This window comes from Enterobacter adelaidei (assembly GCF_041937165.1).
GTDB lineage: Bacteria > Pseudomonadota > Gammaproteobacteria > Enterobacterales > Enterobacteriaceae > Enterobacter > Enterobacter adelaidei.
In genome coordinates this window covers 2,347,321-2,403,401 of the sequence record NZ_CP154353.1, presented here as the reverse complement: position 1 = coordinate 2,403,401, position 56,081 = coordinate 2,347,321, and the positions used below count along the sequence as shown (strand labels likewise).

Below are 56,081 nucleotides of genomic sequence, written 5' to 3'. Positions count from 1 at the left end.
AGCTTTGCCGAACAACTGGCTCATCTTGACCACTGGATCCGCCCAGAAAACCAGGCTGCGGAAGAGGTTGTTCGCGCAACGCCGCTACCGCCCGTACCTGCACAGGGTTTTCTGCTGGGCGCAAGTGCTGAAAGCGCGCTGCTGGCCGCAAAACTCGACTGGCACTTTGTTTTTGCTGCGCACCTGAATGGCGATCCTGACCTGCTGCGCGAGGTGATCGCCACCTGGCGTGAAAACAGCGTCCGCGACGTGATGGTGGCGGTGCAGGCAATTGTTGCGCCGACGCAGGCTGAAGCGGACGCGCTTGCGCAGAAGGTCGAGGTGTGGGGCGTTGAGCTGGCAAACGGCCAGCGCGTGACCGTCGCCAGCGAAGAACAGGCTTATGCCTTTGCACGTCAGGCGGGCAGCGAACCGGTACGTATTGCCCGTCGGGCCCAGTCTCTGCTGGCCGGTACGGCTGAATCAGTCCTGGAACAACTGAACGCCCTGCATGAACAGTGGGGCATTGACGAATTCATTATTGATACCCCGGTTGCGGATGGCGTTGCGCGCGTGCAGTCCCTGCGTCTGCTGGCCCAGGAGCGGCTTAACAAGGAGGTCACGGTATGAGCTTTGGCGAACAACTGATTGCCTGGCGGCGCGAGCTGCATCAGAACCCGGAATTGTCAGGTCAGGAAGTAGAAACCACCGCACGCCTGCACCAGTGGCTGACAAAGGCAGGCATAACGCCGTTGCCTTACGCACTGCCAACCGGTCTGGTGGCGGAAATCGGGACCGGTGACAAGCTGATTGCGCTACGGGCAGATATAGACGCTTTGCCGATTGAAGAGCGCAGCGGGGTGCCGTTTAGCTCACAGCGTGCGGGTGTGATGCATGCCTGCGGGCATGATATCCACACCAGCGTGATCCTTGGGGCCGCGTTAAAACTGAAAGAGCGGGAAGCCTCGCTCAACGGCCGGGTGCGAATCCTGTTCCAGCCTGCCGAAGAGAACTTTGGTGGTGCGAAAAGCCTGGTGCGGGCCGGTGCGTTGCGTGATGTCAGCGCGATTTTCGGCATGCATAACGAACCTTCGCTGTCGGTCGGCGAGTTCGCCACCCGTGGCGGGCCATTCTATGCCAACGTCGACAGATTTGTGATTCGCATAACCGGTAAAGGCGCGCATGCTGCCCGGCCACATGAAGGCAACGATGCGATTGTTCTGGCGAGTCAACTGGTGACCGCTCTGCAAAGCGTCGCCAGCCGTAACGTCAATACGCTGGATTCGGTGGTACTGAGCGTTACGCGTATTGCGGGTGGGAATACCTGGAACGTGTTGCCAGAAAGCGTCGAGCTGGAAGGCACACTGCGCACTCATCGTACGGAGGTGCAGCAGAATGTTAAAACCCGCGTGGAAGAAATCGCCGCCGGGTTTGCCAGCGCCTTCAGCGCACAGATTGATATTACCTGGTACGCCGGGCCCACCGCGCTGGTGAATGATGAACGTTGGGCAGATTTTGCCACCTCGGTCGCCCGGGAAGCGGGGTATGAGACCCGGCACGCCGAACTGCATATGGGAGGGGAAGATTTTGCCGTCTATTTGCAGCAGATCCCGGGGGCATTTGTCAGCATTGGCAGCAATAGTTCGTTTGGTTTACACCACCCGGCATTTAATCCGGATGAAGCCCTAATTGAGCCGGCTGCCCGCTATTTTGCACAGCTTGCGGAAAAAGCCCTGCAACACGTTTAATTCAGAAGAGGTAAATATGTCTGCAACCCGACAATTGCGGCTGGGGACCATTTTGCATGGTGCATCCGGGAATATGTCAGCCTGGCGCCACCCGGCGGCCACCGCTGATGCCAGTATTAATTTTGAATTTGTAAAAGCGACGGCATTAAAAGCGGAAGAGGGGAAACTCGATTTCTTATTCGTTGCCGATGGCCTTTATATCAACGAAAAATCGATCCCGCATTTTTTAAATCGTTTTGAACCGCTGACGGTATTGTCCGCGCTGGCAAGTATCACCTCGCGTCTGGGGCTGGTGGGAACTTTATCCACCTCTTACAGCGAGCCCTTTACCACGGCGCGCCAGTTTGCCAGCCTTGACCACCTGAGCAACGGGCGTGCGGGCTGGAACGTGGTGACCTCGCCGCTGGAAGGTTCTGCGAAGAACTTTTCCCGCGAAAAGCACCCGGAACATGCCCTGCGTTACCGGATTGCAGACGAGTATCTCGACGTGGTGAAAGGGCTCTGGGACTCCTGGGAAGGTGACGCCTTTGTACGCAATAAAGAGAGCGGTCAGTTTTTTGACCCGGCCAAACTGCATGCGCTGGATCACTACGGTGACTTCTTCCAGGTCGCCGGACCGCTGAATATTGGCCGTACACCACAAGGGCGTCCGATTGTCTTTCAGGCGGGCGCGTCGGATGACGGTAAAAGACTGGCGGCGAAACATGCCGACGCCATTTTTACCCATCACGATACGCTCGACGAGGCAAAAGCTTTTTACCGCGACGTGAAGCAGCAACTGGAAACTAACGGACGCCGCACGTCAGATCTGCATATTTTCCAGGGCGTCAGCGTGATTGTCGGAAAAGACGCCGAAGATGTGGAAAACCAATATCAAACGACGGCGGCGCTGGTGTCGATTAATGATGCTTTGAACTACCTCGGGCGTTATTTCGAGCACCACGATTTCAGCCAGTATCCACTCGACGAACCGTTCCCGGATATCGGTGATTTAGGTAAAAACAGCTTCCGTAGTACTACCGATGAAATCAAACGTAATGCCCGGGAGCGCAACTTAACCCTGCGTCAGGTGGCGCTTGAGGCGGCTTCACCGCGCCCGCGTTTTTCCGGTACGCCGGAGCAGGTGGCGGACGGTCTGCAAGCCTGGTTTGAGGATTATGCGGCTGACGGATTCATCATTCAGGGTGGGACGCCGGACACCTTCCCGCGCTTTGTTGACCAGGTGGTGCCCGTTTTACAAGCCCGTGGCCTGTTCCGTACCGAATACCCGGGCACCACGCTGCGCGAAAGTCTGGGCTTAGACGAACCCCAAAACCAGTTCATAAAACAATAAAAGAGAATACCGCTATGCAGAAAAAAACGCTTATTCTGGCGCTTGCGCTGGCCTTTACTCCTGCCGTCTGGGCAGAGAATGTGAACATTAACGGTACTGGCGTCAGCATTGAGGCCAATAAAACGCCGATCAACACGACCAAAAACAGTGATGCAGTAGCAGAACTGCCTAAGGATTATCGGTTTGCCGTACCGGGCAAATTTACCGTCGCGGTGGCAGGGCTGAATCAACCGCCGCTGACGGTGTTTTCAGATGACAACAAAACGCTGCTGGGCAGCGAGGTTGATGTCGCCCGTCTGGTGGCCGACAGCCTGGGCCTGGAGCTGAACGTGGTGCCCACCTCCTGGGAGGACTGGCCGCTGGGCGTGGCCTCCGGTAAATATGACGCGGCCATCAGCAATATCACGGTCACTAAAGCGCGCAAAGAGAAGTTTGATTTTGCCACCTACCGTAAGGATTCCCTCGGCTTCTATGTGAAATCGACCAGCCCGCTGAAGTCGATAGAGAAAGCAGAGGATATTGCCGGGCTGAAAATTATCGTCGGCTCAGGCACCAATCAGGAAGCCATCCTGCTGGCCTGGAATGACGAAAACCTCAAGAAAGGGCTCAAACCCTTTACACCTGTCTACACCAAAGACGATGCGGCGCAAACGCTGGCACTCCAGTCAGGACGTGCGGATGCCTATTTTGGCCCGAACGTAATAGGCGCGTGGAAAGCGGCGTTAACCGGTAAAACCAAACTGGTGGGCAGCGTCGACGGTGGTTGGCCGAAGGCGGCGCACATTGCAGTGACGCTGAAAAAAGGCAGTGGCCTGGTCGAGCCGGTGCAAACCGCACTTAACGGCGTCATCAAAAACGGTGATTACGACAAAGTGCTGAACCGCTGGGGAGAAGGAGTGGAGCGTATCCCGCAGTCTGAAGTAAACCCGGCGGGTCTGGGTGACTAAGGAGGGGCTATGAGCGAACAATTCCGGGATGTGTCACCAGAAGATGCGGATCTTCAACCTGTTATCGAGGGGCTATTTGGAGAATATGCGGCCCGCTACGGTGACTACTTCTCTAAAGACGCTGAAGTGGAACTTACCGAGTGGTACTTAGCGCCGCAGGGGCTGTTCATCGTGCTGGAGCGCGATGGCGAGATTATTGCCACCGGCGCATACAAACCCTTTGACGAGCGTACCGCTGAAATTAAACGTATCTGGACAAATAAATCCCTGCGTCAGCAGGGACTTGCTGGCCGGGTAGTGGCGGAACTGGAGCGCAGGGCGGTGCTGGCCGGTTACAGCCAGATTTACCTCACCACCGGTTTTCGTCAGCCGGAGGCGGTCAGGCTCTATCTCAGCCAGGGGTACCAACCGCAGTTCGATCTCAACCGCAATCCGGAAGAGTACAGTCAGCCACCGTTTGACGGTCGGCTGCGTTTCACCAAAACGCTGGTACGCGAAGCGTTCAGTAAAACCGCATGAGGAACGACGATGAGCAACGTTGAAACCATTAAGGTGGTCCCGGCGCGTTATCCGCTGCGGGCCGTTGGTGCCGCGGTAGCGCTGTTTGTGCTGGCGGTCGTGATTCAGTCCGTAGCCTTTAACCCGCGCTGGGAGTGGGCAGTGTTCGCCCGCTGGTTCTTTGACCCGGTGATCCTTGAAGGTGTAGGGCAAACGCTTCTGCTGACGCTGATCGGCACCGCGCTGAGCGTGGTGATTGGCGGCATGCTGGCCCTGGCGAGGCTTTCTTCATCCTGGCTGTTGAGCAGCCTGGCGTGGGGTTACATCTGGCTGTTTCGATCGTTACCGCTGATCGTGGTGCTGATCATCCTGTACAACTTTTCCTATCTCTACGACACACTCTCGCTCGGCGTGCCGTTCACCGGCATCACCTGGGGCAACTTTGAAACCATCAACGTGCTGGGGCAGTTTTCCACTGCGGTAGTGGGGTTAACCCTCGTTCAGAGCGCCTATACCGCAGAGATTATTCGCGGCGGATTTCTCGGCGTTGACCACGGGCAATATGAAGCTGCCGCTGCGCTTGGTCTGCCTGCATGGCGACCCACGGTGCGCATCATTTTGCCCCAGGCACTGCGCACCATTCTGCCGTCGGGATTCAATGAAATCATCAGTCTCGCCAAAGGTACGGCGATGGTTTATGTCCTGGCGATGCCGGAACTGTTTTATACCATTCAGATGATCTACAACCGTACGCAGGAGGTGATCCCTCTGCTGATGGTGGGGGCTGCCTGGTATCTGGTGATTACCACCGTTTTGTCCGCTATACAGCATGTCGTTGAGCGCGGTCTTGCCCGCAGCGAACGCCGTTCTGCCGTTAATCAGAACCGTGCGGCCAGCCGTACCCGGTCTGTTACCACCTCGCCAGCACAGGAGCCCATCCATGCAAGCCTCTCCTGAAGGACACATTTCCATTACCGGCGTCAGTAAGTTTTTTGGCCGCCACAAAGCGCTCGACAACGTCACGCTTGAAATCCCTCCGGGATCGGTCACGGTGATCCTCGGGCCGTCCGGCTCGGGTAAATCGACCCTTTTACGCACCATTAACCATCTGGAGCGAGTCGACGAGGGTTTTATCCAGATCGACGGGGATTATATTGGCTATCGCCGTCAGGGAGACAAACTCTACGAGCTGAAGGAGAAAGAGATCCTCAAACAGCGTGTCAACGTGGGCTACGTGTTCCAGAACTTCAATCTCTTTCCGCATCTCACGGTGCTGGAAAATTTAATTGAGGCACCTGTCGCGCATAAGAAACTCAGCAAAAAAGAGGCGGTAGAGCATGCCTGGAGCCTGCTTGACGTCGTGGGTTTACGCGATAAAGCGGATGCCTGGTCGCGTCATCTCTCCGGCGGTCAGCAGCAGCGCATTGCCATTGCTCGTGCGCTGGCGTTACGTCCTCGCGTGATGCTGTTTGATGAACCCACCTCGGCTCTCGACCCGGAGCTGGTGGGCGAAGTACTGGACGTGATCAAAAAACTGGCCCGATCCGGCACTACGCTGGTGGTGGTGACCCACGAGATTGGTTTTGCCCGGGACGTGGCGGATCAGGTGGTGTTTATGGTCGACGGTAAAATTGTGGAGCAGGGCAGCAGTGACGAGGTTCTAAACCGCCCATCGCACCCGCGAACGCGCCAGTTTCTGTCAAAAGTGCTGTAAGGAGCGCAGATGAAATATGGACTTCTGGCGGGGCTGATCTTCTCGGCTGCCAGCCACGCCAGCTTAGATTTAACAGCAAACGAGCGACCTCTGCCGGTAACGGTCGATCCCCAGGCGGTGGCGAAGATACCTGCGGACTATACGTTCGTTGAACCGGGAACACTGACGGTGGCCATTTCGGCGCTGAACTCTCCGCCGCTGGCGCTGCTTGCCAGCGATAACCGAACGCGGATTGGCAGCGACCCGGATATTGCTCGTCTGCTGGCGGGCAGTCTGGGGCTAAAACTGAAGCTGGTCCCCACGGCCTGGGAAGACTGGCCGCTGGGGATCACCTCCGGGCGCTATGATGTGGCGCTGGTGAATATAGCGGTAACCGAGCAGCGGAAAGAGAAATTTGATTTTGCGACCTATCGCGTCGATTCACTGGCCTTTTCGGTGAAATCCACGAGCGAGATTCAGTCAATCAAAAGTGCGGAAGATCTGGCAGGGAAAAAGGTGATCGTTGGCTCTGGCACGAATCAGGAACGTATTCTGCTGGGCTGGAACGAAGAGAACAAAAAGGCAGGGCGTGAACCTGCGCTACCGGTCTATCTGACCGACGATGCCTCGGGCAATCTCTATATTCAGTCCGGCAGGGCAGATGTCTTTTTTGGGCCGCAGTCGGTGTCGGCGTATAAAGCTGCACTGACCGGCAAAACCCGCGTGGTCGGTTTAGGGCCGAAAAAAGCCTGGGTTGCCACCACGACCAAAAAAGGGAATCAGCTGGTTTATGCTCTGCAAGCCGCACTGGACGGGGCACTTAAGCGAGGAGATTACCAGAAGGTGCTGGCGCGCTGGGGAGAGCAGGGCGAAGCAGTGGAGCGCTCCGAGGTCAACCCCCCTGGGATAACCTACTAACCTACTAAAGGTGCTCTACACTTAGGGTTTTTATCCCTGAGGGGGCAACATGATTAAACTCTATGGCGTACCCGGCTGGGGCTCGGCAATCAGCGAAGTGATGCTAACCCTGGCTGATATCCCTTATCAATTTATCAACGTGGACGGGTTTGACCAGCCCGGTCCGCAGCGTGAGCTGTTGTACAAGCTGAACCCGCTGTGCCAGGTGCCCACGCTGGAGCTGGAAAATGGGACCATCATGACAGAAACCGCGGCGATTGCTCTGATGGTACTCGATAAATGTCCCGAGCTTGCTCCACCTCCAGAACAGGCCGAACGCCAGCAGTTTCAGCGTTTACTGATCTGGTTTGTCGCCAATGTTTATCCCACCTTCACGTATGCCGATTATCCCGAGCGCTGGGCGCCCGATGCGCCAGAGCAGCTGCAAAAAAATTGCATTGAGTACCGTAAATCGCTCTATCAGTGGTTCGACGGTCAGCTCAAGGCGAGCCCTTATGCGCTGGGTGAACGCCTGACGCTGCTTGATGTGTATATTGTGGTCACGCGCACCTGGGGGCCTCGTCATGAATGGTTTGCCGCGAATACCCCGAAGATAACAGCGATTGCGGATACAGTTACTCAGCTTCCGAAACTGCACAAGGTGTTAAAGGCAAACAATATTATCTGATAACGTGGAACCCTGGCTCATAACTGGAAACCTGCACATGCCACATGTAGATATCAAATGTTTTCCCCGCGATTTGAACGACGAACAAAAAACTGCGCTGGCGGCGGATATTGCCGACGTCATCATTCGCCATTTCAACAGCAAAGACAGTTCCGTGTCGGTTGCGCTGAACCAGGTAGCGCCGGAAGACTGGAAAGCCGAGGTCTGGGATACCGAGATAGGTCCGAAGCTGGATGAGCTGATTAAGAAGCCAGGGTATTCGATGTAAATCTTTTGCCGGGGAGCGGATAAGTTCTCCCCGGCTCAACTTTCCGTTTTTCGCAAAAAACGATAAAAATGCGTTTTGTCTTATCCGCTACACTTAACGTTTCTGACTGACTTATTATTAATCCTTAGGAAAGATCTCCACCAGAATCAATTAAGGACAGATACGTTAAAGGATAATTTTCTGATGACAAAATTACCCCGTTTTTCATTCGCCTTTCTTCATCCCCGTTACTGGCTAAGCTGGGCAGGCATTGCCGCGCTGTGGCTTATCATGCTGCTCCCTTATCCGCTTCTGTTCAGAATTGGTCATGGTCTTGGTCGACTGGCGATGCGCTTGCTTCCCCGCCGCGTCGATATTGCCCGCCGCAACCTTGAGCTTTGTTTCCCGGAGATGAAAAAGGCGGAGCGAGAGTCATTGCTGCAGCGTAATTTTGAGTCGGTAGGAATGGGGGTGATTGAAACCGGAATGGCATGGTTCTGGCCTGCGTGGCGGGTTAAGAAATGCTTTACCGTTAGGGGCTATGAGCACATGGAAACGGCGCGGGCGAAAGGTAATGGCGTGGTGCTGGTGGGAATGCATTTTCTCACACTTGAGCTGGGCGCGCGGATATTTGGCATGCTCAACCCCGGTATTGGCGTATATCGTCCTAATAATAATGCCCTGCTGGACTGGCTACAGACGCGAGGGCGTCTGCGTTCCAATAAATCCATGCTCGATCGTCATGATTTAAAAGGCATGATCCGCTCGCTGAAGCAGAATGAAATTTTGTGGTATGCCCCGGATCATGACTATGGCAAAACCAATAGCGTCTTTGTGCCGTTCTTTGCGGTTCCGGATGCCGCGACGACCGCTGGAAGCTATATGCTGGTCAAAAGCGCTAAGCCCGCCGTCATTCCCTTTGTGCCGCGACGCAGGGCGGATGGCAGCGGTTATGAACTGATTATTCTGGAGGATATCAGCGAGGCGTTGCAGGGGGGAGATAAAGAATCTGTTGCGACGCAGATGAACAGAGCGATCGAACAAGCGGTACGCATGGCACCAGAACAGTATATGTGGCTGCACCGGCGCTTCAAAACCCGCCCGGAGGGGGTGCCGGACCGATATGCGCGCGCAAAAGACGTGACGTCCTCCGTTAATATCTTATCCGCTGAAGAGATTTCTGAGCGGTCTGGCATACAACACTGAGGCAAAAAACCATGCCCTCACTCTTGTGGTGAGGGCATAAATATCCCCTACAGGGCAGACCTGCGATAAGGTGCGTAATCCGCTTGCCACCAGGTCTGCTCGATGCGCGCCAGCAAGATTTCGTTGTCTATCGACGGGGCGACGCCCTGATCAATCGCCGCACGGGCAACGGCGAGGGCAATCTGGCGTGACACCGTTTCAATGCGATCGACCGGCGGCAACAATCCCCCTTTCTCGGTGGTCACCAGTGGAGACTGCGCGGCCAGGCTGCGGCTTGCCGCCATCAACATCTCTTCCGTCACTCGGCGGGCGTTGCTGGCCAGGATCCCTAGCCCCAGACCCGGGAAAATATAGGCGTTGTTACACTGGGCGATGTCGTACTGCTCGTTTTGCCAGAACACCGGGGCAAACGGGCTACCGGTGGCCACCAGTGCGGCACCCTGGGTCCACGCGATAAGATCCTGTGGCTGCGCCTCTGCCCGTGATGTCGGGTTCGAGAGCGGCATGATAATAGGGCGCGGGCAGTGCCGATGCATCTCTTTCACAATTTCTTCACTGAAGAGTCCAGGCTGGCCTGAAACGCCGATCATCACCGTCGGATGTGCATTTTTTACCACTTCCAGCAGGGAGATATTATTGGCTTCTACCTGCCAGTGGCTAATCGCATCACGCGCGGTGAGAAGGTTTTTCTGGAAGTCGAGCAGGTTGGTCATATCGTCGGTCAGCAAGCCAAAGCGGTCGACCATAAAGATCCGGCTGCGGGCTTCGGACTCTGTCAGGCCGTCATCAACCATCAGGGCCACAATTTTTTCTGCTATTCCGCATCCGGCGGAACCGCTGCCCAGGAAGACCACACGCTGATCGCGAATGCGTGTACCCGCTGCATGGGCTGCCGCAATCAGCGTACCTGCGGTGACGGCTGCCGTTCCCTGAATGTCATCATTGAAGCAGCACAGCTGGTCGCGGTATCGCTGGAGCAGTTTAGTGGCGTTTTTCTGCGCGAAGTCTTCAAACTGCAGAAGAACATTTGGCCAGCGTGCTTTGACGGTGCTGACAAACATATCCATAAATTCAGCATATTGATCGTCGCTGATGCGCGGATGGCGCCAGCCCATATACATCGGGTCGTCCAGGTGCTGCTGATTGTTCGTCCCGACATCCAGCATAATGGGCAGGGTGGAAGCCGGATGGATCCCCCCGCAGGCGGTATACAGCGACAGCTTACCAATCGGGATGCCCATTCCACCGATACCCTGATCGCCAAGCCCCAGAATACGTTCCCCGTCAGTCACTACAATCACTCGAATATCGTTGCGCGAGAAACTTTGCAGCATCTCATCAATACGATGGCGGTTTGGCCATGAAATAAACAACCCGCGTGCCCGACGGTAAATGGTGGAGAAATGCTCGCAGGCTTCACCTACCGTCGGAGTATAGATAATTGGCAATGTCTCTTTCAGGTGCGAGCGTAAGAGATTGTAAAACAGGGTCTCATTGGTATCCTGAATATTACGCAGATACACATGACGGGAAATATCGCTTTTAAAATGACAGAATTGTACCCACGCGCGTTCCGTCTGCTCTTCAATGGTTTCAACGTTGTGAGGCAATAAACCATGCAGATTAAAATTATCACGTTCTTCTTTTATGAACGCGAGACCTTTATTTAACAATGGGTTTTCCAGCAATACGGCCCCGTTATAGGGAGTGTACAGAACTTCTTTGCGAGACATGGTTAACTCCTGAATTTTTTAAATAAAACAGATTAAGAGATTAAATAGATCATAATGCCTTCAGTCAGTACGCCGACGGCAGTGCCAATTAATATGGAGGATGAGGCAGTATCAATATAGGTGTCGCTGCGTATGGCAAACATACCTGCGGCGATAGCGGAAGGCGTCGCACCAATAATAACAACCTGCTGGAGTAAGGTATGGCTAAGACCAAATGCGATACCGGCTACGGCCATGATGGCGGGTTGAATGAGGTTTTTAATACTGATATTGGTAAATGTCTGCACATTCAATTTTGGACGTTCACCGTAAAATAACAGGCCGAGAGCAAACAGCGACAGTCCACCGGAGACTTTGCCAACCATCTCAATGGGCATACTGAGAATTGACGGGATCTGTACGCCAGCCAGGCTGAGCAATACACCGGAAACGGGTATCCAGACGATAGGATTACGTGCCGCTTTGATGAGGTTTTGTATCACCATCGCGCCAGGATGCAGCGATTCCAGACCATCATGACTGTTCTTATCTCCCATACGAATCAGGACGATAGTCAACGGGATCATGATAACGCTGGTGATGATATTGCCGATCAGTACGCCAATGAATCCTTCTGGCCCAATCAACACTGCAAGCACGGGTGCCCCAAAGTAGGCCATATCCGGAAAGGCACAAACCAGAGACTGAATGGCACTGGTTTTTATATCGTGACGAAAAACAAAACGTGAAATAAATAATGTCAATAAATACGAACCCATTAAACCGACAACCAGGACCGCCATAAACGTCAGGTTCTTAATTTTGCTCGGGTCGGTATGCAATGCGCCAATAAAAAGATGAAAGGGAAGTGCAAAACGAATCACCACGGTCGCCATAACGTTTGCATCTTCACGTCGGGAATACCCGAGTTTCCCGCTTAACCACCCAAGCAGCATTATAAAGACGAGCGGAAACAGCGACTGTAATAGTAATGAAGGCATAGTATTTCCTGTAGGGTATTTTATGTGTTTTGTTGCAGCGCTAATCTAACGGTTAGATAGCACGGTAAGAGTGACAATGGTCACACTCTCTCTGGTTTTATTAATTTCAAAATGATTGCGTTAGTTGGATAAGTAATAGGGGTGGCAAAAATTGATTAGGCACAAGAAAACAGCAATGCCTGCCTAAAATAACTTTAGTTACTAAATGATGAATAAAGTTATTTAACGGGAAAGGGTTGTATTGTTCACACTTCTTTCAGGCCCCGCATGTTATTTTTTACACTGAGCCTGTTTTTAGAAAAGGCCACGTAAGTCTTTAATTGATATTAAATAACATTTATCCGTATTGGAATAATTCCGTGTTTATTCCTTTTCTTTGCATATCCGAACACAATTATCAGGTGATTATATGAAAGATAATCCTGTACCGACTTCTGAGTTGTCGTCCACGCGTTTCGCCTTTGGGCTTTACAATACCGAGGTTGGCGCAGTCCCGTTGATGCTATTCGTCGGGATCGCTGCCATTGTGGCGACCTCTGCCTGGGCAGGCTTGCTGCCGAAAAATATGATCGGCGGACTCGCAGTCATCATGACCCTTGGTTTTGCGTTTGCGAAAGTGGGGCGGCAAATCCCGTTGCTGAAAGACATCGGCGGCCCGGCAATCCTGTGCCTGATGGTCCCCTCCGTACTGGTCTATTTTGGTGTCTTCGAAAAACACACGCTGGATACGGTGCATCTGTTGATGAAAGAGGCAAATCTGCTCTATTTCGTCATCGCCTGTCTGGTGGTAGGGAGCATTCTGGGAATGAACCGGATACTGCTTATCCAGGGGATGATGCGCATGTTTATCCCGCTGGTGGCCGGGACTTTCATGGCAGTACTGAGCGGGCTCATCGTGGGTTCACTGTTTGGCTATACCCCGTACCACACGTTCTTTTTTATCATCGTGCCGATCATTGGTGGCGGGATTGGTGAGGGGATTTTGCCGTTGTCCCTGGCCTATTCGGCAATCCTTGGTCATACGCCGGACGTCTATGTTGCTCAACTGGCGCCTGCCGCGGTGGTGGGGAATATCTTCGCCATTATTTGTGCAGGCTCGCTGGCGCGTCTGGGAATGAAACGTCCTGCATTGTCGGGTAATGGCATGTTAACCCGTAGCAAAGAAGACAGCAGCCTCTTTGCGGGCGCGGACAGTGCTCAGCAGACAGATTTCCATCTGATGGGGGGCGGGTTACTGATGGTGTGCGCATTTTTCATCGTCGGCGGGTTGTTTGAAAAACTGGTACACATTCCCGGTCCGGTGCTGATGATCCTGATAGCCGTATTGTGTAAGTACTTCAAGGTGATCCCGGCTTCAATGGAACAGGGCGCGCACAGTTGCTATAAATTCGTCTCGGCTGCGCTCGTCTGGCCACTGATGATTGGTCTGGGAATGTTATACGTGCCGCTTGAGAGCGTGGTGTCAGTCTTCTCGGTGGGCTACGTGGTGGTATGTGGTTCGGTGGTGATTGCGATGGCGCTAAGCGGCTATTTTATTGCCTCGCGTCTGAATATGTATCCTGTGGAAGCGGCCATTGTCACCTGCTGCCACAGTGGTCTGGGCGGGACAGGGGATGTGGCTATTTTGTCTGCCTCTAACCGAATGTCGCTCATGCCGTTTGCACAGATTGCCACCCGTATCGGCGGTGCATCGACGGTGATCATCGCCACGCTGCTGATGGGCTGGATTATGTAACGTAGCAGGGGTAAGCCGGGTAACATACCCGGGCTTACCCCTTTGTTGTCGGCACAATCTGAACATGGTTTTGTTTCACCTCATGACCCTGCGCATTCACATAACCAATATGCACCGGATCGCCGCTTTCTTTATCCACCAGGGTTAAATGCGGTGCGGTGTGTAAAACATGTTTGTGTCCCCATTCCATCAAAGATAAAAGCACCGGGGCAAGGGTGCGGCTTTTGTCGGTAAGCTGGTACTCATACCGTTCCCGTGCTCCCTCTTCCCGGTAAGGTATACGGGAAAGCAACCCCAGTTCTGTCATCAACTTTAAACGTGTCGCTAACGTCTGTTTCGTTATTCCGGTATGTATTCGCATGGTTTCGAAACGCGTCACACCGTAAAACGCCTCTCTCAGAATCAACAAAATCCATTGATCGCCCACGATTTTTGCCCCTTCAGCCAGACCGCACAGTTCTGGCGAGAGGTAAGGCAACAATTTATCTTTTGACACAGGATGTTTTCCTTTTTAATCTAAGTATGATTTTTAGACCTTGCTTATAGGGAGAATACAATGCCTTTTGTAAATGTACAAACGATTAAAGGGATCATGAATGCCGAGCAGAAGAGCGAGCTGTTGCGCCGTATGACGGACTTAATGGTGGAAATCGAAGGGAAAGGGGATCCGGAGTTCCGGCGCTCGGTCTGGATCCGTATTGATGAGCATGACCCGGAGCAATGGAGCCTGGGGGGATTACAGCCTACCGCTGAAATGATTGCGAAGAAATTCGCGTCGACGCAGGCGTCCTGATAAGAGGCCGGGAGGGACACAGTATCTCCCGGTGAAACCTTGTTTGCAGCCGGGTTCGACCGCAACGAGTATCGACCAATGAACAGTCCACAGCTTCAAACAAGACGGAAAATTGCGGCCAGTTTTTTGACTGCGTCTTCTATTTCCCTCTCCGTATAAGCGGCAAAACCCATCAAAAAACCGCTGGTCAGGGGTTTGTCTGCATATAAACTGGTAAGCCCTAATATATCAACATTTGCGCGACGGGCGGCGGCGGCAATCTCCTTCTCGGAGATCCCGTGCCTGAGGTGACAAGGCATCTGCATTCCACCTGTTGGTATTACGCACTCAACATAATCAGAAAGATACTCATCCAACAGACTGGCCAGTTTGTTACGGCGAGTAACATAAACGCTCCGCATCTTGCAAATATAGGCACCAAAATGTCCTCCCTCCAAAAATTTCGCCAGCGTCAGTTGGGATATTGAGGCGGTATGGCCGTCCATTAATGTCCTGGCCATGGTCATCGACTCTACCAGTTCTGGGGGAACGATCATGTACGCAATACGTAGCCCGGGGAACAGGGACTTGGTGAAAGTCCCGATATAAATTGTCCGGTTGTAAGCATCAAGCCCCTGAAGACAGGCCATAGGCTTTCCTTCATAGTGAAACTCACTGTCGTAGTCGTCCTCAATGATCCAGGCGGAGTGACGATTTGCCCAGTCAATGACAGCCAGGCGTCGGTCAAGAGAGAGCGTCACCCCGGTAGGATATTGATGAGAAGGGGTAAGGTAGATAGCCCTGGCAGGGCTGGTCAGAGCATTCAGCGCGTCAATTGAGATGCCTTTATCTTCAAGAGGAACCGGAAGACAGCGCAGTCCGGCAGATTTAAACGCTTTGTATGCTCCTTGATAGCAGGGATCTTCAATGGCAATGCCATCCTCTGCGTCCATCAGCACGTGGGAACAGAGAGCAAGCGCCTGCTGAGAACTGGTCAGAATGATGATCTGTTCAGCCCTCGCACGCGTCCCGCGCTCAAGATTGACATATTCCGCGATTGCCCGCCGTAGGCGTTCCATGCCCTGCGGAGGGCTTTGCTCTAATATCTGGTGTTGATATTCCTTAAGAACCTGCCGCTGAAGTCGCTCCCAGGTTGGAATGGGAAACATGCGCGTCTCGGGGATACCCGGTGCCAGTGGGCGGGGCGAGGAAAATTCGCGGATCCCGCCACTTTCATAGATGATCTTTCCACGAGCGCTGAGTTTTGCCTTTCGTCTATCAGCGGCAGGATGCTGCTGCCGGGAATGCGGTTTTAAAAACCGTGCGCTGGAAGAGACAAAGCTTCCTCTGCCTGTTTGCCGCTCAATAAAACCTTCTGCATGCAGGCTGGAATAAGCTGCTTCAATCGTATCCCGGGAAACACACAGTGAACTCGCCAGCGCGCGTGAAGCGGGAAGGGCCTTACCGTGAGATAAGATCCCTTCCAGTATCAGTGTCCGTATCGCTCTCTGGATCCTTTCATGCAGGGGCAGCGATCCGTTGGAAGGATCAATAATCCATGCCTTAACCGTTTCAAGTTGTGCGTGCTTAAACATCTTTTTCCACTCTCCCTCGTGTGGCCTCCATTATAAAACAACACGGCAAAATTGGTCTGCTTCATTTGCGGAAATTGGCGGGGCTAAACGTGCCATTTAGCGCATACACTCATCCCGAAACCGTGAATGAATAAACAAAGAGGTTGTTATGAATAATACGATTGTGACCATTGAGGCTGTTCAGGAAAGTGATTACGAGAGCTGGATACCACTGTGGGGTAAATATCAAGAATTTTATAACGTCGATCTCTCCGGGGTAGTCACTCAGCGCACCTGGCAACGATTTTTCAGCCCTATTGAGCCACTATTTTGCTTAGTGGCAAGATATAACGGAGAGGTGGTGGGTTTTGCGCATTATCTTTTCCACCGTTCAACCTGGGCGGAGAGCGATTACTGTTATCTTGAAGATTTATATGTTTGTGATGCTGTCAGGGGCAAACACATTGGTAAACAATTAATAGAATATGTTCAGCGAGAAGCCAGAAAACATCATGCTCGTCATCTTTACTGGCATACACATGAAACCAACTACCGCGGGCAACGATTGTATGACTGGGTCGCGAAAAAAAGCGGCATGATTGAATATCGTATGCACGTAAGATAAATTCCTTCGCTGACGTGATGCCCCCTCAAATGTTGACGGGGCGTTTTCAACCTATTATTTAGCCTGTAACAGTATGTCCATCAGCCCCGGGAAACGGGCATCGAGATCGTCTCTACGCAAAGAAATCATATTCTCTCGTCCCTGCTGACGTTGCCAGATCACTCCGCTGTCACGCAATACGCGCCAGTGATGTGTCATTGTGGACTTCACCACATCTTCCGGGCGTAGTGCATTACAGCTTAGCTCGCAACCATCGGCCAGCCTGCGGATAATCGACAGCCTGAGCGGGTTGCCGAGGGCAAACAACACATTTTCCAGCAGTATCTGTTCAGTTTCGGGGTGGTTTTGGATCATCGTTTTCCTGCGTCTGGTGTCAGATTGAGCTATATCAACAATAGGTCAATCGTTAAAAAATAGTTCGATAATACTCGTACAATAGGACTATTATAGCAAACGAACGAATACACGACCATCCTGGTCGTCACAACCTGTCTTACTGACTAAGGAAATATTATGCCCCGACCCATCCCCCTCGAACGTTATCGCAACATCGGTATCTCCGCGCATATCGATGCCGGTAAAACGACCACCACCGAGCGCATCCTGTTTTACACCGGGATGAGCCACAAACTGGGTGAAGTACACGATGGCGCGGCAACAACTGACTGGATGGCGCAGGAGCAAGAGCGCGGGATCACCATTACGTCCGCGGCCGTGAGTTGCTTCTGGCCGGGTATGGACAGAGGGTTTGAACCGCACCGGATCAACATCATCGACACCCCGGGGCACGTGGATTTCACCATTGAGGTGGAACGTTCCATGCGTGTACTCGACGGTGCCGTGATGGTGTATGACTCCGTTGGCGGCGTTCAGCCGCAGTCCGAAACCGTCTGGCGTCAGGCGAATAAATATCACGTGCCGCGGCTGGCCTTCGTTAACAAAATGGACCGTCCGGGTGCCGATTTCTTCCGCGTCGTACGCATGATGCAGGAACGTCTGAAAGCGAACCCAGTACCGATTGTTATTCCGGTTGGCGCGGAGGAACACTTCACCGGCGTGGTGGATCTTATCAAAATGCGTACCATTTTGTGGGACGATGCCACCCAGGGCATGGTGTTCACCTATGCGCCCGTGCCGGATGATTTACTGAGTACCGCGAAGGAATGGCGGGAAAAAATGGTCTCTGCGGCGGCGGAAGCCAGCGATGAGCTCATGGATAAATATCTGGAAACCGGCGATCTGGACGAGGCGGAAATCATCAGAGGTCTGCGTATTCGCACTATCTCGGGTGAAATCCAGCCTATGCTGTGCGGCAGCGCGTTCAAAAACAAAGGTGTGCAGCGCATGCTCGATGCGGTCATTGAGTTGATGCCGTCACCACTGGATGTGCCAGCCATTGATGGCGTGGATGAAAAAGGCCAGCACGCTGAGCGTCATCCCAGTGATGATGAGCCGTTCTCCGCTCTGGCATTCAAACTGATGAGCGATCCGTACGTCGGGCAACTGACCTTTATCCGCGTTTACTCTGGCGTGCTGCGCAAAGGCGACGCGGTGTATAACCCGGTTAAAGGGAAGAAAGAGCGCATCGGGCGTATTGTGCTGATGCATGCCAACGATCGCCACGAGGTGGATGAACTGCGCGCCGGTGATATCGCGGCCTGCGTTGGGTTGAAAGATGTGACAACCGGTGACACGCTCACCGATCCGAATGCCGTCATCACGCTTGAACGCATGGAGTTTCCTGATCCGGTTATCTCCCTTGCTATCGAGCCGAAAACCAAAGGCGATCAGGAGAAAATGGGGATCGCGCTGCAGCGTCTGGCGGCGGAAGACCCCTCTTTCCGCCTGCATACTGACGAAGAGTCCGGCCAGACGATTATCTCCGGGATGGGTGAATTACACCTTGAGATTATCGTCGACCGCATGAAGCGTGAGTTTGGCGTCGAGGCGAACATCGGTCGTCCACAGGTGACCTACCGGGAAACCTTGCGTAAAGCGGTGAAGGATATCGAAGGTAAGTTTGTCCGTCAGTCCGGCGGTAAAGGACAGTACGGTCATGTGGTACTGAGCCTTGAGCCGACTGAACCGGGCAGCGGATTTACGTTTGAAGATGCCACCAAGGGCGGCGTGGTGCCGCGCGAGTATATCCCGTCCGTTGAAAAAGGGCTTCGGGAAGCGATGAACAGCGGCGTGCTGGCGGGGTATCCGGTGGTCGATGTCAAAGCGACGCTGACGTTTGGTTCGTATCACGATGTCGACTCCTCGGAGATGGCGTTCCGCATGGCGGCGATCCTCGGATTTAAAGAGGGCGCTCGCAGGGCGGATCCGGTGATTCTTGAGCCGATCATGCATGTTGAGGTGGAAACACCGGAAGAGTACGCCGGCAACATTATGGGCGATCTCTCTTCTCGCCGTGGCATGGTGCAGGGGATGGAAGAGCAGTACGGAAGCCAGATTATTCGCGCTGACGTGCCGCTGGCAGAGATGTTTGGTTATGCCACCACGCTGCGCTCGATGTCACAGGGGCGTGCGACGTATACGATGGAGTTCCATCATTTTGCGGAAGCACCGCGAAATGTTGCGGATGAGATTATTTCACGACGTGCAAAGAGTTAATTCATTGCACATGGTAGTCGTTGGGCTACCATGTGTTTTTGCCTCTGCGGCAGGGGACATTTCCTTTCATACCACATTGTTACTTAATCAGCGTGGCGGAACGAACTTTCCATTTCCCTTTTTCCTGGACGAGACAATCAGCTACAACGTGATCTTGTTTCTTACCAAACGCGATATAGACGTTTGTGCAAACGGCATCAAAATCAGAATGTAAGACGGTTATCTGATCCCAGTCCTCATTCCAGTCCTGCGCTTTGATGAACATATCAGCATCTGGCATGTCTTTTTCGTTACTGTCGCCAGAGTACATTTCTTTAATTGCCGCAATTGTTTCTGATGCAACGTAATCATTCATTATGTCTGGATTGAGGACTGGTGCTTTGTCCTGATTCAACTGAGCGATATACCATTGATTGAATTTAAGCGCCGCCAGCCCTGGGGCATCGGTGCTATCAGCGACCGCGAACGGAGACACGGCAAAAAGAAAAAAGCAAAGTGTTTTCATTAGTCATGCCTGAAGAGTTCGTAATGGGGTTGTATGTTTCGGTAAGCCTGTCCTGGGTACATGGTGCGTTGTACAAAATCGCTGATCCACTGCTGACCATCGTAGATGCACACGTGTCCGCTATCGTGACCCACAATGTTTTGGATAACGGCTACGTCACCAGCATGAGGTTGATCATATACCAGGCGGAAGCCAGCGTTGACTAATGTCAGCCCCATGTCTTTTGCAAGACGCGTATTCGGGATTTTTAATCTTCCTCCGGATCTGATTGCTTCGGTGACGTAGTGAGCACAATTACCTGTGCTCTTCGGTTGGGCGTGTGATCGGGCATATGAGATTGCGCCATATTTATTCCATGACATTGATATTTCCTTATTGAGAGATCGCTAATGCAACAACCCTGGAAATATCCTCCGTTTTACCACGTCATGGTAAACTTAAAATGCCATAAAAATTTAATATAATTCAGTAGGATATAATTAATTAAATCAATCCAGCGCCTTCACTATCTTCCCGCTAGCCACAAACGTCCCCGCACCAAGATGATGCAGCGTATTCAGCTTATCTCCGTCAAACTGCCAGCGTCCGGCGAAGAACGCGCGTTCATCGGCTGCGGCAGAAACCACTTCACCAAACAGCGTGTCATATTTTTCAGCCGCTGCGGTCACCGGGAGTAAACGACACTCCATCCATGCCAGACATTTTTCTTCAATGACGGGCAAACCGAGTTCCGGACCGTTCACTACCGGGATCCCGTAGCAGTTAAATTTGTCTTCATCGCGCCCGCTAACGCTACCGACTGCCCAGGTCCAGTTTGCCGCCGCCACGCCGGGGATAACGATGCCGAACATCCCACTGCGTTCAATCAGCTCACGTGACCAAGTACTTTTATCCACGACGATCGCGATACGCGGCGGTTCAAACTCAACGGGCATTGACCATGCGGCGGCCATAACGTTGCGTCTGTCGAGGCTTTCATCCCGACTGGTGATAAGCACAGTAGGGCCGTGGTTCAGCAGACGGCTGGCATGATGTAATTCAACGGGGCGAAAGTAGCTCATAGGGTCTCCTCATGTACAACGATGAGTATGACGAAAAAGCACGTAAATCAAAGTGGGCGCGTAGAATTAGTTTATAAACAAAACATCACTATCAAAGGAAACTGATGCATGTCCCCATTTCTGACTGCCTATTTCGCCCGTATCGGCTGGAATCAACCGACCGGGGTTAATATCGACACGCTGCGCGCGCTGCATTTACACCACAACTGTGCGATCCCTTTCGAGAATATTGATGTCGTCCTGCCGCGTGAAATCCATCTTGACGATCGGTGTCTGGTCGACAAACTGCTAACAGCGCGACGTGGGGGGTATTGTTTTGAGCAAAATGGCTTATTCGAACGGGTGCTGCGCGAAGTCGGTTTTACGGTACGCAGTGTGCTCGGGCGCGTGGTATTAGCGAATCCACCACAAATGCCGCCGCGAACACACCGCCTGCTGCTGGTTGAGCTTAACGGTGAGCGCTGGATTGCGGACGTAGGCTTTGGCGGACAGACGCTGACGGCGCCGATTCGGTTGCTCGCTAACGAAGAACAGACAACGCCGCACGGGGCGTATCGTTTGCTGAGCGAGGGCAATGACTGGGTATTGCAGTTCCGGCACCACGAGCACTGGCAGTCGATGTACCATTTTGATCTGACGACGCAATATTTCAGTGATTATGTCATGGGCAACTTCTGGTCAGCACACTGGCCGCAGTCGCATTTCCGTCATCATTTGCTGATGTGCCGCCACTTGCCGGACGGTGGCAAGCTGACGCTGACCAACTTCAACTTTACCCACTGGCAGAATGGCCATGTGGAGGAGCAGATCCATCTTCCTGATGCTGCGGCGCTGTATCAACTGATGCAGACGCGTTTTGGGTTGGGCATTGATGATCCTAAGCACGGCTTTTCACTGGCGGAACTGACAGCGGTGATGGCAGGGTTTGAAACACATCCACAGGCAGGGAAATAAGGTGAAAAGGGGCTAACGCCCCTTTGCCACATAAGGCTTACAGCTGGGTAAACTTGCTGATCCACGGGCTGTTTTTTTCACCAGACCACAGTTGAACAAGCATGTCTCTGAATTTTTCCGCCGCCGGGCTGAGAGGCGTTTCCCTGCGCTGTACAAGGCCTAACGTGCGCCGTATGACGGGTTCAATCAGCGGCCGGCTGACCAGAATATGATGCTCATCGGCCGGCATAGCCAGGCTGGGAACGACAGAGACCCCGAGACCCGCTTCCACCATCCCCAGTGACGTTGAAAGATGTCGAACTTCATAAAACCAGTTAGGCTTCCACGCCATTTTCTCAAACGCCTGATCGATAAGGGAACGGTTTCCGCTCGAACGCCTAACCCCAATCAGCTTCATTCCAGCCAGATCGTCCCATGTTACCAGCGGCTTTTTTGCCAGTTCATTGTCGCGGCGACATGCCAGAACAAAGGGTTCATTCACCAACGGCGCAAAATCGATATTTGGATGTGTGATGTTTATCATATTTATACCGAAATCTGCGTCGCCATTTAAAACGGCTTCGAGACAATCGCTGGCACTGTGCTCAAGTATGCGAATACGGATGTTTGGATAGGCATTGTTATAATCTCGTATCACTGAAGGCAGAAAATAGAACGCGGCAGTAGGGATACAGGAAACGGTAATAACACCTGCCTGATGTGTTGCCATCTCTTTAATACTCATGACTGAGCTTTCATAAAAATCTATTAAATTCTTTGCCTTAGGTAAAAACTCTCTGCCCACCGTCGTCAGCTTGACGCTGCGAGTGGAACGTTCAAACAGCGTGGTCCCCAGGCTCTCTTCCAGTTTCTGAATTCTGCGTGTTAAAGCTGGTTGTGAGATGTGAAGAAATTGCGATGCTTTTGTAAAACATCCAATTTCTGCAATTTTTACAAACGCTTGTATTCCCTGTAATTCATGCTGCATATCTGCACCCCATTCTCGCTTTACCTTAACCATGCTAACGCAGGGGTATTAATGTGCAAAGCGTATTAATCCTTCTTTTTTTGACATTAGAGTTATCAACTGGAGTGTGAAAACCTTATTGCGTTCCTGATAAAAACGAAATGAGAAAAAGACATGTTAAAGATCCCTTGCGTATTAATGCGTGGCGGTACGTCAAAAGGTCCCGTCATTCTGGCCAGCGACCTGCCGGCGGAAACCGAAGCGCGTGACGCGGTATTACTCAGCCTAATGGGCGCAGGCCATGAACTCGAAATTGACGGCATTGGTGGCGGAAGCCCGCAAACCAGTAAGGTGGCGATCGTCAGTCCGTCCAACAGTCCGGACGCGGATGTAGATTACTTATTCGCACAAGTGATGGTGAACGAACGTCGTGTCGATACCACACCAAATTGCGGGAATATGCTCTGCGCCGTGGGGCCTTTTGCCATTGAAAAAGGGCTGGTGAAGGCGCAAAGCCCGGTGACGACAGTGCGTATCCGCAATCTCAACACTGGTACTCTGGTTGATGCTGAAGTTCAGACGCCAGACTATCGGGTTGAGTATGAAGGCGATACCCAAATCGACGGTGTGCCGGGTACAGCGGCACCGATTGGCTTAACGTTCCTGAATTCTGCGGGGTCTAAAACAGGGAAACTGCTGCCGACCGACAGCGTGACGGATGTATTCGATGGTATCGAAGTCACCTGTATTGATATGGCGATGCCGATGGTGCTGATTGAGGCATCAGCACTAGGGAAAACAGGAGGGGAGTCACCGGCAGAGTTAGATGCCGATCGTGAGTTTAAAGAAAGGCTGGAGAGCGTGCGGCGCCAGGCTGGCACGGCGATGGGATTAGGGGATGTATCGAACAAAGTGATCCCTAAACCGGTTCTCCTTAGTCGGGCATGTAAAGGCGGAACGCTCCAGGTTCGTTATTTCATGCCACATACATGCCATAAGTCGCTGGCCATTACCGGTTCGATCGGCATATCGACCGCGACGCTGATTGAGGGCTCAGTGGCCTGTAAAATCATAGCCGACCGTCCAAAGGGGTTATTTACCAATATTATTGATATTGAACATCCCAGCGGAAAAATATCCGTTTCATTATTGAGGGAGGGTGACAAAATCGAAAACACCCGTGCGGCTGTTATTCGTACTACACGCAAGTTATTTGAAGGTGTTGTTTGTGTGCCTGAAAATACATTGTCTGAAGTTGATTGATGAAAATATTAATCAAATAAACAACCAGCATTAAAAAAATTACATTCTGTACCTTAACTATAATACTGAGGTTATTATGGCGTTAACTCATGCTAACAATACCCAGAGGGCTCCTGATCCTGTAAAAGCCAGTGCGCATATTCGCGTGATTCTGGCCCTGGCATTATCAGGGCTTGCTGAGCTTGCTTCTCTATTCTTTATTCAGCCACTGCTCCCGACTGCACGTTTTTAGTTCACATGTTCCTCGGCATTCCCTGGTGGTGTTTCCTGATGCAGCACGGCATGCTGCAGTCTTAATTGTCCGATGGCGGCTACGCCTTACCGGATCTGGAACGGATAAAACAGTAGGCCGGGTAAGGCGTAGCCGCCACCCGGCACCTGTCACTATTTCCGGTTAGCGTATCAGGATTGTTTTTCCTTCGCCGTCAACCGATCGGGTTGGAATAACATAGCGATCAATGCCAATCAGTGTGCAAAACAGATCTCGGGTAAATACTTTATTTCCGAAATACCACGAATGTGATGGCATTCCTTTAATCCCTGCGGGTTCATCCTGTACGAGAATAGCAGAGTCACTTTCTAGTTTTTCGTAATACTGTGTACAGTCTACATTTATTGCATTTGAAGGTGCGTTCTCAGGAAGACCCACACGCCCAACCCGAGGAGCAACGCCGACACGTTTCACATTCGATATATCCAGAGCCTGGTCACGACGGCTGGAATAATTAGTTAGACGAATACCATGACGGTAAATAGAATCACTTCGCGGGTCAGGGTTTGACATTACGCTGCTCGATACATCGCCTGCGACGAAAATGATCTGGCTCACTTTCCAGGCACTATTTGGCAGGTTGGTATCATCCGCATCATCAAATGCTTCAGTGAGCACATAAGCCCCAGTAGAATGACCCAAAACATGAATATTAATCGGACAGTCGGGTTTTTGTTTTTCTGATACGTAGGAAATTCCTTCTGTCATAAGGCGCATTGCGGTAAGTTTTGCCTTGTGACGGTCAGGTAAATAGGCCAGCGCCTTATCATCACTTGGCCAGTCAAAGGAAATCACTATTCCTTTAAAACCAATATCAGACAATCCGTTTGCCAAAAGTCTGTGTCGCTCGATCACTTCACTCTCGCTCATGTTGTAACCATGCACAGAAAAAAGTAAATCCCCTCGCTTTTCGCCTTTCTCGTTTTTCCACTGTGCACCTTGTATAACTTGATCAAACCATTTTTGTTCAGGAATGGCATGGTCGGGACTGGGGTCCTCTCCATCAGGAACAACCAAATAGCTTGTTCCACCAATATCGGAGGTAAATTTACCTCTTGATGCTTTACGAACAGACATAACATATGAAGGCATGATTTAATCCCACGTTGAGTAAAAAGTTATCTTTGTTTGTAATGGAGGAAATCTATTCTAAAATTGTCTGATTCACTTTGCGGTTAAATTTTCCTTTTTATTGGAAGGGCAGTATGAAGTGTATATGAGAACGCAAGTGATTTAGTGCAATATGTTTCTTTTGTTAAGGAATTTGAGGTGGCTCGCATTATTTCTGATTTTGTGTTAAATATTCATGGCTTGAATGTGTGTGAAAGGATGTCTGCGCAGATTAAGAACCTGTACTCTACAGCAGGCTCTTAATGTATGGGTTAAATAACGTCTAACGATGATTAATTCAATTCAAGGTCGATCAATTTATCGAGATGCCTATTAAACGCGGCTTCGTTCATTTCGGGCATGTTTAAGATATACATCCCGTCCAGACCGCACACCAGACCAATCAAGCGCCAGGCGATATTTTCCGCTCTATCGCCAGGACGAAATACCCCGGCCTCCGTTCCCGCTTTGATTAGCGCCACCGTTTCCTGGCGCCACATTTCCATGGTCATAATATAGGCACCCTTAATGTCAGCATCGCGGTTGGCCAGGATCTGCGCTTCACGCCACAGGCGAATGTAAGGTTCAAACCTGCCATCATCGCTCCCGAGCATGGCATGAAGCTGCTCCCGCCAGCCAGCCTGCTTGCCGACGACATCTGCATCCAGCAGTTCACGGATCAAGCGAACAAAAGCCAGCGATTTGAGTTCCCCGCCGGAGGTAAAATGATGGTGAACCTGTCCGGTCGCGACCCCGGCTTCAGCCGCAACGCGGCGTACCGTCATGGCTGCCAGTCCTTCGGACAGCGCCACGCGCATGGCGGCCTGTAAGATTTCTTCCCGCCGTTCATCCTTGCTCAGATATCGCATTTCGACTCACTCTCAATAGGAATGAAACGAGTGTAACAAAAAGCTGGACACGCGTTCAACTTTACGTAGGATCGCATTCTGGACATGTGTCCATGATTTAATTAAAAGGAAATTTATGTTTCGTCAGTGGTTAGCGTTAGTGATTATCGTGCTGGTGTATATCCCGGTCGCGATCGACGCAACGGTGCTGCACGTGGCGGCGCCGACATTGAGTATGACGCTGGGAGCCAGCGGCAATGAATTGCTTTGGATCATCGATATTTACTCGCTGGTGATGGCGGGGATGGTGCTGCCGATGGGCGCACTGGGTGATCGTATTGGTTTCAAACGGCTGTTAATGATCGGCAGTACGTTGTTTGGCCTGTCGTCGCTGGCGGCCGCGTTTGCCCCGTCTGCAGGATGGCTGATTGCGGCGCGCGCCTCGCTGGCGATTGGTGCGGCGATGATTATTCCGGCTACGCTCGCGGGTATCCGCACGCTGTTTACTGAAGCGCGGGATCGTAATATCGCGCTTGGCGTCTGGGCGGCTGTGGGGTCCGGTGGCGCAGCATTTGGTCCGCTGATTGGCGGTATGCTGCTCGAACATTTTTACTGGGGATCGGTATTTTTAATCAACGTACCCATTGTATTGGTCGTGGTTTCGCTGGCCGCACGTTTTGTGCCGCGTCAGCAAGGTCGCCCGGAACAACCGCTTAATATTAGCCATGCCATCATGCTAATCGCGGCGATTTTACTGCTGGTCTACAGTGCGAAGACCGCGCTAAAAGGCGTCCTGGCACCAGGCGTCGTCGTGGCCGCGCTGGTTACCGGCTCGATGCTGCTGTTTATCTTCGTGCGTATTCAGCTTCGCGCGCGCGTGCCGATGATCGACATGCGTCTGTTCTGCCACCGCATCATTTTGAGTGGCGTGGTAATGGCGATGACTGCGATGATTGCGCTGGTCGGGTTTGAGCTGCTGATGGCCCAGGAGCTGCAGTTTGTTCACGGCTTTACGCCGTTTGAAGCAGGGATGTTTATGCTGCCTCTGATGGTTGCCAGCGGCTTCAGTGGGCCGATCGCCGGTGTACTGGTTGGACATCTGGGGTTACGCATCGTCGCCGCTGGCGGAATGGGGCTGAGTGCCGTCAGTTTTATTGGTCTGTCGCTGCTCGACTTCAGCACCCAGCAGTGGCAGGCGTGGTGCCTGATGGTGCTGCTGGGCTTCAGTGCTGCCAGCGCGCTGTTGGCTTCAACCTCAGCGATCATGGCTGCTGCGCCAAAAGAGAAAGCCGCTGCAGCAGGAGCGATTGAAACCATGTCGTATGAACTGGGTGCCGGTCTGGGGATCGCCATTTTTGGTCTGCTGCTGACCCGCAGCTTCACGGCGTCGATCGAATTGCCACTGGGGCTGAATGCTTCTCTCGTCGACAAAGCGTCGTCATCCATTGGTGAAGCGATGAAGGTGGCGCAGGATCTGACACCCACGATGGCGGAAACACTGATTGAAGCAGCGAAAAGCGCGTTTATCACTTCGCATAGCGTAGCGTTGGGGAGTGCTGGGGGAATGCTGCTGTTGCTGGCCGTTGGCGTTTGGTTTAGCCTGGCTAAGGTCAACCCGCGGTAAATAGATCCGGAAAACCAGGTTTATGGTTGGCGTCAGTGGGGCAGATGCACTATGTTTTTTAAAGGATTATCTGACTCTTGCTGGAAAATATGAGCCTGCTCCACCGCAGTGAATCGCGCCAACCGTTCTCCCGGTTAACCCTGCTTGCCGGTGGTGCGCTGGGTGTCGTTTTTGGTGATATTGGCACCAGTCCGCTCTATACCTTCAGGACCGTGTTGTCGCTCTCTGAGCATGATCCTACGCCCGCAGTGGTTCTGGGACTGCTCTCGCTGATTACCTGGACACTCATCCTGGTGACATCCATAAAATATGCTGCATTCGCCATGCGAATTGATAATCATGGCGAGGGCGGCATCATGGCATTGATGTCTCTTCTGGTGGAAAAAGGGAAAGGCGGGCGCTGGGTCATTTTTTCCGCACTTATCGGCGCTGCGTTGATTTACGGTGATGGCGCGATAACCCCGGCAATCTCCGTACTTTCCGCTCTGGAAGGGCTGGAAATTGTTTTTCCTGAATCGCAGCCGTATATATTGCCGCTCACGGTCATGGTTTTACTGGCACTTTTTCTGATCCAACCTTTTGGTACCGCTCGTATAGGAAAGATATTTGGTCCGATCATGGCGCTGTGGTTTTTTGCAATTGCAGCGTTGGGCGTATGGGGGATCATTCAGCACCCATCGGTATTGCTGGCGCTGAATCCTGCGTATGGCATCGCGTTTTTGTTTTCGAACGGGTACACCAGTTTTCTGGTCCTGGGGGGCGTTTTTCTCTGTGTGACTGGTGCTGAAGCGCTGTACGCCGATATGGGGCATTTCGGTAAAAAACCCATCTGGCTTGCCTGGTACGGTGTCGTATTTCCCGCATTGCTGCTCAATTATGCGGGGCAATCCGCGCTGATCCTGGCCGGAGCCGACAGTAAACAAAACCTTTTCTTTATGCTGTGTCCGCCTGTGATGCAGTTTCCGCTAATTATTCTTGCCGCACTGGCGACGATAATCGCCAGTCAGGCGATAATTACGGGCGCTTTTTCCATGACGCGGCAGGCTATTCAGCTCGGCTGGTTACCCCGTTTACGGATCAAACAGACGGCGGCAGAAAGCTACGGTCAAATCTATATAGGCACAATCAATTGGCTGCTTATGGTGGTAACGATTGGGCTGGTGGTGTTCTTCAAATCTTCCGACAAGCTTGCTGCTGCATACGGTATTGCCGTGTCATTAACCATGCTGATGACGACGGGCCTGCTATTTGTGGCAATGCGGGAAGTGTGGCACTGGAGTCGGGTCAGCAGCGCGGTTATTGCCCTCTGTTTCCTGGTGATTGATGCCACCTTCTTGTTTGCCAATCTGATTAAGGTCCTGGAAGGCGGCTATATTCCGTTGCTGATGGCCGCAGCGATTTGTACGGTGATGCTGATCTGGCACCGCGGCGTTAAGGCGGTCTCCGCATCGGTGGGCGAGAAGGGCATCAGCGTGGATGCGTTCTTTAACCAGCTTCAGCAAAAGACGGTACCCAGAGTTGCAGGTTCCGCCGTTTTTTTGACCCGTACACAGAACAATATCCCCCCGGTCATGCGCTGGCATGTTGCGCGCAACAAGGTGCTACAGCGAGATGTGCTATCTCTGACCATTGACATCCTGAATGTGCCCTATGTGGGGGAAGAACAACGGATCAGGGTAGAGCAGCGCGCGCCAGGTTACTGGCACGGCGTGGCACAATACGGTTTTATGGAGCACCCGGATATCCCGCATTTGTTGCAGGGTGTCAGTGAAATCAACGTGCTGTTCGCGAATGATGATGCCACCTGGTATGTTGGACATGAAACTATCGTAGCCGGTGATGGAACAGCGGGTATGGCAGCATGGCAACGGCATATTTTTGCTTTCATGAAGCGCAACTGCACGCACGTCATCAACCACTATCACCTTCCCAGCGACAGGGTTGTCGAAATCAGCCGACGCGTTGCCGTGTAGACTCTGGCGAAAGCAGAGGTCCTCTGCTTTCGCACCATTCTATTTCTCAAGCGCCGCAGACAGGACACTATGCAATAACACATTCGCCCCTTTCTCCGACCATTCTGGCAGGATCCTTTCCGCTTCGTTATGGCTAATGCCTTTCACGCAGGGGATAAAGATCATGCTGGCGGGCGCAATTTTGCTGACATAGCAGGTGTCGTGACCCGCGCCGGAGACCATCGGTTTCGACGAATAGCCCAGTTTCGCCACGGCCTTCTCCGTACGAGCCAGGCATTCGGCATCAAACGCAATGGGCGCGTAGTCAAAAATACGTTCAACGAGAGCCGACACGCCGCGCAGGCTCAGGCTTTCAGCCACCTTATGCAGCGCCGCCTCCATGGTTTCCAGCGCCTGCTGCTCCGGATGGCGAAACTCAACGCTGCATTCCACGCGAGACGGCACGACGTTGCGCGAGTTTGGCGTAACCTGCGCCATACCGATCGTCGCGCGTCCGTCTGGGGCATGCCGATAGCCAATCTCTTCCACCTTCAGCGCCAGCTCTGCGAAGGCGGTCAGCGCATCGCGGCGGCTGTGCATCGGCGTGGTGCCTGCGTGGGCGGCAAATCCGTCCAGCGTCAGGGTAAACCAGCGCTGGCCCATTGCCGCGCGGACTAAGCCGATATCGATGGCTTCATCTTCCAGGATCGGTCCCTGCTCGATGTGCAGTTCGTAGCAGGCGTGAACAGGAAACGCGCGAGCAGGGATTTCACCCCGGTAGCCAATGCTATCCAGCGCTTCGCCCACGGTGATGCCATCGTTATCCGCACGGGCATGCGCGTACGCTTCGCTAAATTGCTCCGTCCAGACCCCTGAAGAGAGCATGGCTGGCGCAAAGCGCGCACCTTCTTCGTTAGTCCAGTTCACCAGCACAACGTCACGTTCAGTCTCAACGTGATGATCGTTAAGGGTTCGCAGCAGCTCCAGCCCTGCCAGCACGCCGTAAACACCGTCGTAGTTACCGCCCTGCGGCTGGGTATCCACATGTGAACCCGTCATGACCGGGGCAAGCTGCGGGTTTTTCCCCGGGCGACGGATAAACATATTGCCCATGCTGTCGACGTCGCAGGTGAAACCCGCGTCCAGCGCCCAGCCGCGCAGCAGGTTTCGCGCAATACGATCTTCCTCGCTCAGTGCCAGACGGGTGACGCCACCGGCAGGCGTGCCGCCGATCTGCGCCATCATCTCAAGCGTTGACCACAGTCGTTCGGCGTTGACGCGGATCATGTCTTGTCCTTACTGCTGCGGTAGCGGAAATCACAGCATGAACCGCCCTGCATGATGGTGGTGGTCCGGGTCAGTTCCACGTCCGGCGCATAGCCAACGATGAATTTTTCATCGCGCGCGCAGGAGAGCAGATGACCAATCTCGCCCAGCCCCATTTCGTGATACATCTCCGCGTAGCGACAGCGGGTCACGTTGTAGTTGTACTGCTGGTCGTCGGCGTCGATCACCTTCACCTCAAGCGCGTTATCTTTCTCCCACAGATATTGCAGTGCGATAAAACTCTTTACGTCCGCGCCGTTGGGTTCTTTGCTGGCAAACGCTTTGCCTGCGTCAATTGCAGCCTGCTCAATGGCCTCACCAATGACCGCCTGGGCGCGGGTTTTCCCTATCTCGCGCACCAGGATTTCATAAATTGGCTTAATAATTTCTGCTTCAATTTTGCGGCGGGCGAGAATGCCCAGCTCGTTATTATCACTCATCACATTGCCCTCACTGCGTTACTTCGCTTTTGTGCCACCCAGCACGGTTTGCGGCTGCCATTTGCCATCGACGACCTTGTAAACGGTGAAAGACGGCGATTTCAGGTTACCTTCTTTATCAAACGCTATCTGGCCGGTGACGCCGGAGTAGCTGATGGCGCGCAGGGCGGGCAGATAGTCGGACGGCTCAACGGAATCTGCTTTTTCCATCGCCGCAACCAGCACGCGGGTGGCGTCATAGGCGAACGGGGCGTGCAGTTCGATATGGGTGTGGTAGCGGGCCTGATAGGCCTGTTCGAATGCCTTTCCACCCGGCATCTGGTCAACGGGCAGACCCGGCTCCAGCGCGACCACGCCTTCGCCTTCTTTCTGCGCCAGCTGCAGGAACGTCTGGCTGACAAATCCGCCTGCGCCCATCAGCGTGGCGTTCATGCCCAGCTGTTTGATACGACGCGCCAGCGGTGCTGCCTGGCTGTCGACGCCGCCGAAGAAGATCAGATCGGCGTTTTTACTCCGGATGGCGGTCAGTACGGCGCTGAAGTCCACCGTTTTGTCATCAACGTACTGACGATCGACAACCTTCACGCCCTGTGCTTCCAGCGATTTAATGAACTGGTCCGCCAGCCCCTGACCAAACGCGGTACGGTCGTCAATCACCGCAATGCGTTTCGCTTTCAGGGTATTTACCGCGTACTGTCCGGCCAACTGGCCGCCGTCATCGTCGTGGCCCATCACGCGGAAGCTGGTATCGAAACCCTGTTTGGTATAGGCGTGACCGGTCGCTACGGGCGCAACCTGAGCGATACCGGCATCGTGATACACACGCGCAGCCGGAATACTGGTACCGGTGTTCCAGTGACCGACAACGCCCGCCACGCCGCTATCCACCAGACGCTGCGCCACGGCCACGGCGGTGCGCGGGTCAGACTGATCGTCTTCGGACTGCAGTTTGAATGTCACCGCTTTGCCGCCGATGGTCGGGTGCTGCTTGTTGATGTCATCAATCGCCAGCTGTGCGCCATTCTCCAGATCTTTACCGATACGGGCCGATGGTCCAGTGAGCGGGCCCGCCAGACCGATAACCACGGTTTCACTGTCGGCGGCCCATGCGCCCGTTGAGGCAAAACCACCGAGCAGAATAGCGGCGCTGAGCGCGCTGATTTTTACTGTTTTCATTGTATTTCCCTGATGTTGGTTAGTGTTGTTAAGCCGGCATTTCGCCCAAATAAATCTGTGCAATCTGGTCGTCATTGAGCAGCGCTTTCGATTCGCCTTGATGAACAATGCTGCCACTGTCCATCACCCACGCGCTGTCGGTGACTTCCAGCGCCAGGCGGGCGTTTTGTTCGATGAGTAGCAGGGCAACGCCGCGCTCGCGCAGGCCGGCTATGACGGCAAAAATGTTTTCTACCATCTTCGGCGCAAGCCCCATTGAGGGTTCGTCGAGGATCAACAGGCGCGGGCGACTGAGCAGGGCGCGGTTAAGGGCCAGCAGCTGTTGCTCTCCGCCGGACAGCAACCCGGCAAGTTGATGCTGGCGCTCGCCCAGACGCGGGAAGCGCTCGAAAATCTCGTTCATCTCGCGCTTTACGGTGACAGTGTCACGCCTGAGCCAGGCGCCCATCTGCAGGTTTTCCAGCACCGTCATTCGGGAGAAGATTCCCCGGCCTTCCGGGACCATCACCAGTCCGTCACGGAGCAGGGTTTCGGGCTTGTGCTTACGCACCGCTTTACCGTTGAATTCAATACGACCGCTAAAGTTTTCCAGCCCGGTAATGGCGCGCACGGTGGAGCTTTTACCCGCACCGTTAGCGCCGATCAGCGTGGCCTGCTCGCCCTCGTGCAGGGTAAAAGAGACATCGCGTACGGCCTGAATACCGCCGTAATGCACGTCCACGCGTTCCACTTTCAGTAATTCAGACATGGGCGTTGCCTCCAAGCCAGGCGGCGATCACTGCCGGGTCGCGACGAACGCTCTCCGGCGTGCCGCTGGCGAGCGTTTTGCCGTAATCCAGCACCGTCAGGCGATCGCAGATGCCCATCACGAGCTTGACGTCATGTTCAATCATCAGAAGGGTTTTACCGTCATCACGTAGGCGGATGAGTAACTCGCCAAGCGCTACTTTTTCTGCTGCATTCATCCCGGCGGCGGGTTCGTCCAGTGCCAGCAGCAGAGGGTCGGTTGCCAGCGCTCGGGCGATTTCAAGTCGACGCTGATGGCCGTAGGCCAGATCGCAGGCACGGTAGTGAGCGAACTTCGCAATGCCAGTGTATTCCAGCCAATGCCAGGCCAGCTCACGGGTTTGCATTTCTTCTGCGCGGGCGCGTTTGTGGCGGCTCAGCGCGGCCCAAAGACCGTTACGGGTGCGCACGTGGCGACCCACCATTACGTTTTCCAGCACCGACATGTCGTTAAAGAGGCGCACGTTCTGGAAGGTACGCGCAATCCCGGCGGCGGTGACCTTCTCAATGTGTCTGGGGAAATAGGGCTTATCGGCGATTGAAAATTCACCGCTGTCCGCCGGATAAAGCCCGGTGATCAGGTTAAAGCAGGTGGTTTTTCCCGCCCCGTTAGGACCTATCAGCCCGTAGATTTCACCCTTGTTCACGGCGATCGAAACGTCATCCACGGCGGTAAGCCCACCGAAACGTTTGGACATGTTGCGTACGGTTAACAGACTCATGTATTCACCTCCTTGTGGCGTACCGGCCAGATCCCGGCAGGACGAACCAGCATGACCAGCACCAGCGCCAGGCCGTAGAACAGCTGACGCAACACTTCGGGGTCAATCAGCACCGTACCGAACAGCGCCTGCTGAACCGGGGCTGCCTGACTGCGCAGCAGTTCCGGCAGGGCGGTAAGCAGTATCGCGCCGAGGATCACGCCCGGAATATGCCCCATACCGCCCAGCACCACCATCGCCAGCACGGCAATGGATTCCTGTAACGTGAAGGATTCCGGGGAGACAAAGCCCTGAAATGCGCCGAACAAGGCACCCGCTACGCCGCCAAATGAGGCACCCATCGCAAAGGCCAGTAGCTTATAGTTACGGACGTTGATGCCCATCGCGCGGGCCACATCCTCATCTTCACGAATGGCATGCCAGGCGCGACCAATACGCGAGTGTTGCAGGCGCAGGCAAACAAAAATAATGGCCACAATCACCAGCATCAGCAGGTAGTACCACAGCCACAGGGCAGGCACTTTAAAACCGAACCAGTGATACACACCGCTGAATTTCAGGCCGAAAAGATTCAGGGTATCGACGCCGGTAATACCTTTCGCACCGTTCGTGATATTCACCGGACGGTCGAGGTTACGCATCAGGATGCGGATGATCTCCCCAAAGCCCAGCGTCACGATCGCCAGATAATCCCCACGAAGCTTTAACGTTGGCGCACCGAGCACGATGCCGCACACCGCTGCAACCAGTGCCGCTATGGGAATAATCAACAGATAAGACGTGTGCAGCCCGTCCGGGAACCAGACCGTGAGAATCGGGAACACTTCAAGCAGGTGCGGTGAAGCCAGCAGGGCGGCCAGATAGGCACCCACTGCGTAAAAGGCGATAAAGCCCATGTCCAGCAGGCCGGTGTAGCCGACCACAATGTTCAGCCCCAGCGCCAGCATGATGTAGAGCAGGGCGAAGTCGATGACGCGCACCCAGTAATTTCCGCCGAGCTGGCTGGCAACCACTGGCGCAATCAGCAGCGCGAGGCAGAACAAACTCATACCGGACCAGAATTTGCGCGTAGCGGTCGGCGTTTGTAGTTGTACGGTTGTCATAGTATCCCTTACGCTCGGTTTGCCACACGCTCACCCAGCAGACCTGCCGGACGGAAGACCAGTACCAGAATCAGCACGATGAAGGCAAAGACGTCCTGATAGTTGCTGCCAAAGACGCCGTGGGTCAGTTCACCCAGGTAGCCAGCGCCCAGTGCCTCAATAATGCCAAGTAGGATCCCGCCAATCATTGCGCCGCGAATGTTGCCGATACCGCCCAGCACGGCGGCTGTGAATGCTTTAATTCCCGGCAGGAAGCCCATTGAGAAGCTGGCGTTGCCGTAGTTGCTGGCCATCATGACGCCTGCCAGCGCGGCAAATACGCCGCCAATGGCGAACGTCAGGGTAATAATGGCATTGGGGTTAACCCCCATCAGCGTAGCCACGCGCGGGTTTTCCGCCACGGCGCGCATGCCACGGCCCAGGCGGGTGTATTCCACCAGCAGCCATAGCCCTGTCATCACTGTAAGCGCCAGCACCACGGTAACAATGCCGGTGACGGTCACAATGGCAGGGGGATGCAGTTCACTTCCTGACGTCACGGCGATCGGTTCCATGGGCAGGATCTGAGGGAACATCAGAGGGTTGCGCGTCCAGACGATCATCGCCACGGTTTGCAGCAGCACCGAGACGCCAATCCCGGAGATCAGCGGTGCCAGACGCGGCGCGTTACGCAGGCGTCGGTAGGCAAAGCGCTCCACGGCCATCGCCAGCAGGGCACAAACGGACATGGCGATCAGCAAGGCAAAACCGAGCTGAATCAGAAGCGGCAGGTGCGGGAAAGTATTGTTGAGGCTGTTCATGGCAGAAAGTGTGGTTAACGCACCCACCATCAGAATATCGCCATGGGCAAAGTTAATAATGCGCAAAATGCCATACACCATGGTATAGCCCAGCGCGATCAACGCGTAGATGCTTCCCAGCATCACACCGTTGATCAGTTGTTGTATGAATGTATCCAACGTAGGTTCCTGCAAAGTGCTCTTTCTGCGGCTACCATCCAACAAATGAAATAAATTGTAAAATACACATATATTATTTCTTATGATAAACAGATATTGTTTTATCTTTATGATTTATATGAAAATATAAAAACTCCGTTTTCGGGTGTAAAGCCTAAAGAAATCAACATATGAATAAAACAGAACAGTCACCTGGCCTACCCATTTATGGAGAAAGTCGACTGGCCAATGATCCGCCGCTACGGGCTGTACGTGCTTTTGAAGCTATCGCCCGATTGGGCAGTGTTACGCTGGCGGCACAGGAGCTGGATATTTCACCGTCTGCTGTCAGTCACCAGCTCAAGGTGCTCGAAGGGTTCCTGCAAATGCCGCTGACGGAACGCCAGGGGCGCAGGCTGGTGCTGAGCCAGCACGGACGTGAATATTACCGCTCCATCCGTGCGGCTTTTAACGTGTTGCGCCAGGCAACGGAGCATCTGGCTGAACAGGCGCAAACGCGTCAGGTCACCATCAGCCTGATCCCGCTTTTTGGCATGGGGTGGTTTATCCCGCGTCTGCCTGCTTTTATGCGTGCCAATCCGCAAACCGAGATCAACGTAGTGTATGCCAATCATCGTAACTATCTGAGCGATGCGTCGGATATGTCGATTCGCTTCGGCAACGGTCAGTGGGCGGGATATCAGAGTGAAAAATTGATCTCCGGTCAGATGGTGCCTGTATGCAGCCGTGCATTTTTGCGCATTCATGGCCATATCGACACGCCAGAGCAACTGCTGCAAATGCCGTTGCTGCACGATGAGGAGCGCACCACATGGTCACAGTGGTTCCTGTTACAGGGAGTGAAACGCCCTCTGCGGCGCAGTGGCCCCCTGTTTGAGGACGGACTTTTGACGCTGGCGGGAGTACAGGCCGGGCTGGGCTGCGCGTTGATGCGTGAGCCGCTGATCGCGCCTTATCTTGAGAGTGGCGAGCTGGTGAAGATATTTGACTTACCCATTGATGACGGGCGCGACTATCACCTCTGCGTGCGTTCGGATTCGGAGATGACTGAGGACGGTAAGTTACTGCAAAACTGGCTTCGTCGGGCCGCGGGGGAGAATCTCCTATGAGGTAAGCAAACAGTGCTTATCCATGGCTTCAATTTCTGAACCGCTGTAGCGCGCATATTGTCCGGTCAGACCAAAGAATGCGGGCTGGGTTTCGGTATAGATTTCAGCGGCGAGCACCAGACGACGTCGTTCATCCTCGCTCATCTCAAGTAATGTCCATGGGATGAAATAGCGTGCTGTTGAGGTCAGCTTGAACCACAGAGGACAACCACACCCCGGACAGAACCAGCGTTCTCCTCGCGCAGAGGACGAGAAGTGAGAAGGGGCAATCGAGTCTTGCTCCACAAGCGGTTTACCCGCGGCTTCCAGATACATGGCAATTCCGCCTGACCACTTCTGACATTGCGTGCAGTGGCAGGCATAGACGTCGAAATTGTTGAGGGAAACGCTGAATTGGCTCATCCCGCATAGACAGCGTCCTTTGAATATGTGCATGGCGTGCTCCTTTATTACGCCAGTCAAACTGGTATAAAAAAAGCCAGCCACGAAGGCTGGCCTTTTTATACTGACAAATCTTAGAACTGGTAAGTCAGACCCAGAGCAACGATGTTGTCGGTAGCAATAGCTGCATCTTTGGTGAACTTGTTGTCGTCCAGCAGGTTGATTTTGTAATCAACGTAGGTAGACATGTTCTTGTTGAAGTAGTAAGTCGCGCCAACATCAACGTATTCAACCAGATCCTGGTCGCCATAAGTACCGATGTCTTTACCTTTGGATTTCAGGTAAGCAACGGATGGACGCAGACCGAAATCGAACTGGTACTGAGCAACAACTTCAAAGTTCTGAGCTTTGTTCGCGATATAACCTTTACCGAAGTTGGTCATATTGCGGGTTTCAGAGTAGGTGCTTGCCAGGTAGATGTTGTTTGCATCGTATTTCAGGCCAGCAGCCCAAACTTCTGCGTTGTCACCGCCAGCGTTCATGGTATTAGCCACTTCACCAGCACGAACCTGATTGTTGGTACGGTCAGATTTCGCATAGGTTGCACCCACGCCGAAACCGTCCATTTCATAGGTAGAAGACAAGCCCCAACCGTCACCGTTCGCTTCGGTGATGTCGCGCTTGTTGTTTTTACCCTGGTACTGAGCGGCAAAGTTCAGACCGTCAACCAGACCGAAGAAGTCGGTGTTACGGTAGGTTGCAACGCCAGTGGCACGCTGAGTCATGAAGCCATCAGTCTGCGTCCAGGTATCACCACCGAACTCTGGCAAAACGTCAGTCCATGCGCCGATGTCGTAAGCAACACCGTAGTTACGACCGTAGTCGAAAGAACCGAATTCGTTGAATTTCAGACCAGCGAAAGCCAGACGCGTTTTGTTGCCTTTGTCGCCGTTGCTTTCATCGTTGTTGCCTTTGAATTCATATTCCCACTGACCGTAACCGGACATCTGGTCGTTGATCTGAGTTTCACCTTTGAAGCCCAGACGTACGTAGGTTTTGTCGCCGTCGTTGCTGGTGTCATCAGAGAAATAGTGCAGACCTGTTACTTTACCGTACAGATCCAGCTTGTTACCGTCTTTGTTATAAATTTCAGCAGCGTTAACAACGCCTGCTGCCAACATGGAAGTCACTGCCACTGCAACTAATTTAAGTTTCATCTTAAATATTCCTTATAATTTTCTTAAGTATTTCCTGAGCCACTTCGAACGATTTCTAAACGAGGCTGTTCGTCAATGGCATGCTATTTTTAAAAATGTTGTAGTTGCCTTTCAATAATAAGTTTCAAATTATTGCTAATAATTTCCTTTAGTGTGATCGAGATCGGATAAATGGTCGCTAAACAGAATGAAATGAAGAGTGTTTAACCGGGTTTTGTATATTTTCTTATCAGATCTATTATCCGCAATATAGTTTTTTAATGGTTTAATTTAGCTATGTTACTATCAATTTTATCGGTGCATTTTGTAGAATTAAGCTTAACCGTTTACCGTAAATCATTGTGTTAGGTTATTGAATGCACGTAATTACCGTGTTTTTTGCTGAAATACACAGAAACACACTATTGCACTTTGTGCTATTAAGGTTGTTAATATTCGCAGGAGAGTAATTGCGCTACGGTGTCAGTTTATGTCAAGAAGAGAGGAGGGGGGGAATGCGAAACAACGATAATATAAACAGAATTTAAACACATTCTCTAATGAGCTTATGAATATTTTGACGTGCGATCACATATTAAATTTATGTTAATTTTCTGCCGGGTTACAGGCCTCCCGGCAGAGCGACGGACCCTTATTTTCGTGTCGCGAACCAGCAAAGCAGCGACCCGGCGCAGACCATCAGCGCACCTTGCCAGAACGAGAAAGAGAGTGGAGAGCTCAGCAGGGCGGCAGCCAGAGCGGCAGAAAGTACAGGGGTAAAATAGGATACGGCGGCAAGTACCGTGACGTTGCCATGGAGAATACCGATATTCCATGAGGCATAGCCAAAACCCAGAGCAACACCGCACATTAATAGCTTCACGACAACCGGGACACTGAATACCATTTCTGGCTGCTCGCTAAGGGCATATTTCACCCAAAGACTCAACGCAGTCAGCAAAACAAAAAGGGTAATGCCGTTTTGCCCTTTGGCAAATTTGCTGGTTACGGTGCAGTAGGCCGCCCAGATAAATGCCCCGGCAAACGCCAGCGCGTAGCTCAGCGGGCTGGAAACGATATTGCGGGTGATCTCCTCAAGATGTAATCCCTGTTCACCGCCTAATACCCAGCAGACGCCCAGCAATGAGATGGCTAAGCCGGGGATCACCCACAGTGTTGATTTTTGCCCGTTGAACAAAATGGCAAATACAATCGTCAGGCTCGGCCACAGATAATTGACCATGCCGACCTCAATGGCCTGCGATCGCGTTGCGGCATAGCCCAACGAGAGTGCCAGGCAAATTTCATAGCTGACAAACAGCACGCTGCCTGCAATAAGATAGCGTGGCGAGAATTTGCGAATATCAGGAAATCCCACCGTCACCAGACACAATAATCCACTGACGGTGTAGATCATTGCCGCACCGCCTACTGGCCCTAACCCCTCGCTCACGCTGCGAATGAGCCCAACCATCGTGCTCCATAACAGTATTGCCGCCAGCCCAATAAGCGTTGCTTTTTTTCTGTCCATTACTTCGCCATTGCAATAAAAATCAAAGGAAAAATGTATCGCATTCATCCTGACGCTGTCGCCAATTATTCTCTTAAACCGTTAATCAAAAAGGGGTATTTAAATGTACCGGTGGTGACTATTAAGGGGGTGAAGACAGATGACCTTGATTTGACGCAAAAAAATCAGGGGAGTTACTGCTAGTTTGCGGCGCGAAGTCTTATTCGAAAAAGAGGACAACAATGGACGTCAGCCGCAGACAATTTTTTAAAATCTGCGCGGGCGGTATGGCCGGAACAACGGCAGCCATGCTGGGGTTTGCTCCCAAAATGGCGCTGGCTCAGGCACGCAACTATAAGCTGCTGCGCGCAAAAGAGATCCGTAACACCTGCACATACTGCTCCGTAGGTTGTGGGCTTTTAATGTATAGCCTGGGCGATGGCGCGAAGAACGCCAGAGAAGCGATTTACCATATTGAAGGGGACCCGGATCATCCGGTGAGCCGCGGGGCGCTTTGCCCGAAAGGGGCGGGGCTGCTGGACTATGTTCACAGCGAAAACCGCCTGCGCTACCCGGAATACCGCGCGCCGGGTTCCGACAAGTGGCAGCGTATCTCCTGGGATGAGGCCTTCTCCCGTATTGCCAAATTAATGAAAGCCGACCGCGACGCCAACTTTATTGAAAAGAACGCCCAGGGCGTGACGGTTAACCGCTGGCTCTCCACCGGGATGCTATGTGCCTCTGCAGCCAGCAATGAAACCGGCATGCTGACGCAAAAATTTGTGCGCTCTCTCGGCATGCTGGCGGTAGACAACCAGGCGCGCGTCTGACACGGACCAACGGTAGCAAGTCTTGCTCCAACATTTGGTCGCGGTGCGATGACCAACCACTGGGTTGATATCAAAAACGCTAACGTCGTGGTGGTGATGGGCGGTAACGCCGCTGAAGCTCATCCGGTGGGGTTCCGCTGGGCGATGGAAGCGAAAAATAAAAACGATGCGATGCTTATCGTCGTCGATCCGCGCTTTACGCGTACGGCATCGGTGGCCGATATCTATGCGCCGATCCGCTCCGGTACGGACATTACGTTCCTGTCCGGCGTGCTGCTGTACCTGATCGAAAACAACAAAATTAACGCGGAATACGTTAAGCACTACACCAACGCGAACCTGCTGGTGCGGGATGATTTTGCCTTCGATAACGGGTTGTTTAGCGGCTATGACGCCGAAAAACGCCAGTACGATAAAACGACCTGGAACTATCAGTTCGATGAAAACGGCTATGCGCTGCGGGATGAAACGCTGACGCACCCGCGCTGCGTGTGGAACCTGCTGAAACAGCACGTTTCCCGCTATACGCCGGAGGTGGTGGAAAACATCTGCGGCACGCCGAAAGCGGACTTCCTGAAAGTCTGCGAGGTGCTGGCCTCAACCAGTGCCGCCGACAGAACCACCACGTTCCTGTATGCGCTGGGCTGGACGCAGCATACCGTTGGTGCGCAAAACATCCGCACAATGGCGATGATCCAGCTGCTGCTCGGCAATATGGGGATGGCCGGTGGTGGTGTTAACGCCCTGCGTGGTCACTCCAATATTCAGGGCTTAACGGATCTTGGTTTACTGTCGACCAGCCTGCCGGGCTACCTGACGCTGCCGTCTGAAAAGCAGGCGGATCTGCAAACGTATCTTGAGGCGAATACGCCAAAAGCGACGTTACCGGATCAGGTGAACTACTGGAGCAACTATCCGAAGTTCTACGTCAGCCTGATGAAATCCTTCTACGGCGACGCGGCGCAAAAAGAGAACGACTGGGGCTTCGATTGGCTACCAAAATGGGATCAGGCGTACGACGTCATCAAGTATTTCAACATGATGGATAAGGGCGACGTCACGGGTTACATCTGCCAGGGCTTCAACCCGGTGGCCTCGTTCCCGGATAAAAACAAGGTTGTGCGCAGCCTGAGCAAGCTCAAGTACATGGTGGTTATTGACCCGCTGGTCACTGAGACCTCTAACTTCTGGCAGAACCACGGCGAGATGAACGATGTCGATACCGTATCCATTCAGACCGAAGTGTTCCGCCTGCCGTCCACCTGCTTTGCGGAAGAAGACGGGTCTATTGCTAACTCTGGCCGCTGGCTGCAGTGGCACTGGAAAGGCCAGGACGCTCCGGGCGAAGCGCGTAACGACGGCGAGATCCTGGCCGGGATTTACCATCGCCTGCGCGAAATGTACCGCACCGAAGGCGGCAAAGGCGCTGAGCCGCTGCTGAAGATGAGCTGGAACTACAAGCAGCCTGACCATCCTGAGTCAGAGGAAGTCGCCAAAGAGAACAATGGCGTTGCGCTGGCGGATCTCTATGACGCTAAGGGCAACCTGGTGGCGAAGAAAGGCCAACTGCTGAACAGCTTCGCGCTGCTGCGCGACGACGGCACGACGGCGTCTTCCTGCTGGATCTACGCCGGTAGCTGGACGGAGCAGGGTAACCAGATGGCTAACCGCGATAACGCTGACCCGTCCGGGCTGGGCAATACGCTGGGCTGGGCATGGGCGTGGCCGCTCAACCGTCGTGTGCTCTACAACCGTGCCTCGGCGGATATCGACGGTAAACCGTGGGATCCGAAACGGATGCTGATTCAGTGGAACGGGACAAAATGGACGGGGAACGATATCCCGGACTACAACACCGCCGCGCCGGGCAGCAACACCGGGCCGTTTATCATGCAGCCGGAAGGGCTGGGACGCCTGTTTGCCCTCAACAAGCTGGCGGAAGGGCCGTTCCCGGAACACTACGAGCCGATGGAAACGCCGCTCGGCACCAACCCGCTGCATCCAAACGTGGTCTCCAGCCCGGTGGTGCGTATCTATGAGGACGATGTGCTGCGTTTAGGTAAGAAGGATAAGTTCCCGTATGTGGGGACCACCTATCGCCTGACCGAGCACTTCCACACCTGGACCAAGCATGCACGGCTTAATGCCATCGCCCAGCCGGAACAGTTTGTGGAGATAAGCGAAACTCTGGCAAAAGTGAAGGGCATTGCCAACGGCGACCGCGTGAAGGTGAGCAGCAAGCGCGGCTTTATTCGCGCAGTGGCGGTGGTGACCCGACGTCTTCAAAGTCTGAACGTGCACGGGCAGCAGGTGGAAACCGTCGGTATCCCGCTGCACTGGGGCTTTGAGGGCGTGGCGCAGAAAGGCTACATCGCCAATACCCTGACGCCAAACGTTGGCGATTCCAACTCGCAAACGCCGGAGTACAAGGCGTTTCTGGTTAACATCGAGAAAGCGTAAGGAGCGATTACATGGCGATGGAAACACAAGACGTTATCAAACGCTCCGCGACTAACCCGATAACTCCCGCGCCCCGCGCGCGGGACTACAAGGCAGAGGTCGCCAAGCTTATCGATGTCTCCTCCTGCGTGGGCTGCAAGGCCTGCCAGGTGGCGTGCTCGGAGTGGAACGATATCCGCGACAACGTTGGGCACTGCGTTGGGGTTTACGATAACCCGGCGGATCTGAGCGCCAAATCCTGGACAGTAATGCGCTTTAGCGAAACCGAGCAGAACGGCAGGCTGGAGTGGCTGATCCGCAAAGATGGCTGCATGCACTGTGAAGATCCGGGCTGCCTGAAGGCGTGCCCGTCTGCCGGCGCGATTATTCAGTACGCCAACGGGATCGTCGACTTCCAGCAGGATAACTGCATCGGCTGCGGGTACTGCATTGCGGGCTGTCCGTTTAATATCCCGCGCCTCAATAAAGAGGATAACCGGGTATACAAATGCACCTTGTGCGTGGACCGCGTCAGCGTCGGGCAGGAGCCAGCCTGTGTGAAGACCTGCCCGACCGGCGCGATCCACTTCGGCACCAAAAAAGAGATGCTGGACGTGGCGCAGGCGCGGGTAGACAAGCTGAAAGCACGCGGTTACGACAAGGCCGGTATTTATAATCCGCAGGGTGTGGGCGGCACGCACGTGATGTATGTGCTGCACCATAACGACCAGCCGGAGCTGTACCACAACTTACCGAAGGATCCGGCGATCGATACGTCCATCAATCTGTGGAAAGGGGCGCTTAAACCGCTCTCAGCGGCGGGCTTTATCGCCACCTTTGCCGGGCTGATTTATCACTACATTGGGATTGGGCCAAACAAAGAGGTAGACGACGAGGAGGATCATCATGAGTAAGTCGAAAATGATCGTGCGCACGAAGTTTGTCGACCGCGCCTGTCACTGGACGGTGGTGATCTGCTTCTTCCTGGTGGCGGTGTCGGGGATTTCGTTCTTCTTCCCGACGCTGCAGTGGCTGACCGAAACCTTCGGTACTCCGCAAATGGGGCGTATTCTGCACCCGTTTTTCGGCGTGCTGATTTTCGTGGTGCTGATGTTTATGTTCGTGCGCTTTGTCCATCACAACATCCCGGACAAGCAGGATATCCCATGGGTGAAAGGGATCGTCGAAGTCCTGAAGGGTAACGAGCATAAAGTCGCGAAAGTGGGCAAATACAATGCAGGGCAGAAGATGATGTTCTGGACCATCATGAGCATGATTTTTGTGCTGCTGGTGACCGGAGTGATTATCTGGCGTCCGTATTTCGCACACTTCTTTCCGATTCAGGTGGTGCGTTATGCGCTACTGATCCACGCGACGTCAGCAATCATTCTGATCCACGCCATCCTGATCCATATGTATATGGCATTCTGGGTGAAAGGATCGATTAAAGGGATGATTGAAGGGAAGGTGAGCCGCCGCTGGGCGCAAAAACACCACCCGCGCTGGTATCGTGATGTGGAACGTCTGGAAGCGAAACAGGAAAGTACGGAAGGCATGAAGTAAGACCTGCGCCGTCGGCTTTGCCCGGCGGCGCTGCACTTGCGCGGGCCTACGTTATGTATTGGTTACTAATGCATCGATCGCCGCAATCACAGTACTCCTCGCGCTGCGAAGATTGCATACATAATTTTTATTATTTAGTTTCTTTTTCTCCACGTGTGTTATGCCAGCGGTGTTAAGAAAATATCGCTCAAAATCAATATTCACTAAGGGCGCCGCGGCGTTGATATGTCCACATAAATAATTGTGGTAACTTAATGGAATAATCAGTCTTGTTGATAAATCATCATAATAGTCATGTTGAATTATCATAAAATAAGGTTGATAGTCCCGGGTTCTCTCTGAAGGGTTACGGTAAACGTCAAACTGAAAGCACATTAAATCCCTCCAAAGAAAGGATCGTCTGATAATAATCCCGCTTTAGCCGTAAATTCATTCATGGCTCTTATGAACTCTTTATCTTGCTGATGCTGTCGTCTTTGCGCCTCTTGTGTCTGGGCTTCACGGGAGACTCCACTCGCCACGCTCTCCCTTTTACCATAGTCTTTGCTTCGGTTTGGTTTCATTTTAAGCTCCTTTGTTGGTGCGGTTATTATCAACCGCAGCCAACAAAAAACAATACTTTACCCCCTGGTAATCTACATTCTGCGAGGCGTATTCCAGTAATTTCAGAACCGCTCTTCCACATACCGGAACGGGTATTTCGTGGGTTTCACTTTGCCTATTTTACGTTTCGGTAAATCCACCTTGTCGACATGAATTTCTTTATACGGGATTTGCGTAAGCAGGTGCGAAATAATATTCAGGCGCACGCGTTTTTTATCTTCTGAACGCGCCACAAACCACGGCGCCCAGGCGGTATCGGTGGCTTCAAACATTGCGTCGCGCGCAAGGGTATACTCGTCCCACAGGTTAAAGGATTTAATATCCATCGGTGACAGCTTCCAGATTTTACGACCATCGTTAATGCGGTCACGCAGACGGCGCTCCTGCTCTTTCGGCGTCACCTCCAGCCAGTACTTCAGCAGGATGATCCCTGCATCCACCATCGCTTTTTCCATAACCGGCGCACCATCAAGGAACTTCTCAACTTGCTCAGGGGTGCAAAATCCCATTACCCGCTCGACACCCGCGCGGTTATACCAGCTTCGGTCAAATATGACGATCTCCCCGGCGGCAGGCAAATGGGGAACATAACGTTGAAAATAGAGCTGGGTTTTCTCTTTTTCAGTTGGCGCGGGGAGGGCAACCACGCGGAACACGCGTGGACTGACGCGCTCGGTGATCGCTTTAATGGTACCGCCTTTGCCGGCGCCGTCGCGTCCTTCAAAAACAATACACACTTTGAGTCCTTTGGCGACAACCCATTGCTGGAGCTTAACCAGTTCAACGTGCAGGCGACGAAGCTCTTGCTCATACTCTTTGGTTTTTAGCGGTGCATTTTTTACGACATCAACAGTGGCACTGGTTTTCTTTTTGCTTCCCATGATTGTCATCCTCAGGTTATCCGGCGCGGGAAAAAAGCGAGGCCGCACTATGAAGTGTAATAGATCGTCGCGGACGCAACAAAATCAGCACTTTTAATACCGCTCACATTGTGTGGTTAATGGGATAATTTCATTCTTATTTACTTAAAGGAACTAAGAATGAGTTGGAATAAAGAAGCTGCAGTTTCACATCTTCGATCACGCGCTCTTGGTCGTTCACATAACGAATGTGCAACCTTTACCAGGGAAGCAATACAAGCAGGTGGCATCAGGCTGGAGAGAACCCTAAACGCAAAAGATTACGGGCCATCATTATTGCGAGCGGGGTTTCATGAAGTTCCACCGGGTTCAACATTATTGAGTGGTGATGTCGCTGTCATTCAACCCTATCCGGGTGGAAACTCAAGCGGGCATATGACAATGTATGACGGAACACAATGGATTTCTGATTTCCGACAGCACGGAATGTACCCCGGCCCTGGGTATCGCTCAGCTCAGCCATCCTTCAAAATTTACAGGAAGAATTGATGCGTGCTGCAATAGTGTTATGTGCATGCTTGCTATCCGCTTGCTCAGCTAAGCAGTATCAGTCTGCTCCGATGCGAGTACATTCTTTTTACTCTACTTATCTGATGTCTCTTACCAGCAGCGACAATAATTACTCTCCGTCCGAGCTGCGTGAATATGTCTCTGCCGACACGCTCAAAAGACTGGATAATATTGAGTCGATACCCGAACAAGACCTTATTGGATCTGATTACTTCGCTTATGCGCAGGACTATGATCCATCGTGGGTATCGGCACTCACTGTTGGTGACGCCAGGTCTTTTATGGGTGGCGAGATTTTGCCCGTATGGATTGGTAAGGAGCACGGAGGGAAGTTAGAGCTTCAGGTATATGTTCGGCGTGAGTCTGGTACATGGAAGATATACAGGGTCCGTGATGTAACCGATAACTACGAACATCCAATATTTAATGCAGGAGCCATCACGCGCGCGAAGTCTGCTGCTGAAAGCGGTTGTGCTGATTTCCGTCGTAAAACTTGAAAACAGGTCAGAAAGTTCGATAATCCTTTTATGCTTGGCAGAGTTGCGCCGCACGGCAGCGACGATAAGCTAACAATCTGAACATGACGAGAACCCCGCCAGCGCGGGGTTTTTGCTTTCCGGCGATCCGACAGGGGTATTCGCAAAGATGCATTGCATCAGTACCCCTGTCAGATCGTCGCAATAACTATCAATTTCAGCATTTTTAATCCCACAATTTATTACAGGTTAACGTAATAATTTCATTCTTACTTACTTAAAGGAACTAAGAATGAGTTGGAATAAAGAAGCTGCAGTTTCGTATCTCCGTTCACACGCTCTGGGGCACTCTCATAGTGAATGTGCTAAATTTACCCGCCTGGCTATTCTGGCTGGAGGTGTTAAGGTACCGAACACAGATTATGCAAAAGATTGTGGGGCGGAATTCAGGGCCGGGGTATCGCAAAATGCAACCAACCTTTAAAATTTACAGGATGCATTGATGAAAAGGATATTTATATTATTCGGTATGTTGTTAGTGGGATGTAGTTCGACAGCCAATCATGATCAGAGTGCGCAAGACACTACCATATCATTTTATAAATCCTATCTTTCCGCATTCGGCAGTGATGAAGCCAGGCCTTACCCTGCCGACGAACTGCGTAAATATGTTTCTGCTGATACTATTGTTCGCATTGGTGCCATTCAGGAAATCTCTGAACAAGAGTTAATAGAGTCCGACTATTTTACATATACTCAGGATTACTCTCGCGAATGGATACCTGCGTTACGAGTGGAAAACGCAAGACCATTTTTAAACGGTGAAGTAGTCCAGGTCATTGAGGGGGCGGGTGGCGGGAGAAGCATACACCTTGAAGTATTTCTTCGTCGTGAAGGTGATGCATGGAAAATCTACCGCGTTCGTGACATAACGAACAATCACGAGCATCCAATTTTCAATACTGGCGCTATTACACGCGCTAAAGCAGCGGCAGAAAGCGCATTGTAAAAACTACACCTCAAACCCTCTCACCAGATTTAAAAAAATATTGGATAAAGCATCTGAATTAATGGATTAACGTGTCAGCCAGCTCATTTGAACTGGCTCACCATACAAGATTATTCAATAATGCCCGTCGCGAGTGATTAACCAGTGGTTGAGGTATGAAAAAGACAATTTTTTCGTTGGCGCTGAGCACCTTTGGTCTGGGAATGGCTGAATTTGGCATTATGGGCGTGTTAACCGAGCTGGCGCATGACACCGGTATTTCGATTCCCTCCGCCGGGAATATGATCTCGTTTTATGCCTTCGGCGTGGTGATTGGCGCCCCGATTGTGGCGCTTTTCTCAGGCAAGTTCTCGTTAAAAACCACGCTGCTGTTTCTGGTTGCCCTGTGCGCGGTCGGGAACGCTCTGTTTACGTTTTCTACGTCATATTTCTGGCTGGCGGCCGGGCGCCTGATTTCCGGTTTTCCGCACGGCGCGATTTTCGGTGTCGGGGCGATTATTCTGTCTAAAATTGCCCCGCCGGGGAAAGTGACGGTCGCGGTGGCCGGGATGATCGCCGGAATGACCGTAGCCAACCTGGTGGGCGTTCCACTGGGTACCTGGCTGGGGCACGAATTCAGCTGGCGCTATACCTTTTTCCTGATTGCAGTGTTCGATGCGCTAGTGATCCTCTCGGTTCTGCTCTGGGTACCGGATATCCACGACACATCAGAAATCAAATTGACCGAGCAGTTCCACTTCCTTAAAAAACCAGAACCCTGGCTGATTTTTGCTGCCACCATGTTTGGCAACGCCGGGGTTTTTGCCTGGTTCAGTTTCGTTAAACCATTTATGGTCAACGTCTCTGGCTTCACCGAAGGGGTGATGACAGCCATCATGATGCTGATGGGACTTGGTATGGTGTTGGGCAATCTGTTGAGCGGCAAACTCTCGGGTCGCTTTAGCCCGCTGCGCATTGCGGCCACCACCGACATGGTGATTGTGACTTCTCTGCTGCTGCTTTTTGCCTTTGGTGAACTGAAAACGGCCTCGTTGGTCATGGGGTTTATCTGCTGTGCCGGGCTGTTCGCGCTCTCTGCGCCGCTGCAAATTCTGCTCCTGCAGAATGCGAAGGGCGGTGAGATGCTGGGTGCTGCAGGCGGTCAGATGGCATTTAATCTCGGCCGTGCGGTTGGCGCATTTTTCGGCGGGATGATGATTACACTCGGCTTTAGCTGGAGCTACGTCACGCTGCCTGCGGCGATACTTTCTTTCTCGGCCATGAGCGCGCTGCTGATCTACGGTTATCTGCGGGCCAGGCAGGCTCAGGCTAACGCTCGCGCGCTAGCCTGATCGGGTCAGGCAAGCCAGGGCTCGCCAAGGGTCAGCATCAGGCGGTTGGCCCAGGCGAAGAACGCCGCGGACTGCACCAGATCAAGCTGCGCCAGGGTATCCAGCCCCTCTTTTTCGAGTGCGGCAAGGTGCAGCGGCGTGGCGGCAGGCGGCGTAACCGACAGCGCTGCCGCAAAGTTAATTTCCGCCTGCCAGCGCGCAGACTGCCCCTCGCTCAGGGATTGCCCCGGACGCACCGCCAGAAGCGCCTCTACCGCGCCGTCATCCTTTGACAGCTGGCTGGCTTTACGTGCATGGACAGATGCGCAGTAGATGCAGCCGTTGATTTTACTGGCGACCGTTGCGGCCAGCTCGCGCTCGGCGCGCGGCAATCCTCCTGGGGTATAAAAAATTCCTTTATCCGTTAGCGTGCGCTGTTCAAGTACCGGCAGGTTGCGCGCCAGCAGGCGGAAGTAGTCGGAGTCGGTATGGCCAAATTTCGTCAGGATGGCAACCTCATCGTCACGGAAGTCCGCCAGCAGTTTGGCCGCTATCCACGGTTCCCATCCCAGCTCCTGCTGGGTAAATGCGACGGGTGCCGCCTTTCCGGTGACCGTTGTTGCGGTCGTGTGCCAGATGCCTGCCGCCACCGGCGCATCGCTTGTGGCGACAGGCCTGTCGTTCAGCAGCCGCAGCCCGGTAATGAGTCGGCTCTGGAAGCTCACAAATGCGACGAGCTGCGCCAGGGTAACAATGCCTTCCTTGCTCCATCCCGCCTGGGTCAGCGCCTTTAACGCAGCAGGCGTCGCTTCGACGGGTGAGAACGTCAGCAGACGCGCGAAGCTCAGCGCCGGGGTAAGCCGTTCCGTGGTCGGATCGGCCAGGCCAAAGCCCGCGTAGTGCGCGGCCAGCGCCTCTGCGTTGTGCCATCTGGCAACTTTTGCTGCCACAGTGAAGCGTTCATCAAGTGGGAAATCGGTGTCCTGCTGGCTGAAGAGAATTTCGTAGCTGCCCTGCGCGTGTCGTGTGGCGGCATCACGCGTGGCGCGCGCCTCTGCCAGAGGGGAACCGGGTTTAATTTCCGCCAGCTCGGCGAGAATGTCCTGACTTAATGACATAGGTGTCTCCTCAAAGGATGTGGGGGGCAATATGTTCGGCGATCAGTTCGATGGAGCGCAGCGTGTCGCGATGCGAAGGCTCGACCGAATGGACCTGGAATGAGATATCCGTGGCGCGCCGGAGAACGGAATCGGCCTGCAGCGAACGCAGCACCGTCTCAGGCGAACCGATATGGGCATCGAACTGACGACGATAATCAGTGACGTTGTCACCTTTAACCGTGTATCCGGCAGCGCGATGCTGCTGGGCTTGTTTCGCGAGACCCGGCGTTGCGACTCTGAGCGCATAGTCATCGCTGTCAGCGACGAAGGCTGTACGGGAGGCCAGAATACGCGGGGCGATGCCTGCCGGCAGCGCATCGAGGTAGGCATCCACAATCGGGTTCTGGATCGCGTCGAGCGTTAAATCCAGCCGATCTGCCGGGCGCGGCTGCGTGCGGGAGAGCATTAAACCGTGTCCGGCCTGCGCGGCGCGAACGGCACCGTCAACTGAGAAGGTGGCTATCCAGATACGGTCGGCCAGCTGTGGCGCTGGCGGGTACAGGTGGTTATCCGGATGGGTGAGCGAATCCCCGCGCCAGGCGCTCTGGATCACATGTAGATGGTCAGCAAAGGCCGCGCCGCGCTGTTCGAACGTCAGTCCGAACGGCAGGAAAGAGGTCGGCGTGCCGCCCGAACCAAAACCGACTTCGAGACGTCCATCGGCGAGTAAATCCAGCACCGCGGCATCTTCTGCGACGCGCAGCGGGTTTTCCATTGGTAGCGTAATGATGGCCGTGCCGAGTCGAATGGTTTCGGTATGCGCCGCAACGTGTGCCAGAAACAGCAGCGGCGACGGCAGGCCGCCTTCACTTTCATGGAAGTGGTGCTGAGCAATCCAGGCGCTGTCAAAGCCGTGGCGTTCGGCGTGGCGGATCTGTTCAGTTGCCAGACGATAGCGCTCCTTCGGCGTAGCGTCGTCAAGCAGGCGGGTGAAAAATCCCAGGCGTTTTCGCGTCATGCGAACTCCTCCGTAGCGGGTGAAAAATGGGGAATGGCAGCAATCAGCTCGCGGGTATAGTCGTTCTGTGGCGACGTGAATAAGGTTCCGACGTCGCCCTGTTCGACCACCTGACCGCTGCGCAGCACCGTGACGCTGTGGGCGATTCGGCGAACCGTGGACAGATCGTGCGTAATAAAGAGATAGGTCAACCCCAGTTGCTGCTGCAGCTGCTGAAGCAGAGCCAGGATCTGCGCCTGCACGGTGACGTCCAGCGCGGAGGTGGCTTCGTCCAGCACCAGAATGGTCGGCTCCAGGATCAGCGCCCGGGCGATAGCCACGCGCTGGCGCTGCCCGCCTGAAAGCTCACGGGCAGTGCGGCTCAGAATATCGACGGGCAGGGCAACCCGCTGCGCCACGGTCTCCACCCGGACCTTTCGCTCCTCCTTACTGAGGCGAGAAAAGTTCTTCAGGGGCTCTTCGATGATCTCAAACAGCGTCTGACGCGGGTCGAGAGAGGCAAACGGGTTCTGGTAGACAAACTGGATCTTCTGGCGCAGCTGGCGACGGGCCTCGCGGCTAAGCGTGGTGGCATCAATATCATCAATAATGACCTGTCCGCTGTCTGCCTGTTCGAAACCCAGCAAAATACGGGCGAGGGTGGTTTTTCCGGAGCCGGACTCACCCACCAGCGCATGCGTGCTGCCGCGCCTGACGTTAAACGTTACCCGATCCAGCGCCTGAAGCTGATGGCCTTTGCCCAGGGAGAATTGTTTGCTGATGGCGCGGGCGCGAATGGCCGGTGACGCGAGCGGCAGACCTGCCACCGGGGCAATGGTCAGGCGCTGGCCCTGGAGATCGCTTAACAGCTGGCGGGTGTAGGCGTGCTGCGGCGTGCGCACGATATCGGCAGTGTTTCCCTGCTCCTGAACCTCCCCATCGCGAAAAACCAGCAGCCTGTCCGCGCGCTCAGCGGCCAGCGCGAGATCGTGGGTGACAAACAGAACGGCGGTACCCGATTCCCGGCGCAGGATATCCAGCAGGTCAAGAATGCGTTTTTGCACCGTCACGTCCAGCGCGCTGGTAGGCTCATCGGCAATGATGACGTCCGGGCGCAGCGCTATGGCGATGGCAATCAGCACGCGCTGTTTCATCCCGCCGGAGAGCTGATGCGGATACTGGGTCATGCGCTGTTCGGGGTGGCTCAGGCCGACCTTTGTCAGCAGGGCGAGCACCTGCTCGTCGCGCTGAGCGCGAGTCACTTTCTGGTGTAGCTGAATAATCTCTCCAACCTGCGCACCAATGGTCTTCACCGGGTTGAGCGAATTACCCGGGTCCTGCGGAACCAGGCTAACTCGCGCGCCGCGAAGGGTATCGAGACGCTTAGCGGACCACTGGCTTATCTCCTCGCCGTTGAGAATGATTTTTCCCGCATCGCGCCGGGCGTTATCGGCCAGCAGACCGATGATCGCCTGCGCCGTGGTTGTTTTGCCGGAGCCGGACTCGCCGACAAAGGCCAACATTTCTCCTCGCCCGAGCGTGAAGCTGACGTTATGCACCACCTCGCGCCACTGGCGCGCGGTACGGTAGCTGATGGTCAGGTTTTCTACCGAGAGTACGCTCATTTCAGGCCTCCGCTGAACTGTTGACTGATACGGTTGGTGGCCAGCACCACGGCGATGACGACCACGCCGGGGAAGGTGGTTAACCACCAGGCGGTAGAGAGATAGTTACGGCCTTCGGCGATCAATAAGCCCCACTCCGGCACCGGCGGCGGGGTGCCGTAACCGAGAAAGCTCAGCGTGGAGAGCGCCAGGATGGCCTGACCAAACTGCAGCGTGGCAAAGGCGATGACGGCAGTTAAGGCATTGGGCAGGATGTGTCGCCACAGCACGGCGAAAAACGTCCCGCCGCAGCCAAACGCCGCTTCGACATAATCCGTGTGGCGGATGCGCACGACTTCACCGCGCGCGAGGCGGGCGAAGCTGGCAATGGAGGCAACGCCTACGGCAATCGCGGCGTTAACGGTGCCAAACCCGAGCAGAATAATCACCGTCAGCGAGAGCAGCAGAGACGGGATGGACAACAGCACGTCGACGAAGCGCATCAGCAGAGACTCGACGCGTCCGGCGAACGCCCCGGCAACCACCCCTAAGCCGGTGCCTGCCAGCAGACCCATCGTCACGGCGGCCAGCGCCGCGCTCAGGGAGTGGGACGCACCATAAACAATACGGGTATAAACATCGCGACCAAGCTGATCGGTGCCGAGCCAGTGTCCCGCCTGCGGCGCCAGGCGCTGTGCACCGGCGATGCCCTCAATCGGGCTGTAGTGGGTTAACAGGCCGGGCGCCACGGCGGCAAAAAGCGCAATGATAATTACTGCCCATGCCAGCCACAGTCCTGGTTGCCACGCGACGCCCTGCCAGGCGGGAACGCGTTTTCGCGCGGCGGCAGCGTAATCGACCAGGCTCATGATGCACCTCCGGTAACGGTTTGCAGACGGGGATCCAGCAGCGGCATCAGCAGGTCCACCAGCAGATTGATCAGGACAAAACCGAGGGCGGAAATCATCACCACCGCCTGAAGTACGGCAATATCCTGGTTATTCACCGCCTGCTGGGTCAGTTGCCCGAGACCGCTGCGGCCAAAAACGGTTTCCGTGATCAGCGCCCCGGCAATCAGCTCGCCGAGCAGTAGCCCGGCAATATTTAGCACTGGCAGCAGGGCGTTGCCGGTCACATGACGCCACAGGACAGCGGTTTCACTCAGCCCTTTGGCACGGGCGACGGCGACAAACGGCTGCGTCGCCACCTGGTCCAGACTGCGCATCAGAATTTGTGCCAGCGGGGCGGAGATTGGGATCGCGACGGTTACGATTGGCAGGATCAGCCCCTGCAGCGGCGTCGGGTTAATCACCGGGATCAGCCGCAGCTGGAAAGAAAAGAGCTGGATAAGGGCAATCCCCAGCCAGAACGTCGGTAAAGAGATAAACAGGACTGGCAGAGACTGGAGGGTATTACTCAGCCAGCGCAGACCCGGCAGGCGCGACGCAAAGGCCAGCGCAAATGCCAGCAGGACCGCGAGTAAAAAGGCTGGCAGGGCGAGGCTCAGGGTATCCGGCAGATTGCTGGCAATCAGCTCGCTGACCGGCACCCCTGCCTGTAGCGAATAGCCGAAATCCCCGCGCAGCATCGCCAGCAGCGTATGACCGTATTGCTGCCACAGCGGGCTGTCCGCGCCGTAGGCCACGCGCATCTCCTCGATTTGCGCCGGGCTTAAGCCCAGGTCCGGGTTCTGAAATTTAATCAGCACCGCGTCGCCCGGCAGCACCTGGAGCAACACGAACGAGAGGGTAAAGGCGGCCCACAGTACCAGCAGCCCGTGCCCAAAGCGTTGAAGAAGTGCGTGGCGCATCGTCGGCTCCTCAGTGTTTCTCAATCCACGCGCCGTAGAACGACGGGCGGCCTACCGCTTCAAAATTGATGCCTTTCAGCCACGGCGCACCGGCAAAGACCTGCGGCTCCTCGAAAATCGGAATGACGTAGGCGTTATCCAGCAGGTAGCGCTGGGCGTCCCCCGTCAGCTGCAGGCGTTTTTGCGGATCGACTTCAGCAGAAATGTTCACCAGCAGTTCATTCAGCTTGTCGTCACGGAAGTTTTTGACCTTGTCGCTGGATCCGCCTTTTTGCAGCAGCGCGTCGCGGTTAGCCGGGTAGAACATGCTTTTCACCACGTCAGGATCGGCGCGGCCCACTTCGGAGACGGTTAACGGGGTTTTCAGCGGGTCAAGGTTATCCAGCGTGCGGCTGCC

The 56,081-nt window shown here is 53.7% G+C and carries 56 protein-coding genes and 2 pseudogenes (2 of these 58 only partly in view); 29 read left to right on the top strand and 29 right to left on the bottom strand.

From position 1 onward, the window contains the following. The 10 genes and pseudogenes from AAHF05_RS11695 to AAHF05_RS11650 all read left to right on the top strand — a co-directional run. On the top strand, window positions 1-609 hold the 3' portion of the coding sequence (locus AAHF05_RS11695; protein ID WP_129325151.1) for an LLM class flavin-dependent oxidoreductase. It extends 393 nt beyond the left edge of the window; 609 of the gene's 1,002 nt are visible here — the last part of the coding sequence; its start codon lies beyond the left edge, outside the window; it ends in the stop codon at window positions 607-609. Then, window positions 606-1,727: an amidohydrolase gene (locus AAHF05_RS11690; protein WP_028018877.1), complete on the top strand. Its 1,122-nt coding sequence runs from the start codon at window positions 606-608 to the stop codon at window positions 1,725-1,727. The genes AAHF05_RS11695 and AAHF05_RS11690 overlap by 4 nt, the downstream gene beginning before the upstream one ends. 16 nt (window positions 1,728-1,743) lie before the next feature. After that, window positions 1,744-4,007: pseudogene (locus AAHF05_RS11685) on the top strand (NtaA/DmoA family FMN-dependent monooxygenase). A 9-nt stretch (window positions 4,008-4,016) separates the two neighbouring features. After that, window positions 4,017-4,526: a GNAT family N-acetyltransferase gene (locus AAHF05_RS11680; RefSeq protein ID WP_028018880.1), complete on the top strand. Its 510-nt coding sequence runs from the start codon at window positions 4,017-4,019 to the stop codon at window positions 4,524-4,526. Window positions 4,527-4,535: 9 nt separating this feature from the next. After that, window positions 4,536-5,462 (top strand): amino acid ABC transporter permease, encoded by a 927-nt coding sequence (locus tag AAHF05_RS11675; RefSeq protein ID WP_129325148.1) that lies wholly within the window; start codon window positions 4,536-4,538, stop codon window positions 5,460-5,462. Continuing rightward, window positions 5,446-6,219 carry an amino acid ABC transporter ATP-binding protein gene (locus AAHF05_RS11670; RefSeq protein WP_374936327.1) on the top strand — a complete coding sequence of 258 codons (774 nt, stop codon included), beginning with the start codon at window positions 5,446-5,448 and terminating at the stop codon, window positions 6,217-6,219. Before AAHF05_RS11675 ends, AAHF05_RS11670 begins: the two co-directional genes overlap by 17 nt. Before the next feature lie 9 nt (window positions 6,220-6,228). Then, a complete protein-coding gene (locus AAHF05_RS11665) occupies window positions 6,229-7,116 on the top strand; it encodes an ABC transporter substrate-binding protein (RefSeq protein WP_129325147.1) in 888 nt (295 codons plus the stop codon). A 49-nt stretch (window positions 7,117-7,165) separates the two neighbouring features. Continuing rightward, window positions 7,166-7,783, top strand: coding sequence for a glutathione S-transferase family protein (locus AAHF05_RS11660; protein ID WP_129325146.1), 618 nt, complete (start codon window positions 7,166-7,168; stop codon window positions 7,781-7,783). Between the two features lie 37 nt (window positions 7,784-7,820). Then, window positions 7,821-8,051, top strand: coding sequence for a tautomerase PptA (pptA, locus tag AAHF05_RS11655; RefSeq protein ID WP_028018885.1), 231 nt, complete (start codon window positions 7,821-7,823; stop codon window positions 8,049-8,051). A 183-nt stretch (window positions 8,052-8,234) separates the two neighbouring features. Then, the gene (locus tag AAHF05_RS11650) at window positions 8,235-9,236 is read left to right on the top strand and encodes a Kdo(2)-lipid IV(A) acyltransferase (RefSeq protein WP_129325145.1); all 1,002 of its coding nucleotides are present in this window, start codon (window positions 8,235-8,237) and stop codon (window positions 9,234-9,236) included. Window positions 9,237-9,283: 47 nt separating this feature from the next. Here AAHF05_RS11650 and AAHF05_RS11645 read toward each other — a convergent pair whose 3' ends face one another. Beyond that, window positions 9,284-10,969: an NAD-dependent malic enzyme gene (locus AAHF05_RS11645; protein ID WP_129325144.1), complete on the bottom strand. Its 1,686-nt coding sequence runs from the start codon at window positions 10,967-10,969 to the stop codon at window positions 9,284-9,286. A gap of 32 nt (window positions 10,970-11,001) precedes the next feature. After that, window positions 11,002-11,949: an AEC family transporter gene (locus AAHF05_RS11640; RefSeq protein WP_028018888.1), complete on the bottom strand. Its 948-nt coding sequence runs from the start codon at window positions 11,947-11,949 to the stop codon at window positions 11,002-11,004. A gap of 409 nt (window positions 11,950-12,358) precedes the next feature. Here AAHF05_RS11640 and AAHF05_RS11635 point away from each other — a divergent pair, with 409 nt between their 5' ends. After that, window positions 12,359-13,684, top strand: coding sequence for a 2-hydroxycarboxylate transporter family protein (locus AAHF05_RS11635; protein ID WP_028018889.1), 1,326 nt, complete (start codon window positions 12,359-12,361; stop codon window positions 13,682-13,684). Window positions 13,685-13,718: 34 nt separating this feature from the next. Here AAHF05_RS11635 and AAHF05_RS11630 read toward each other — a convergent pair whose 3' ends face one another. Next, window positions 13,719-14,180 carry a helix-turn-helix domain-containing protein gene (locus AAHF05_RS11630; RefSeq protein ID WP_028018890.1) on the bottom strand — a complete coding sequence of 154 codons (462 nt, stop codon included), beginning with the start codon at window positions 14,178-14,180 and terminating at the stop codon, window positions 13,719-13,721. A 60-nt stretch (window positions 14,181-14,240) separates the two neighbouring features. On the opposite strand from AAHF05_RS11630, the gene AAHF05_RS11625 reads away from it, so the two are divergent. After that, entirely contained in the window at window positions 14,241-14,477 is a 237-nt protein-coding gene (locus AAHF05_RS11625; protein ID WP_028018891.1) for a tautomerase family protein, read from the top strand. Window positions 14,478-14,572: 95 nt separating this feature from the next. On the opposite strand, the gene AAHF05_RS11620 is transcribed toward AAHF05_RS11625, so the two are convergent. After that, window positions 14,573-16,051, bottom strand: coding sequence for a PLP-dependent aminotransferase family protein (locus AAHF05_RS11620; RefSeq protein ID WP_129325143.1), 1,479 nt, complete (start codon window positions 16,049-16,051; stop codon window positions 14,573-14,575). 148 nt (window positions 16,052-16,199) lie between these two features. Between AAHF05_RS11620 and AAHF05_RS11615 the strand changes: the two genes are divergently transcribed. Further along, the gene (locus AAHF05_RS11615; protein WP_028018893.1) at window positions 16,200-16,655 is read left to right on the top strand and encodes a GNAT family N-acetyltransferase; all 456 of its coding nucleotides are present in this window, start codon (window positions 16,200-16,202) and stop codon (window positions 16,653-16,655) included. Window positions 16,656-16,709: 54 nt separating this feature from the next. Here AAHF05_RS11615 and AAHF05_RS11610 read toward each other — a convergent pair whose 3' ends face one another. Further along, window positions 16,710-17,009, bottom strand: coding sequence for a helix-turn-helix transcriptional regulator (locus AAHF05_RS11610; RefSeq protein WP_028018894.1), 300 nt, complete (start codon window positions 17,007-17,009; stop codon window positions 16,710-16,712). Between the two features lie 159 nt (window positions 17,010-17,168). Here AAHF05_RS11610 and fusA point away from each other — a divergent pair, with 159 nt between their 5' ends. Next, the gene (gene fusA, locus AAHF05_RS11605; protein WP_028018895.1) at window positions 17,169-19,271 is read left to right on the top strand and encodes an elongation factor G; all 2,103 of its coding nucleotides are present in this window, start codon (window positions 17,169-17,171) and stop codon (window positions 19,269-19,271) included. 79 nt (window positions 19,272-19,350) lie between these two features. Here the strand turns inward: fusA and AAHF05_RS11600 are convergent, their stop codons facing one another. Further along, a complete protein-coding gene (locus tag AAHF05_RS11600) occupies window positions 19,351-19,776 on the bottom strand; it encodes a DUF3828 domain-containing protein (protein WP_049007307.1) in 426 nt (141 codons plus the stop codon). Between AAHF05_RS11600 and AAHF05_RS11595 the strand changes: the two genes are divergently transcribed. Next, window positions 19,767-19,982 (top strand): hypothetical protein, encoded by a 216-nt coding sequence (locus AAHF05_RS11595; RefSeq protein ID WP_160311051.1) that lies wholly within the window; start codon window positions 19,767-19,769, stop codon window positions 19,980-19,982. The genes AAHF05_RS11600 and AAHF05_RS11595 overlap by 10 nt on opposite strands. Window positions 19,983-20,264: 282 nt before the next feature. Here the strand turns inward: AAHF05_RS11595 and AAHF05_RS11590 are convergent, their stop codons facing one another. After that, window positions 20,265-20,837: a flavin reductase family protein gene (locus AAHF05_RS11590; RefSeq protein WP_108089824.1), complete on the bottom strand. Its 573-nt coding sequence runs from the start codon at window positions 20,835-20,837 to the stop codon at window positions 20,265-20,267. Between the two features lie 108 nt (window positions 20,838-20,945). Between AAHF05_RS11590 and nhoA the strand changes: the two genes are divergently transcribed. After that, window positions 20,946-21,791, top strand: a complete 846-nt coding sequence (nhoA, locus tag AAHF05_RS11585; protein ID WP_128347639.1) for an N-hydroxyarylamine O-acetyltransferase — start codon at window positions 20,946-20,948, stop codon at window positions 21,789-21,791. A gap of 37 nt (window positions 21,792-21,828) precedes the next feature. Here the strand turns inward: nhoA and AAHF05_RS11580 are convergent, their stop codons facing one another. Then, window positions 21,829-22,758, bottom strand: a complete 930-nt coding sequence (locus tag AAHF05_RS11580) for a LysR family transcriptional regulator (RefSeq protein WP_049007304.1) — start codon at window positions 22,756-22,758, stop codon at window positions 21,829-21,831. Window positions 22,759-22,911: 153 nt separating this feature from the next. Here AAHF05_RS11580 and AAHF05_RS11575 point away from each other — a divergent pair, with 153 nt between their 5' ends. Both AAHF05_RS11575 and AAHF05_RS11570 read left to right on the top strand, forming a co-directional pair. Continuing rightward, the gene (locus AAHF05_RS11575) at window positions 22,912-24,000 is read left to right on the top strand and encodes a 4-oxalomesaconate tautomerase (protein WP_332616592.1); all 1,089 of its coding nucleotides are present in this window, start codon (window positions 22,912-22,914) and stop codon (window positions 23,998-24,000) included. A 76-nt stretch (window positions 24,001-24,076) separates the two neighbouring features. Continuing rightward, a pseudogene (locus tag AAHF05_RS11570) lies at window positions 24,077-24,217 on the top strand (MFS transporter); the annotation flags it as partial. Window positions 24,218-24,394: 177 nt separating this feature from the next. Here the strand turns inward: AAHF05_RS11570 and AAHF05_RS11565 are convergent. Then, a complete protein-coding gene (locus AAHF05_RS11565; RefSeq protein WP_129325140.1) occupies window positions 24,395-25,363 on the bottom strand; it encodes an alpha/beta hydrolase in 969 nt (322 codons plus the stop codon). Window positions 25,364-25,674: 311 nt separating this feature from the next. Continuing rightward, complete coding sequence (locus AAHF05_RS11560; protein WP_129325139.1) at window positions 25,675-26,250, bottom strand: TetR family transcriptional regulator; 576 nt, start codon at window positions 26,248-26,250, stop codon at window positions 25,675-25,677. 115 nt (window positions 26,251-26,365) lie between these two features. Between AAHF05_RS11560 and AAHF05_RS11555 the strand changes: the two genes are divergently transcribed. Together AAHF05_RS11555 and AAHF05_RS11550 are read left to right on the top strand one after the other, a co-directional pair. Continuing rightward, entirely contained in the window at window positions 26,366-27,853 is a 1,488-nt protein-coding gene (locus tag AAHF05_RS11555; protein WP_129325138.1) for an MFS transporter, read from the top strand. Window positions 27,854-27,942: 89 nt separating this feature from the next. After that, window positions 27,943-29,826, top strand: a complete 1,884-nt coding sequence (locus AAHF05_RS11550) for a potassium transporter Kup (protein ID WP_028018903.1) — start codon at window positions 27,943-27,945, stop codon at window positions 29,824-29,826. Window positions 29,827-29,865: 39 nt separating this feature from the next. Here AAHF05_RS11550 and AAHF05_RS11545 read toward each other — a convergent pair whose 3' ends face one another. From AAHF05_RS11545 to AAHF05_RS11515, 7 genes are read right to left on the bottom strand one after another with little or no spacing between them, the layout of a single operon-like run. Then, window positions 29,866-31,092: a Zn-dependent hydrolase gene (locus AAHF05_RS11545; RefSeq protein ID WP_129325137.1), complete on the bottom strand. Its 1,227-nt coding sequence runs from the start codon at window positions 31,090-31,092 to the stop codon at window positions 29,866-29,868. Continuing rightward, a complete protein-coding gene (locus AAHF05_RS11540) occupies window positions 31,089-31,571 on the bottom strand; it encodes an L-2-amino-thiazoline-4-carboxylic acid hydrolase (RefSeq protein ID WP_129325136.1) in 483 nt (160 codons plus the stop codon). The genes AAHF05_RS11545 and AAHF05_RS11540 overlap by 4 nt, the downstream gene beginning before the upstream one ends. An 18-nt stretch (window positions 31,572-31,589) precedes the next feature. After that, on the bottom strand, window positions 31,590-32,747 hold the full coding sequence (locus tag AAHF05_RS11535) for a branched-chain amino acid ABC transporter substrate-binding protein (RefSeq protein WP_108089843.1): 1,158 nt from the start codon (window positions 32,745-32,747) through the stop codon (window positions 31,590-31,592). Between the two features lie 28 nt (window positions 32,748-32,775). Then, window positions 32,776-33,495, bottom strand: coding sequence for an ABC transporter ATP-binding protein (locus AAHF05_RS11530; protein WP_129325135.1), 720 nt, complete (start codon window positions 33,493-33,495; stop codon window positions 32,776-32,778). After that, window positions 33,488-34,255, bottom strand: a complete 768-nt coding sequence (locus tag AAHF05_RS11525; protein WP_028018908.1) for an ABC transporter ATP-binding protein — start codon at window positions 34,253-34,255, stop codon at window positions 33,488-33,490. Before AAHF05_RS11525 ends, AAHF05_RS11530 begins: the two co-directional genes overlap by 8 nt. Further along, entirely contained in the window at window positions 34,252-35,358 is a 1,107-nt protein-coding gene (locus AAHF05_RS11520) for a branched-chain amino acid ABC transporter permease (protein ID WP_049007294.1), read from the bottom strand. The genes AAHF05_RS11525 and AAHF05_RS11520 overlap by 4 nt, the downstream gene beginning before the upstream one ends. Window positions 35,359-35,366: 8 nt before the next feature. Then, a complete protein-coding gene (locus tag AAHF05_RS11515) occupies window positions 35,367-36,317 on the bottom strand; it encodes a branched-chain amino acid ABC transporter permease (RefSeq protein ID WP_129325134.1) in 951 nt (316 codons plus the stop codon). Window positions 36,318-36,487: 170 nt separating this feature from the next. On the opposite strand from AAHF05_RS11515, the gene AAHF05_RS11510 reads away from it, so the two are divergent. Next, on the top strand, window positions 36,488-37,426 hold the full coding sequence (locus AAHF05_RS11510) for a LysR substrate-binding domain-containing protein (RefSeq protein WP_028018911.1): 939 nt from the start codon (window positions 36,488-36,490) through the stop codon (window positions 37,424-37,426). On the opposite strand, the gene AAHF05_RS11505 is transcribed toward AAHF05_RS11510, so the two are convergent. The 3 genes from AAHF05_RS11505 to yddG all read right to left on the bottom strand — a co-directional run bounded on the left by AAHF05_RS11505 (window position 37,421) and on the right by yddG (window position 40,534). Then, a complete protein-coding gene (locus AAHF05_RS11505; protein ID WP_028018912.1) occupies window positions 37,421-37,861 on the bottom strand; it encodes a GFA family protein in 441 nt (146 codons plus the stop codon). The two genes, AAHF05_RS11510 and AAHF05_RS11505, sit on opposite strands and share 6 nt — an antisense overlap. Before the next feature lie 80 nt (window positions 37,862-37,941). After that, the gene (gene ompC, locus AAHF05_RS11500) at window positions 37,942-39,024 is read right to left on the bottom strand and encodes a porin OmpC (RefSeq protein WP_028018913.1); all 1,083 of its coding nucleotides are present in this window, start codon (window positions 39,022-39,024) and stop codon (window positions 37,942-37,944) included. Window positions 39,025-39,655: 631 nt separating this feature from the next. After that, entirely contained in the window at window positions 39,656-40,534 is an 879-nt protein-coding gene (gene yddG, locus AAHF05_RS11495) for an aromatic amino acid DMT transporter YddG (protein WP_028018914.1), read from the bottom strand. 221 nt (window positions 40,535-40,755) lie between these two features. Here yddG and fdnG point away from each other — a divergent pair, with 221 nt between their 5' ends. The 3 genes from fdnG to fdnI are packed head-to-tail and all read left to right on the top strand — an operon-like array spanning window position 40,756 to window position 45,345. After that, complete coding sequence (gene fdnG / locus AAHF05_RS11490; protein ID WP_164989122.1) at window positions 40,756-43,803, top strand: formate dehydrogenase-N subunit alpha; 3,048 nt, start codon at window positions 40,756-40,758, stop codon at window positions 43,801-43,803. 11 nt (window positions 43,804-43,814) lie between these two features. Beyond that, a complete protein-coding gene (fdxH, locus tag AAHF05_RS11485) occupies window positions 43,815-44,696 on the top strand; it encodes a formate dehydrogenase subunit beta (RefSeq protein ID WP_129325096.1) in 882 nt (293 codons plus the stop codon). Continuing rightward, entirely contained in the window at window positions 44,689-45,345 is a 657-nt protein-coding gene (fdnI, locus tag AAHF05_RS11480) for a formate dehydrogenase-N subunit gamma (RefSeq protein WP_028018918.1), read from the top strand. The genes fdxH and fdnI overlap by 8 nt, the downstream gene beginning before the upstream one ends. 51 nt (window positions 45,346-45,396) lie before the next feature. Here fdnI and AAHF05_RS11475 read toward each other — a convergent pair whose 3' ends face one another. From AAHF05_RS11475 to ppk2, 3 genes are all read right to left on the bottom strand, one after another. Next, window positions 45,397-45,654: a CcdB family protein gene (locus AAHF05_RS11475; protein WP_238934226.1), complete on the bottom strand. Its 258-nt coding sequence runs from the start codon at window positions 45,652-45,654 to the stop codon at window positions 45,397-45,399. 65 nt (window positions 45,655-45,719) lie between these two features. Continuing rightward, the gene (locus AAHF05_RS11470) at window positions 45,720-45,908 is read right to left on the bottom strand and encodes a type II toxin-antitoxin system CcdA family antitoxin (RefSeq protein WP_049006512.1); all 189 of its coding nucleotides are present in this window, start codon (window positions 45,906-45,908) and stop codon (window positions 45,720-45,722) included. Window positions 45,909-46,010: 102 nt separating this feature from the next. Continuing rightward, complete coding sequence (ppk2, locus tag AAHF05_RS11465) at window positions 46,011-46,829, bottom strand: polyphosphate kinase 2 (RefSeq protein WP_049006511.1); 819 nt, start codon at window positions 46,827-46,829, stop codon at window positions 46,011-46,013. Window positions 46,830-46,988: 159 nt separating this feature from the next. On the opposite strand from ppk2, the gene AAHF05_RS11460 reads away from it, so the two are divergent. The 5 genes from AAHF05_RS11460 to araJ all read left to right on the top strand — a co-directional run bounded on the left by AAHF05_RS11460 (window position 46,989) and on the right by araJ (window position 50,194). Beyond that, window positions 46,989-47,357 carry an NlpC/P60 family protein gene (locus AAHF05_RS11460; protein ID WP_128347661.1) on the top strand — a complete coding sequence of 123 codons (369 nt, stop codon included), beginning with the start codon at window positions 46,989-46,991 and terminating at the stop codon, window positions 47,355-47,357. Further along, the gene (locus tag AAHF05_RS11455) at window positions 47,357-47,875 is read left to right on the top strand and encodes a YbjP/YqhG family protein (RefSeq protein WP_128347662.1); all 519 of its coding nucleotides are present in this window, start codon (window positions 47,357-47,359) and stop codon (window positions 47,873-47,875) included. Before AAHF05_RS11460 ends, AAHF05_RS11455 begins: the two co-directional genes overlap by 1 nt. 271 nt (window positions 47,876-48,146) lie before the next feature. Then, complete coding sequence (locus AAHF05_RS11450) at window positions 48,147-48,338, top strand: hypothetical protein (RefSeq protein ID WP_241697901.1); 192 nt, start codon at window positions 48,147-48,149, stop codon at window positions 48,336-48,338. Between the two features lie 18 nt (window positions 48,339-48,356). After that, window positions 48,357-48,863: a YbjP/YqhG family protein gene (locus AAHF05_RS11445; protein ID WP_129325097.1), complete on the top strand. Its 507-nt coding sequence runs from the start codon at window positions 48,357-48,359 to the stop codon at window positions 48,861-48,863. A gap of 155 nt (window positions 48,864-49,018) precedes the next feature. Then, entirely contained in the window at window positions 49,019-50,194 is a 1,176-nt protein-coding gene (gene araJ, locus AAHF05_RS11440) for an MFS transporter AraJ (RefSeq protein WP_374936326.1), read from the top strand. A 5-nt stretch (window positions 50,195-50,199) separates the two neighbouring features. On the opposite strand, the gene AAHF05_RS11435 is transcribed toward araJ, so the two are convergent. The 6 genes in view from AAHF05_RS11435 to AAHF05_RS11410 are tightly spaced (at most 10 nt apart) and all read right to left on the bottom strand, a layout consistent with a single transcriptional unit that may run on beyond the window. Continuing rightward, window positions 50,200-51,291: an alkylhydroperoxidase domain protein gene (locus tag AAHF05_RS11435; RefSeq protein ID WP_129325099.1), complete on the bottom strand. Its 1,092-nt coding sequence runs from the start codon at window positions 51,289-51,291 to the stop codon at window positions 50,200-50,202. A 10-nt stretch (window positions 51,292-51,301) separates the two neighbouring features. Then, complete coding sequence (locus AAHF05_RS11430) at window positions 51,302-52,291, bottom strand: putative FMN-dependent luciferase-like monooxygenase (RefSeq protein ID WP_028018924.1); 990 nt, start codon at window positions 52,289-52,291, stop codon at window positions 51,302-51,304. Then, window positions 52,288-53,895, bottom strand: a complete 1,608-nt coding sequence (locus tag AAHF05_RS11425; protein WP_129325100.1) for an ABC transporter ATP-binding protein — start codon at window positions 53,893-53,895, stop codon at window positions 52,288-52,290. The genes AAHF05_RS11430 and AAHF05_RS11425 overlap by 4 nt, the downstream gene beginning before the upstream one ends. Then, complete coding sequence (locus AAHF05_RS11420; RefSeq protein WP_049006500.1) at window positions 53,892-54,743, bottom strand: ABC transporter permease; 852 nt, start codon at window positions 54,741-54,743, stop codon at window positions 53,892-53,894. The genes AAHF05_RS11425 and AAHF05_RS11420 overlap by 4 nt, the downstream gene beginning before the upstream one ends. Next, on the bottom strand, window positions 54,740-55,684 hold the full coding sequence (locus tag AAHF05_RS11415) for an ABC transporter permease (protein ID WP_023327539.1): 945 nt from the start codon (window positions 55,682-55,684) through the stop codon (window positions 54,740-54,742). The genes AAHF05_RS11420 and AAHF05_RS11415 overlap by 4 nt, the downstream gene beginning before the upstream one ends. Window positions 55,685-55,694: 10 nt before the next feature. Beyond that, window positions 55,695-56,081: the final stretch of a TIGR04028 family ABC transporter substrate-binding protein gene (locus AAHF05_RS11410; protein ID WP_129325101.1), read on the bottom strand. Its footprint extends 1,233 nt past the window's final position; the window shows 387 of its 1,620 coding nt (coding positions 1,234-1,620); the start codon falls outside the window, past its right edge; it ends in the stop codon at window positions 55,695-55,697.

What these genes read in the sequence shown, in the direction of transcription:
- AAHF05_RS11590 (WP_108089824.1), bottom strand. Translation starts at nt 20,837, where the DNA reads ATGAGCTACTTTCGCCCCGTTGAATTACATCATGCCAGCCGTCTGCTG.
- AAHF05_RS11610 (WP_028018894.1), bottom strand. Translation starts at nt 17,009, where the DNA reads ATGATCCAAAACCACCCCGAAACTGAACAGATACTGCTGGAAAATGTG.
- araJ (WP_374936326.1), top strand. Translation starts at nt 49,019, where the DNA reads ATGAAAAAGACAATTTTTTCGTTGGCGCTGAGCACCTTTGGTCTGGGA.
- AAHF05_RS11470 (WP_049006512.1), bottom strand. Translation starts at nt 45,908, where the DNA reads ATGAAACCAAACCGAAGCAAAGACTATGGTAAAAGGGAGAGCGTGGCG.
- AAHF05_RS11530 (WP_129325135.1), bottom strand. Translation starts at nt 33,495, where the DNA reads ATGTCTGAATTACTGAAAGTGGAACGCGTGGACGTGCATTACGGCGGT.
- AAHF05_RS11415 (WP_023327539.1), bottom strand. Translation starts at nt 55,684, where the DNA reads ATGCGCCACGCACTTCTTCAACGCTTTGGGCACGGGCTGCTGGTACTG.
- fusA (WP_028018895.1), top strand. Translation starts at nt 17,169, where the DNA reads ATGCCCCGACCCATCCCCCTCGAACGTTATCGCAACATCGGTATCTCC.
- AAHF05_RS11450 (WP_241697901.1), top strand. Translation starts at nt 48,147, where the DNA reads ATGAGTTGGAATAAAGAAGCTGCAGTTTCGTATCTCCGTTCACACGCT.
- AAHF05_RS11675 (WP_129325148.1), top strand. Translation starts at nt 4,536, where the DNA reads ATGAGCAACGTTGAAACCATTAAGGTGGTCCCGGCGCGTTATCCGCTG.
- pptA (WP_028018885.1), top strand. Translation starts at nt 7,821, where the DNA reads ATGCCACATGTAGATATCAAATGTTTTCCCCGCGATTTGAACGACGAA.
- yddG (WP_028018914.1), bottom strand. Translation starts at nt 40,534, where the DNA reads ATGGACAGAAAAAAAGCAACGCTTATTGGGCTGGCGGCAATACTGTTA.
- AAHF05_RS11460 (WP_128347661.1), top strand. Translation starts at nt 46,989, where the DNA reads ATGAGTTGGAATAAAGAAGCTGCAGTTTCACATCTTCGATCACGCGCT.
- AAHF05_RS11620 (WP_129325143.1), bottom strand. Translation starts at nt 16,051, where the DNA reads ATGTTTAAGCACGCACAACTTGAAACGGTTAAGGCATGGATTATTGAT.
- fdxH (WP_129325096.1), top strand. Translation starts at nt 43,815, where the DNA reads ATGGCGATGGAAACACAAGACGTTATCAAACGCTCCGCGACTAACCCG.
- ppk2 (WP_049006511.1), bottom strand. Translation starts at nt 46,829, where the DNA reads ATGGGAAGCAAAAAGAAAACCAGTGCCACTGTTGATGTCGTAAAAAAT.
- AAHF05_RS11640 (WP_028018888.1), bottom strand. Translation starts at nt 11,949, where the DNA reads ATGCCTTCATTACTATTACAGTCGCTGTTTCCGCTCGTCTTTATAATG.
- AAHF05_RS11555 (WP_129325138.1), top strand. Translation starts at nt 26,366, where the DNA reads ATGTTTCGTCAGTGGTTAGCGTTAGTGATTATCGTGCTGGTGTATATC.
- AAHF05_RS11455 (WP_128347662.1), top strand. Translation starts at nt 47,357, where the DNA reads ATGCGTGCTGCAATAGTGTTATGTGCATGCTTGCTATCCGCTTGCTCA.
- AAHF05_RS11445 (WP_129325097.1), top strand. Translation starts at nt 48,357, where the DNA reads ATGAAAAGGATATTTATATTATTCGGTATGTTGTTAGTGGGATGTAGT.
- AAHF05_RS11575 (WP_332616592.1), top strand. Translation starts at nt 22,912, where the DNA reads ATGTTAAAGATCCCTTGCGTATTAATGCGTGGCGGTACGTCAAAAGGT.
- fdnI (WP_028018918.1), top strand. Translation starts at nt 44,689, where the DNA reads ATGAGTAAGTCGAAAATGATCGTGCGCACGAAGTTTGTCGACCGCGCC.
- ompC (WP_028018913.1), bottom strand. Translation starts at nt 39,024, where the DNA reads ATGAAACTTAAATTAGTTGCAGTGGCAGTGACTTCCATGTTGGCAGCA.
- AAHF05_RS11690 (WP_028018877.1), top strand. Translation starts at nt 606, where the DNA reads ATGAGCTTTGGCGAACAACTGATTGCCTGGCGGCGCGAGCTGCATCAG.
- AAHF05_RS11520 (WP_049007294.1), bottom strand. Translation starts at nt 35,358, where the DNA reads ATGACAACCGTACAACTACAAACGCCGACCGCTACGCGCAAATTCTGG.
- AAHF05_RS11550 (WP_028018903.1), top strand. Translation starts at nt 27,943, where the DNA reads ATGAGCCTGCTCCACCGCAGTGAATCGCGCCAACCGTTCTCCCGGTTA.
- AAHF05_RS11670 (WP_374936327.1), top strand. Translation starts at nt 5,446, where the DNA reads ATGCAAGCCTCTCCTGAAGGACACATTTCCATTACCGGCGTCAGTAAG.
- AAHF05_RS11600 (WP_049007307.1), bottom strand. Translation starts at nt 19,776, where the DNA reads ATGAAAACACTTTGCTTTTTTCTTTTTGCCGTGTCTCCGTTCGCGGTC.
- AAHF05_RS11615 (WP_028018893.1), top strand. Translation starts at nt 16,200, where the DNA reads ATGAATAATACGATTGTGACCATTGAGGCTGTTCAGGAAAGTGATTAC.
- AAHF05_RS11680 (WP_028018880.1), top strand. Translation starts at nt 4,017, where the DNA reads ATGAGCGAACAATTCCGGGATGTGTCACCAGAAGATGCGGATCTTCAA.
- AAHF05_RS11635 (WP_028018889.1), top strand. Translation starts at nt 12,359, where the DNA reads ATGAAAGATAATCCTGTACCGACTTCTGAGTTGTCGTCCACGCGTTTC.
- AAHF05_RS11665 (WP_129325147.1), top strand. Translation starts at nt 6,229, where the DNA reads ATGAAATATGGACTTCTGGCGGGGCTGATCTTCTCGGCTGCCAGCCAC.
- nhoA (WP_128347639.1), top strand. Translation starts at nt 20,946, where the DNA reads ATGTCCCCATTTCTGACTGCCTATTTCGCCCGTATCGGCTGGAATCAA.
- AAHF05_RS11650 (WP_129325145.1), top strand. Translation starts at nt 8,235, where the DNA reads ATGACAAAATTACCCCGTTTTTCATTCGCCTTTCTTCATCCCCGTTAC.
- AAHF05_RS11435 (WP_129325099.1), bottom strand. Translation starts at nt 51,291, where the DNA reads ATGTCATTAAGTCAGGACATTCTCGCCGAGCTGGCGGAAATTAAACCC.
- AAHF05_RS11425 (WP_129325100.1), bottom strand. Translation starts at nt 53,895, where the DNA reads ATGAGCGTACTCTCGGTAGAAAACCTGACCATCAGCTACCGTACCGCG.
- AAHF05_RS11540 (WP_129325136.1), bottom strand. Translation starts at nt 31,571, where the DNA reads ATGAGTGATAATAACGAGCTGGGCATTCTCGCCCGCCGCAAAATTGAA.
- AAHF05_RS11560 (WP_129325139.1), bottom strand. Translation starts at nt 26,250, where the DNA reads ATGCGATATCTGAGCAAGGATGAACGGCGGGAAGAAATCTTACAGGCC.
- AAHF05_RS11475 (WP_238934226.1), bottom strand. Translation starts at nt 45,654, where the DNA reads ATGATAATTCAACATGACTATTATGATGATTTATCAACAAGACTGATT.
- AAHF05_RS11565 (WP_129325140.1), bottom strand. Translation starts at nt 25,363, where the DNA reads ATGCCTTCATATGTTATGTCTGTTCGTAAAGCATCAAGAGGTAAATTT.
- AAHF05_RS11525 (WP_028018908.1), bottom strand. Translation starts at nt 34,255, where the DNA reads ATGAGTCTGTTAACCGTACGCAACATGTCCAAACGTTTCGGTGGGCTT.
- AAHF05_RS11420 (WP_049006500.1), bottom strand. Translation starts at nt 54,743, where the DNA reads ATGAGCCTGGTCGATTACGCTGCCGCCGCGCGAAAACGCGTTCCCGCC.
- AAHF05_RS11580 (WP_049007304.1), bottom strand. Translation starts at nt 22,758, where the DNA reads ATGCAGCATGAATTACAGGGAATACAAGCGTTTGTAAAAATTGCAGAA.
- AAHF05_RS11505 (WP_028018912.1), bottom strand. Translation starts at nt 37,861, where the DNA reads ATGCACATATTCAAAGGACGCTGTCTATGCGGGATGAGCCAATTCAGC.
- AAHF05_RS11535 (WP_108089843.1), bottom strand. Translation starts at nt 32,747, where the DNA reads ATGAAAACAGTAAAAATCAGCGCGCTCAGCGCCGCTATTCTGCTCGGT.
- AAHF05_RS11545 (WP_129325137.1), bottom strand. Translation starts at nt 31,092, where the DNA reads ATGATCCGCGTCAACGCCGAACGACTGTGGTCAACGCTTGAGATGATG.
- AAHF05_RS11645 (WP_129325144.1), bottom strand. Translation starts at nt 10,969, where the DNA reads ATGTCTCGCAAAGAAGTTCTGTACACTCCCTATAACGGGGCCGTATTG.
- AAHF05_RS11510 (WP_028018911.1), top strand. Translation starts at nt 36,488, where the DNA reads ATGAATAAAACAGAACAGTCACCTGGCCTACCCATTTATGGAGAAAGT.
- AAHF05_RS11430 (WP_028018924.1), bottom strand. Translation starts at nt 52,291, where the DNA reads ATGACGCGAAAACGCCTGGGATTTTTCACCCGCCTGCTTGACGACGCT.
- AAHF05_RS11660 (WP_129325146.1), top strand. Translation starts at nt 7,166, where the DNA reads ATGATTAAACTCTATGGCGTACCCGGCTGGGGCTCGGCAATCAGCGAA.
- AAHF05_RS11625 (WP_028018891.1), top strand. Translation starts at nt 14,241, where the DNA reads ATGCCTTTTGTAAATGTACAAACGATTAAAGGGATCATGAATGCCGAG.